Consider the following 57,671-nt stretch of genomic DNA (forward strand, 5'->3'; position numbering starts at 1 on the left):
TGAGAATCAACAATATGTGTAATCGTTGCTCCTTCTTTTTTCGCAGCATCAATATATACATCGGTAAAGCGACTTGGGTCTACAATTAATGCTTGATCATCGGATGTAACCATATAGGATAGACAACCTTTTCCAATACGGATAAATTGGTCGACTTTGATTTTTTCGTCTTCATAAATACGAACTTGGTGTAAATGCTCACTCCACGCTTTCATTCCATCAATTAACGAATAAACTCCGTTAAACCCAGCTTCAACGATCATCTCTCCTACAAATGCAGATGAGCCACCCTTAGCACATACAACAACAATATCTTGATCCTTTGGTAATCGTTCTATAATCGAGTCAACACCTTCAATTAGTTCAAAATATGGCATATTTAGATAAGAAAATGACTTACCTTCTATTTTCCAATCTTGAAAGTCTGATTCATTACGGACATCAAGGATAAAAAGTTCTTTATTATTAACGATACGTTCCATAATATCTTTTGCTGTCATATCTTTTACATTACTCATAACATCATCTCCTTTATTTACATTATACCCAGCAAGGTATCTTGTCGATGTCTTAATAATATACCAATAGGGGTATATGTGTCAACACGTAATTCCAATTTTTTTGATTAGCTATTTTGTTGTTACTGTCCCATTTTTCTTCATTATATGGATACTCTTTAAAAAAAAAGAGAAACTTAATCATTATTACATTTAAAAGGAATGGGATTAGCAGATGGTTTACATATTATTACTTGTAGGGTTTGCTTTATTAATAAAAGGTGCAGATTATTTTGTAGATGGTTCAGCTGCAATTGCTAGTTTATTACGGGTGTCTCCCCTATTAGTTGGACTTACAATTGTTGCATTTGGTACAGGTGCTCCAGAAGCAACCGTGAGTATAATCGCGGCGTTAGAAGGAAATACAGATGTTACGGTTGGGAACGTCGTTGGGAGTAATATTATCAATACCGCTCTCGTCGTTGGGGTAACCGCGTTCATATACCCTCTTAAAGTTGAAAGGGCAACGATAAAAAAAGAAATTCCGTTAGCGTTTTTGGCTAGTATTGCATTACTTATTTTAATGAGTGATCAACTTTTACAGGGGGCTCCAGCCAATGTCCTCTCGCGGAGTGACGGTATTGTTTTTCTATTGTTCTTTTGTATTTTTTTATACTATGTTATTGAGATGGCAAGAAATAGTCGTGAAACATTTGTTGAAGAAAATGATGCTACTAACACCCAGCATACGTGGGGTAAAAATATACTACTATCTCTAGGTGGTTTAGCGGCGATCATATTTGGTGGTTACTTAGTTGTAGAAAATAGTACAGTGATTGCCTATACCTTTGGAATGAGTGAAACATTAGTAGGTTTAACAATTGTAGCAATTGGGTCGTCACTGCCTGAACTTGTCATTTCTGTTACAGCTGCATTAAAAAAGCAAAGTGAAATTGCTTTAGGTAATATTGTGGGAAGCTCCATATTCAATATATTATTTGTATTAGGGGTTTCATCTATTATTACTCCGCTATCTGTAGACCCGAAAATCTTTTTTGATGTCATCGTTATGATAGTGTTAACGGTTGAATTGTTTATTTTTTCTAGAACGGAATATCGGGTTGGAAAAACAGAAGGTGTAATGATGTCGGTCGCTTATATTCTATATCTTGTAATCATTATTATTAGGAATTAAAAATTTAGTTTTGTCTTAGATGAAGCTTGTATTTAATAAATTAAAATTTTTGATAAGACAAAAAGGTGTGAACTTTTTAGTAAAGTCACACCTTGGTCTACTGTAAACTATTTATGTCATCCATGTCGTATAATCCTTATAACTCGTTTTTTTTACTTTAGGCACGTTCATATCGGGAAACCCGAGATAGATAAATCCTAAAATTTCTCCACGATCAGACATTCCAAAAAAATCACTTACTTTTTTATGGTAACATATCGCTCCCGTTCGCCAAATTGCTCCTAAACCAAGCGCGTGACCAGCTAATAACATATTTTGGATCGCGGCACTAACCGCAGCATATTCCTCTTGGATCACTACATTCTTTTTTGTACTAGGTTCCACACCTACCGTTATAATAACTGGAGCTCTGAGTGGGTTTTTTTTGACCCGTTCTATTTTTTTAATTAATTCTGGATTTGTTCGATTATCAGCATCAGATTTTGAAATTTCTTCAAATACCTCACCTAACTTTTCTCGGCTAACACCCGTTAGAACAAAAAAGCGCCAAGGTTCTGTTTTGAAGTGGTTGGGTGCAAAAGTACCTGCTTCGAGAATTTGTTGAATATATTCGATTGGGATAGGATCAGATTTAACGACACCAATACTTCGCCTTGTTTTGATCGCATCAAATAATTCCATTCACTAACACTCCCTCAGTTAATTTGTGAGCCCAGGAATACTTTTCATTTATATGATGATAACAATAAATATGTTAATAGTAGCCTGTCCATAGAGATACCCTATGCTGGAAAGTTAAAAGATCTTTTTTAAATACATTCTCTTAATACTACGGGATGAGATAAGGGAAATGTAAACAAATCCTCTAACAACTATTTATGTCGAAAATTCAGCATTAGAGCTATTTATAACTGTTCTTCCTTTTCTTTATTTTTACGATCACTGTATCGGTTATAAAATTCTTCAACCTTTATAAAAAGCCACTGTAAAGCAATACCATGAAGCAATACTCCTAAAATGGTGATAATGACTAAAAGTATAATGGACCCAAATTGTGTGACTTCGACACTGCGATGACCAAAGAACATTAAGTGCTTTATAACATAAACAAATGATTCTATTAGTGAGGTAACTTTAACTTCAATTTTCCATAATAATATCGATTTTATGGTTAATAAAAGAAGAAGAATTCCTAATACAGCGACTTTTGATTGATAAGACGTTTTATCAATGATTGGTTGTATATAAAATTTCGTAACGGTCTTGATTCTAAATAAGTAAACAACTCGAACAATACGAGCAATTTGAAAAAACTGGTCAAGTGGTATTACCGCTATTAAAAGGAATGGATTTTGTTTAATAAAAACCCATTTTTCATTGGCCCTTATCAAACGAAATAAAAAGTCAATGACAAATATAACCCATACACCCCAATTTACTACCTGGTTATAAGGATTGTCTGCCCATATCGTCATGATAGTTAGAACAACTAAAAGGATCATCGTGCCTTCGTAAATCCGTTGAAAAAATTTCATTTGATGATGTCTCCATCCTGTAGTAATAATATGGAGGTCTTTTTATGCAACTTATTTTACTATAGCATTTTTCTACTAAACTTGCATTTACAGATAAGATGAAACTCCTATCAGTGAGGGGTTTTCTTCTTCCCCCACTTATCCTTCTTTGATTCCTCGAAGTCTTGAAGTAGGGGTAATACTGCCAGTTGTTGCGGGATAAAAATTGATATGAGACACTCAGGCTCCCTTTTTCTTTTGAAATTACTAATAAATAAAAACTTCAATATTTGACTGTTTTTTTATATTAAGTTAATAGTTTGAATGTATCAAAGAGCAAAGAGAAGTCAGCTTAACAAATTGTGTATAGTCCTTGTCTTTTCTTTTAGTATTAGACAGCAGATTTTGACAATTTGGTTAAAATACTTGCAAAATTATTAGAAAATTCGTAAAATTATAATTAGTAATTGAATCTATTATCAAGTTCGATATCAATCTTACAAAGGAGGTACAGCAATGGCCGTAATGAATACTGGAAAAGTGGCTCACGATCATGCCCTACAAGTTTTGAAGTTATTGACTCATGAATATTGGAATAGTGAGTTAATGGAAAAAATTAAAAATGAGTTAAAATCGTCTTATAGTAATCTTAATGAACACCTTTGCGGCGGAAAATGTCATTGTGGCGATAAACAGTCAGATATAGACTTTTATCAAACGATGTATGAAGATATGCGAGAAGCGGTGTCTTCACAATCTATGTCGGTTGTTCCTGTACTTCAAGAGCAATTATGGGAATTCTTTCAAGACAAGGAGAAGTCACATCGTTGTATTCAATCACTAATGAATACTAAACATAAATGGGTTCAGGAAATGGATTGAAACTAGAAAACCAGCAATAGGTAAGACTATTGCTGGTTTTCTTCATTGTTAGAGCTTAACATTTAACGCTTTTCCGAAAGAAGCTCCCACTTCAAGCAATCGGTAATGGTGGTAAGTAGGGGTAGTTCACTAGAGAAATAACCATTTGTATATCTAGATCGATTTCGTTAAAATCTAACACGAGGTGAGAATTTGGATATATTTCTTTGGATCATCATTATAGCATGTTTCGTCTTGAGTTTTGTAGGATTGATATACCCGATCATTCCATCGGTTGTGTTAATTTGGTTGGGTGTTGTTTTATACTATTTTTTCATTTCTGCGACAGTTTCGTGGTGGAGTTGGGGAACGTTTATCCTATTAACGATTGTTTTATTTTTAACGGATTATTTGGCAAATCTGTATTTTGTCGAGCGATCTGGAGGTACTAAATGGGGCATTCGAGCGGCTACAGTCGGTGTCATTGTCGGTTGTTTTGTGTTCCCACCGTTTGGGATATTGGTCGTTCCATTTTTACTCGTTCTTGTTACGGAGCTTGTTCAACGAAAAACGTTAAAGGACGCTTTGAAAGTCGCTTTAGGAACATTCATCGCCTTTTTAAGTGGGACGTTTGCGAAAGCCGTTTTTCAGCTCGTGATGATTATTGTATTTTTGGTAGATGTTTTTCTTAATTAAGAGCTTATATCGACCTGAATTAATGTAAAATTTTATATGATGGGGTTAGAATTTTATGCAGTTAGATTAGGACCATAAACGATTAGAATTGACTTATACATTTTCCAACCAGGTCGATTAACAGTTGAAACCAGAGAAAGAAGCAGAAACTGGTAGTTCATATCAACTTCTGCTTCTATAAGAGAAATCTATTAATTTATAAAAATTTCTGCCAAAATCGTAGTTTTTTCGCAAAAATTACTTCCGCCAGTTCTCTTGCAATCCAGGTTGCGCCTAACTCTTTCATCGATAATCTAGAATGTTTGACCATATTGTTGCTTAGAACAATAATCGTAACATCCTCATCAATATATCTTTCGAAATGACTGATGTACCCTCCAGGGTGTGTTCCACCGTGACAAATGCTTCGTCCTTGAAATTGATTTTTTATGAGCCATGGATAACCGACAGTAATCCATTTCCCAATATAACTAGGCTCTTCCATCATTTTACCGTTTTCTCACGAAGTAGTCGATGTTCTTTTAACGCACGATCTAATTTATATAAATCACCCACAGTTGAATGAATTTCACCGCATGCAAACATGAGCGAAGGGTTAAAGAAAATACCTGGTCTCCCCTTAATATAATTTTTTGCTGTATATTCAAAGTCATCTCTTTCAAAACCTGTGTCATTCATTTCTATCGTTTCAAGTATATTCTCTTTTACATATTGCTCATAAGTTTTTCCCGTAACTTGTTCAATGATCGATCCAAGCATGAGAAAGCCTGTATTGTTATAGGAAAACTTCCTGCCTGGTGAAAAACTCAAGCCTTTAGCATGAACAATGTTGATGATTTCTTCAGGTTTATACTCTTTTTGCATATCAATTGCTTTACTAAGCATTAAATAATTGGGTATGCCTGATGTATGATTCAAGAGATGATGGATCGTAATTAAATTAGTTTTGTATTGCGGAAAGAATGTTCCTATTTTTTGATTTAACGATAGAACCCCATGTTCAATCAGCTGTAACGTAGCAATCGCTGTGATCGGTTTACTAATGGCCGAAGCTGTTGAAAAACGTGTATCTACTGTGTTGTTGATATTTTTTTCCATATCTGCAAATCCAAACGCTTTATGAAACTGGATTTCTCCTTTGCGTGCAATTAGCACACTTCCAGAAAAATTAGACTTCTTCGACAAATACTCGTCAATTTGATTAATCATAGGGCACCCCGTAATTGATTATTCGAATTACAATTAAGAGTAATTCGACAATTAAGAGAAATTATCCTTTACTTAATGAGCGATTGGATGAATTTATAGGTGCACATTCGGATTCATTAAATACAAAACTAACGAGACTTCTCTTTTTAGTATTAGTTCATTCCCTGTTACCTTTTCTTAATTTTCTTTGGACAATCATTTCAAAAAATGTTGAAGGTAGTAAATTTTTTAAAAACATAGTTAGTCGAATTCCCTTTCCAACAGGATAGCGAAACTTTGGATTTTGCGAGTCGCAGATGTCTACGATGACCTGAATGACTTCATTCGGGTCAGCAGCCTGTTCGCCCGAACGTTTCGCTTCCTTGTAGATCTTTTTCATGTATTCGTCATACTCGCTTTGTGTAGTGGGATTTATTTTCCCTAATGCTTTCCCCCAAATTGCAGTTTTATAAGATCCAGCTTCTACTAAACTAACATGAATTTGAAAGGGAAGTAATTCGAGACGGAGTGACTCACTAAATCCAGCGAGTGCAAATTTAGAAGACACATATGGACCTAATCCAGGAAAGCCAACACGGCCGCTAATGCTTCCAATATTTATGATCTTTCCACTACGGTTTTCTCGCATCCATGGTAGGAAGGCTTTCGTTAGCGCGATCACTCCAAAAAGGTTTGTATCGAATTGCGCTTTCCAATCACTTAATTCAAGTAACTCAGTCATTCCGCCAATACTATATCCTGCATTGTTTATAAGAATGTCGACTTTCTCATATTTCGCTTTAACATGCTGTTTCACGTTTTCTATTTGTTGTTCATTGGTCACGTCTAATGCAAATACTTCAATATAATCTAATATGTTTTGTTGCTCTGCCTCCTTTAATAAAGCTTGTTTTTTTGATAGATCACGCATTGTGGCAATGACGAAAAAACCTTTCGAAGCAAGTTCTATTGTCGCTAAGTAACCAAAGCCACTATTTGTTCCTGTAATTAAGACTACTTTTTTATTCATCTGTCTTCTCCTTATGTATATTGCTCTTTTATATTCATTTGTATCATATCACTTTATACGATTTTATCCTTACATAGCTTCTTCCTCTATTTTTAGGAAATCATTTTTAGAGTAAATCGTAATAAATACTATTTACAAACATAATATATTCAGTTAGACTTTAAATCGTAATGGTTACTTTTAATGAGGGCGTGTAGTATTTTGAAAGTATATTAGGAGGTTTACAATAAATGAGAGTACCTGTAACAGTATTAAGTGGTTATTTAGGCGCGGGAAAGACAACTTTATTAAATCATATCCTTTCCAATCGTGAAGGTTTGAAAGTCGCTGTAATCGTGAATGACATGAGTGAAGTGAATATTGATGCTAAACTGGTTAAAGACGGTGGCTTTATAAGAACCGAAGAAAAGTTAGTGGAAATGCAAAATGGCTGTATTTGCTGTACGTTACGGGAGGATTTAATGAAAGAAGTTGAACAATTAGTAGATGCAGGTGGTATTGATTACATAGTCATCGAATCTTCAGGCATTAGTGAACCGATCCCTGTCGCACAAACGTTCACCTATTTGGACGAGGAAATGGATATTGATTTAACTTCAAAATGTCGATTGGATACGATGGTTACGGTTGTTGATGCGAACCGTTTTTGGGAAGATTACGCATCGGGTGAATCGTTATTAGATCGTAAACAAGGAACAGATGATACAGACACACGTGATATCGCTGATTTATTGATTGACCAAATGGAATTTGCGAATGTGATTATTTTAAATAAAACCGATCTATTAGAAGATAGTGATACGCAAGAATTAATAGCTTTCTTACGAAAAATGAATGCAGATGCGAAGATCATCCCTACTTCACAATCTAACGTCGTTCTTTCAGAAATTTTAAATACAAAACTGTTTGATTTTGAAAAATCGAGTCAATCTCCTGGTTGGATCAAAGAATTGAACGAGGAACATATTCCAGAAACCGAAGAATACGGAGTAAGTTCATTCGTTTACCGTAGACGAAAACCTTTCCATCCTCAGCGATTAATGGACTGGCTTGAAAATTGGCCTATAGATGTCGTAAGAGCAAAAGGATTTTTCTGGTTGGCCTCAAGAAATGACATGGCGGGTCTTCTCTCTCAAGCAGGATCGGCAGTAACAATTCAAGGTGCTGGTGAATGGGTGGCTGCTTACTCAGAGACTGAGAAACAGAAAACACTCCAAGAAGAACCAGAATTATTGGAGAAATGGGATCCTGTCTTCGGAGATCGTATGACAGAACTAGTCTTAATCGGAATTGACATGAAGCATGCTGAGGTCGAAGCATCGCTCGATCGATGTCTACTAACCGATGAAGAAATGAATTTGGAATGGACAGCGTTTCACGATCCGATTCCTCGTTTTGTTGAAGCGTAAAACTGCAATAAGTAACGCGTACGTAAGGCATTGATAAAAAAAGCTGGGATCATGATGGTAGACAGTCTTACTCATGACCCAGCTTCTTTTTACACACTTAATAACTATCTGTATTACTTTTCCCTTAATTATTTAAGAGTTTGCTAATTCTTTACTGAGTCTGAAGAGATACTTGCGTTACATTACCTTAAATAATCCACCTCGAGTGAATTTATTTATGACAGTTTGTTGAAGCAACGTTATACTTTTCCGTATAATATGAGGTAAATGAAAGTAAATGTGGTGAAGATCATGTTTTTTCTTGCGACAATCACTTGTCTTTTTTGGTTATCTGTTTTAGTGGATGCGACCATTGGGATGAGAAAACTTGTAAAATTAGAAGATGTAAAAGTAAATAAGCTCGATCAAAATGAACAACCACTCGTTTCAATAATCGTTGCTGGCCGTAACGAAGAAAAAGATATTGAAAGTAGCCTTCGAACCCAACTCCAACAATCGTATAAAAACATAGAATGGATTGTCGTGAATGATCGTTCTACAGACCGAACAGGTGAAATTATAAATACAATAAGCCTCGGTGATAACCGAGTAAGAGTCATTCATATCGAGGAATTAGCTGAAGGATGGCTCGGAAAAAACCATGCATTGTATAAAGGGTATTTAGCTTCAAAAGGAGACTTTATCATCTTTACCGATGCCGATGTATACTATAAAAAAGACACGGTAGAAAAGGCAATTTCGTACATGGTAATAAATGATGTAGATCATTTGACTTTAGCTCCAAATATGAATGTTAAGCGGTTTTGGGCAAAAGCATTTGTTACATTTTTTCTTTTTGGTTTTTCCTATTTTAAACGACCTTGGAAAGCAAATGATGATCAAAGTAAAGTTGCCATTGGGATCGGTGCTTTTAATCTTTTAAAGCGAGAAGCTTATGAAGACATTGGCACCCATCGTTCGATCCGTGAACGTCCCGACGATGACTTAATGCTTGGGATTCAGATAAAAAAACTAGGAAAGAAACAACGGTTTGTTTCTGCATTGGAGCATCTCGATGTTGAATGGTATCGGACGTTAAAAGAAGCAATCCTTGGTCTTGAAAAAAATGCATTTGCTGGTCTTTATTATCGTTACAGTATGGTTTTGTTTGCCATTTCAGGTTTATTTATTTCACAATTATTCCCTTTTATAGCACTATTTCTTACGGAAGGACCGACTCGAATCGTGTATTTGATCTCAATAGTTCTTCTGTTTCTTGTCTACAAACAAACATCGAATGTTATGGCTAAAGATGCACTTCGGTATTTTTGGGTATTTCCAATTTCTACGGTTCTGTTTATGTACTGTATTACACGGGCAACAATTCTTACGACAATCCGTGGCGGTATCGTTTGGCGTGGGACATTTTATCCGTTAAAAACGCTCCGAAAGAAAAAATAATCACAAGCGAGAGGGACTATTCTTGAAAGAGTCCCTCTCGCTTGTTGTCGTGTCAATTGTTTTGTTACTCACTTTCGTGGTACAAATAAGTATTTTCATAAATGTGTTCAATGTCTTGATCCGTCATATGTGAGAACTTATGATTTTCCATACCTCTTACCATTTCAATATAGCGAATCATATTTTCACGTTCTTTTCTACTCATTGTTTATTCCCCTCCCTTAACTGTAATATAACAACTTTTTATTTAATTATTATTATATAACAGATGAACCGGATGTCAACACTATATTTTGTTTTTTTAAAATTTTTAAAACAAAGAAAAGAGGTTAACTTTAAGTATTGTGTTTTACCTACTTAAAGCTAGCCTCTTTATATCTATTCTATAACAATTCCCCTTAATTATTTAACTGTTGTGGTGTTTCTAATGTTAATACAACGGGGCAATGGTCACTTCCTAAAATGTGACTATGAATCTGTGCATCTTTTATTTTTGTTTGTAGACGCTCTGAGATGATAAAATAATCAATTCTCCACCCGATATTGCGTTCACGGACTTTATTCATGTAAGACCACCATGTATATACATCTGTTTCATCTGGATAAAGATATCTAAACGTATCAATAAATCCATTTGATAGCAATTTTGTCATTTTGCCACGTTCTTCCTCAGTAAATCCAGAATTCCCAACGTTTGGTTTTGGATTTTTTAAGTCGATTTCTTGATGAGCTACATTTAAATCTCCACAATAAACCACAGGTTTTTTTGTATCGAGCTCAGTTAAGTAACCCTTAAGTTCATCTTCCCAATCAAGACGTTCTGAGAGTCTTGATAAGTCTCTTTTCGAATTGGGTGTATATACATTCACTAGAAAAAACGTTTCGAATTCTAGTGTAATAATTCTCCCTTCTCGCTCATCATCATTGTTACCTACACCATAGGATACCGTTAGGGGTTTTTTCTTTGTGAAAACAGCTGTCCCTGAGTACCCTTTTTTTTCTGCGTAATTCCAGTATTGTTCGTACCCGTCTAATTCTAACTCGATTTGCCCCTCTTGACACTTTGTTTCTTGTAGACAAAAAATATCGGCATTCATTTCTTTAAAATAATCTAAGAATCCTTTCGTCACACATGCTCTTATTCCGTTTACGTTCCAAGATATAAGTTTCATTGTTTTATAGTCCCTCATCTTCAAACCGTTTTAAATCATTTTTATGACCAATGACGATCAGGATATCATTTAAATGGATAAGGTCATCTGGTAACGGTGATATGATTACTTGCTCTTTTCGTTTAAATGCTAAAATTGTACAACCAAATTTTGCACGAATATCCAATTGAATCAAAGAACGGTTTGCTACTTTTTCTGTCGCTAACAATTCGACAATACTGTATTCATCAGACAACTCAATATAGTCGATAATTTTTTCTGAAACGAGATGTTGGGCAATTCTAATTCCCATATCTTTTTCTGGGTGTACAATTCGGTCGGCCCCGATTTTCTCTAATACTTTGTGATGATAATCGTTTTGGGCTTTAACCCAAACATTTTTAACGCCCAACTCTTTTAATAAAAGAGTACATAGAATACTAGATTGAATGTTTTCACCAATGGCAACAATGACAAAGTCAAAGTTACGGATCCCTAAACTTTGTAGCATGCTTTCTTCTGTCCCGTTAGCGATTACCGTATGAGTAGAATAATTCATAAATTCATTCACTTTTTCCTCACTCGAATCAATCGCTAGCACATCGTGGCCCATTTGATATAGTTCTTTACAAACAGATCCACCAAAACGACCTAAACCAATTACTGCAAATTGTTTCTTCATTCGTCTCTCCCCTAAAACACACCAAAAAAGGCCATTACAAAGAATGGCCTTATATTTTGACCTTTCTCTCGTTTTTTACTTTAACGCTTACGAGGTTAGCTGACGGGTTAGGGATTGAGAGTTATCCCTTCTATACTTCGATTCACCCCAAGACCAATAGGTCCAATTTGGTTCCCCCGCTCAAAAGATTCAGCGATTAAAAAGGTGTATTTCTATATTATAGTTTATTAATGTTAATTTACTCCTCGATGTTTACTTTGTCAATCTTTAAAAGAGGAATATAATGATTGAATGACTATTCCTCTTTTACTTAGTGACCAGCGTGATGATCTCCATGCGCTGAAATGATTTCAAGTTTTTCATCGAGAATTCCTTGGGTTTGATAGGAAACTAAGTTAGTTGTACCAAGTAAATAGGCATGGTTATATGGGCCTTCTGTTGGTTCTAAATCAAACATTGGTTTAATTTTCGTTAAAAACGGATACCATTCTTCGGTTACTTCCCCTTCTTCTAACCAAATCATTGGTGCGTGCTTCCCTAAGTGCGAAAATGGAGCTGCAGTAATGGCAAGGTCAGGAGAAGCTGTTGAGGCAATCATTAAGCCATGTCCAGGATCACTTATACCCCATCCAAAGACAGTTGTTCGATCTTTAAATTGCGCGAATTCAATCGACAAGTCAACAGCGTTGTCACCTGAAATTCGAGTCACATTCCCATATTCTTGTAATTGGTTGAAAACATTTTCTGAAATGATTTCTTCTGACCCAAGTACGTAAATGTTAGCTTTGCCATTACGACGTTCTAAAGCTGCACTCGTTTCTTCAGGTAGATCGGTTTTCGTGACATAAAGTAATGGTTCTGACATATGAGAAATCCAACTTCCAGCAGGTATTGAATATGTTTTGGCATCTTCGTCCATCGAACCTACAATCACGCCATTTGGAGTCCCGTTTGTCAGCGCTGCGTATATTTTATCAATTTCATTTGCAAATGCAGCAGGTTCGGTCATTGGTGTTTGTTCGATGTCAAAATCTGTTAACTTGTCCAATTCGTTTTCATTGATTGCCCCCATAACCATAACTTGAATTCCAGCTACATTGCCTTTTGGTTGTAAGCGATTAATTTCGGTCATAACTTGTTCAGGAATTTCACCGTTTTCTGTAAAAAATAACGGACCATCATTAGGGTGATGAACGAGATTTAGACTAGCAAGAGATAACTGCCAGTTTTCTAAAGGTGCTAAAATGACAGTTCCTGGTTGATTTGCCTCATGGGTTGCTGGCCAAATGGTTTGGGATGTTAAGATAGATAACTCTATTGGATCATCAGATGATAACCGAGTAATGTTTTTTGTATTGAAATGAAGAAGATTTTCCCCTGCTTTTTCATTAAATTGCTCAGGCGCAGTAAGGTTTTCAGTATCATGACGATCATTTTGTTGATCATGCTGGTGTTCATGATCTTCTGCTTCTTCCTGAGCAGAATTTTCAGAACTTGTTTGGTCATGTTCATCATGATTGGCGCATGCGCCTAAAACAGTAATGATTACTGTTAGAGTTAATACAGATAAGGTTTTCTTGATTTTTTTCATTGAGTGTCCCCCTATGCTTATTAATTCGGTTTGTTTTAAAATTACCAAAAAAATTTGAAGAAAGTATGCAGGAAAGAAATTTAATTAGCTATCCTAATTAAAATTTTGAATTTGTTTCACTTATAATTGATCTAATGGTAATTGCGCTAAAAATTGTTCTGATAATGCTTTTGAATCAAGTCTTACTGAAACATGTGGAGGCTGAATTCGTTTCATCGCCTCAAGGGGGAGTCCTACCCAAAGATAGCGACGATCAATGAGTACAAATGAAAATGAGATTTCAGCTTTTATAAATTGTATGTTTCGTACATGTTGTTGTTCATTTACTGATATAACCGTTAATTTGACGTTCGATGCTTTCTTTTGTAATTGTTCTTCCCATTCAATCGGGATGGTTGATCGATTAGGTAATGATATAATGATTGACTGTTTTGCGGATTGAATGTCATGAAACACTCGTTCTAATTTCAACGCATGTATCCATTGTAGACGTGGGTTTTGATGTTTTATCCACGTACCGATTTCTCTCGGTGTTATTACTTCATTATGTTCGATTTGATGGTCGACTAAATTTCTGAGCGTTTTTCCACGATATACTTTTTGTTTAATAAAAGCAGTGTTACTTACGTGAAGAAATTTACCTCTTGTTCTCGTAATTGCTACATTTATAAGTCGTTCACTATCTTTGCCGATTAATAGCATCCCTACACGTTCTTCTGGATAGCTATCTACAGAATCAAAAATCATAACATCTCGTTCACTTCCTTGAAAACGGTGTACCGTTGCGGAGATAATATCCGCGACACGTTTTTCTTGTTCATAGAGATCGTCGAGTAATATATCCATCATTTGTGCTTGAGCTCGGTAAGGCGTTACGTAGCCAATTGATTTTGCTCCATCAATGAAAGCTTCATGAATAAGTTGAAACGACAATAGTAACTGCCACAGGTTATAACGTGATTTTGAACTTTTTTCTTGAATCCCGTATTCCCCCGAGAAACTAGTGTCCACTAACACGGAGGCACGATGTGGAAATGGCTGTTGACTCACAATCTTTTTACGTTTATTTTGAACACTCGGATGATCACCTACGAGTCCTTGATAAATATACTGGTTCGTAAAGGCAGAAATTTGTGGGTGCATTCGTCTTTGTTCCTTTAATAGAAACAAATGCGGATGAAGGATTCCTTGGTTGACGACTTCAACTATTCCCGCACGATGAAAAATATCTTCTTTTAACCATCGGTCAACTAACTCATGTCTAGCTGCTGCAATTGGTGGCAATTGCTTAAAATCACCGCATATAACGACTCGCTTCCCTAGAGAAGCAGCAAAAGCAGCTTGTGGTACATAAGCCATGCTCGCTTCATCGACAATGACAACGTCGTATTCTTTATCATAAATCGTCGAGTCTGTTGCCGCTTTTGCTAATGTTGTACAGACAATAAAAGCATGTTTTACGTATCCAATTTCTTTTTGGCGAATTTTTTCGAGGACCTTTGCAATTTTCGTCTCGATTTCGAGTAGATGATCAGTATCTCTTTTACTAAAAGACCTTGCTAAATCTTGCTTTAATCCACGTCTTTCAGTGAGTAGCGATTCACGTTCTGCTGCTATATCAGGTTCACGCTTTTCTAAAAGTTGGCTTGTCGTTAATGCGTTGTGTATTTGTAGTAATTCTCCAACTTGTGTACCGTATCGAAGGATGTCCCCTTCCTCAAACCTATTTTTCTTCTCAATAAACGTAGCGATTTCACTCGCTAATACATCGACAGCCTGGTTACTGTGTGATAGGATGAGAACTTTTCTTTTGTTAAAATACATATTGGCTGCAACTCGTGCAAGTGTATATGTTTTTCCCGTGCCAGGTGGTCCCCAGACAAAAGTGACGGGATTCGCTTTGGTTCGTAAATATAATTCGTGAGCTGTGCTATGTGCATTTTCTGTTAAGTGTTTAGCTTCCATCGAAGGGTCCATTAGTTTTTGTACACGAGCACGCCTTTTTTTACTTTTTTTCAATTCTTCTAATCGCTCAATCAATTCTTCTAGCAATTCCCACGGGTCATGAAAAATCGTCGCTTCAAAAATAAGGTCACCGATCGATTGCTCAACCGATAAGAGGATGCTTTTCCCTTCTGATGAGAGGATTTTTCCGTCTTGTTTTACATTTCCCCATTCTAAACGTACGTTCGAACCAACGGGGATCCGCAAAGATGAAGTCGTTTCAAAATAATACGTGAAGGTTTTATCACTTGAAAGTAAATGTCCTTTTGTCACTCGATACTTATTACTTCCAAATTTTTTTAAATGTTGAATTTCTATTTGTAGGACTTTTTGCCACTCTTTTATTAAACTTAATGTACTAGTCATTGATCTCTTCCTTTAGTATTAGGTGTACCTAGTGTACCGCATTATAAAAATTCTATCGCTCACTGTCATTCGGTAAAAAAACGTCTTCAATATTTAGAAATATAATAGTAACATAATAGAACACGAGAATGGAGGAAATGAATGAGCAATACGCAAAAGGGACATTTTTTTAATATCCTGTCAGTTGTGACTGTTGCGATCGGCCCGTTATTGGCAAAGTTTGGGTTATTGGAAATTTCACCAGCGAAAGCAGCATTAATAAACGCGGCCACGATCATTCTTGCTAGTTATTTATTTGGAGTTATTACAAAAAAAAAGGTGCAGTTTTACTTTGAAAAAAATATAATTTTATTGGGTATTTTTAATACATTAGGTGTCGTTTTTTTATTTATTAGTATGGACCTACTTTCACCTGTTCAAATTGGTTTTATCGGAAGGTTTTATACTGTTTTTGCAGTATTACTTTCAGTCATCGTATTAAAGGAAAGACTTTCGAGAATAGAAGTCGTTTTTATAGTATCGGCCATTGCGGGTGTGTTTTTGTTTGTAGAGACAGGCAGTGGATATCAAGCTCATTTAACAGGTAGTTTATTCGCCCTTTTATATACTTTCTTTTTTGCATTATCCAATGTTTTTATAAAAAAGACCGTGTCTAAAGAAAAAAGTTCCAACTCTATCTTATTTACGAATAGTTGTATAACGTTATTTTTCGTTATATTGTACGCATTACTTGTTGGCGAATTATTCGATGGGAACTATTCATTTCAAGGGATTGGTTATATTGCAACCTCTTCTCTTATTGCTGGGTTTATTGGCACGATTCTTTTATATGAAGCGCTTAAATACTTACGGTTTTCGATTGCCAATGTTTCAAGGGCATTCAGTCCCGTATTATTAGCAATCATTTCGTTTCCTTTTTTTCCAATTGTGTTAACGGTGCAAAATACGATCGGCGCTATTGTTTTAGTCGTATCGATCTTATTACTTTCATGGGGCGATAAAAAAAAGAATACAAAAATGAACAAAAAAACGCGTTCAATGTAATGAATTAGAACGCGTTTTAAAGATGTGATCTTAGGTCAAAATATTTAATTTCCATAATTTTTTTAAGCTATTATTGGACTTCGTTGTTGTTCATTTGAATACGTAGAATAAAAGAAAGTTACTAACATACATCTAAGGAAACTATGTATTCTAGCTCTTCAATGGTTATGAGGAAGGAACTGGCTCTATTCTTTTTTGTACTATTGGCTTATAATTACAAGTTGGGAGGAGGTAATATTACGATGGCAGATGTACAACAATATATATTTTTTGATTTTGAAATGCTATGTTCAAATCGTGGAATGCCTTATGAAGATATGGAAGCAATTCGGCTAGGCGCTGTTAAATACGATATAAAAACTGAAGAAATCACATATTTTGATCGCTATATCCGTCCTACGAACCTTCAACCCCTTTCTTCTTTTTGTAAAAAGTTAACGGGGATTTATGATCAGGATCTAGTTGGTGCAGATGGTTTTAAAACAGTGTTTGAAGACTTTTTAACTTGGATTGGTGGAATTAAGCGCTCACGCTTTTTCTCATGGTCTCCGAGTGATATTTCTCGTTTAAAGTTGGATGCTGAAAGACATGGGCTATCAGCAAGAACAGTTAAAAAAATTGATCAACGCTATGTAGATTTTCAAGCGATTTTTACTAAACGTGTTACTAAAGAAAATGTTTCTGTTGAACGTGGACTTGACTTTTATGGTTTACAATTTCAAGGTCAGCAGCATAATCCTATGCACGATGCTTATAATACATTGCGGATTTATTTAAGTTTTGAAAATGAACCTATAATAAGTGACTATATAATGCTAAAGCAGTTTATTTTTAATGAGGATGATTATCTTTCGACAAACATTGAAACTTTAAATAACGAGCTTCGCAAAAAGTTAAATGAAGATATTTTCTCGTTTATGGTCGAGCTAAGAGAAATCTATAAAATGAAAGATGCAACAACAATAACCAGAAAAGCAAGACGGCTTGTTGCAAAATACGAAAACATCTTGATCAACCGTTCAGGAATGTTTGCACAAGACTTGATTGACGATATAAGAATGTTAATGGAGTTTTACCACGAGTTGTGTTTATCTTACAAAGAACACGTGACTTATGCTTCCAAAATAATGATTTTACCAGAAAGCATCGTACAACCCATTAATGTGCTTTCCTTGAAGAGAGGGTGCTAAAGGCATCTCCTTCATACATAGCAAAATGAAGATTCCCCAATGACTAACAACACCGAAATCTTTCTTACTTAGGAACTCTTCTTTTCGTTTCTAAATCCAGAACTCTTTATCCATAGGATCTCCAAAAAGCTTTAGCAATATAAATCCAAATGTTACAAACTCATGGAAACGTTATCCTCGCATAGATACTGCCCAAATTACTGATTATAACTAATGTTTGGGACAAGTTTCAAACACTATTTATGAGGGGGAATAAAATCATGAACATGTTCGGAAAAAGACGAAATAACAATCGCAATGGCTTGATGTTGTCTTTAGTGGGCTTAGGTGTAGGTGCGGCAGCTTACGGAATGATGCGAGGCAGAAACAATAATAACAATATGAATATGAACAACATGATGGATTCTGTCGGTAAAGCACTTAGACAAGTTCGTGATTAGTATGGCCAAAGAACAGCCTAATGAATAATAGGCTGTTCTTTTTAACAATGTCATAACAAACCCAATGACAATGAATGATAAATTAACTTTATTAAATAAAATATGTAAAATTCATTACTCAACCCCTTGATCAAATTCCATTAAAAGAATTATGATAATATCAAATACATAAACTATACTTGGTAATTTCTGTCCGAGTATTACTATTTGTAAGATATGGAGGAATTAACATGGACATACCTAAATACCCAGAAAATTTTGATGAATGTGGTAGAAGTAAACGGATAACAGTCGACCAATTGGATAAAAAAATTAACGATGAAATTGAAACGATGATCGACTATATGAAAAAACATAATACTGAAAACTATTCAAAAGCGTTCGAAGATGTTCTGATCATGATTGATCGAATTCATGAAGATGATCAAACTTATTATGAAATATCAGTCGCCAAACAACACAGCCGAGCCATCGTAAGGTAACAAGTAAAGCGTACATTCCTGTTTAGCCCCTACCAGCAGTCCAGGCTAGGAATTTTAACCTGACTGGATATTTGATCTCGAGGGGCTGGAGTGGGAACTCTGTTGGCATAAGAATCCCCTATTACAAGAATGGTTCTTCAAATACTGAAACTACGCGGACAATAACTCCCCTGTCCAATTTAATGGTGAAAATGACGTGCCCGTGTTTTTCAACAGTTATTTCTCATCAAAAATAAAATAAACGCAAATGATTTCCCATGCGAAAATCAATGCGTTCTGCTGTCGATGGATTCCTCACCCCACTCTATGAGGTGCACCCCAACAAAAAATTTAACAGATTTATTTTACGTCAGGTTTTACCGCACTTACTTTGAACTTTTCATTTTCCAAAACTTCAATATTATTTTCAGTTGTTAAAGCAACTGCTTTTGTATGTTCCACTAATTGAATAATAGTGCGGTGTGCTTGTTTAGCGCCCCTAATTAATAAAGGAACTCCAATAACATCAATATGAAAACGTCTTGAAAATAACCCACCAAAAGTCATTGAAATTGGGACAGTAGGTGAGCAATTCGAGAATACAACTTGATCAATCTCTTTACCGTCTTCTTGTAACAATGATAATAACGAGTGAAGAGCAGGTATAACGGCAGTAGATTTACCTCTTCCAATCGTATAGACTTTATTACCGTCTTCATCTTTTCCGTGGTAAATAAACCGCCCAAAGTCCCCTGGGGTTAATTTATTAAAAATATCTATACCTAATATTTCCTCTTTTGTTGGCTCACGATCCTTTGGTAATTTATCAAGATGATAAGCAGCAGCCAATGCGGATGAATGTGTGCCTGCAAAACAATTATAAACATAAAGCAACGCAATGGTCCTCCTTACTAATTAAAAGATCGGATGCTGATTTCATAGAGATCGTTATATACCTTGTAAATTGCCTAATTTCCTTACTATTTATACTTGGGATATAAAATAAAAAAAATTTGAATGCAGTCATTTAAAGAAGCAACGATGTACCTTATTGCTTAGACAGTGTTGTCAAAATTAGCTACTCCTTAACTTGTATAACGCAAAAATGAATTGGCAAACTATTATTGAAAGTATCGACAAACAAGAAACACATATCCACTATAAAAAGTACATTCATTTCGTAGGATATTCCTTTTATAGTGTGAATTACGTTTATTAAAAATACTAAAGGTGGGAATTCAAATGTCACAATCAAAAAGTCAAGAAGACCGTCAATTTAGAAAACGTAAAGAAGCGCAAAATCCTCATGGTAAAATTAAATCATTGAAACAATTAGCTGCAGAAACACCACCTAAGGAATAGTGAAACTTCCATCAGTAAGGGTTTTTCTCTTCCCCCAATGATAGTTAGTTTAGGCCCACACGATGTGGATCACACAGACGTTGCCACAGGACACGGCAACGTCTATGGCCATTTAGTGGAGTCTTGCTGAGTCTTGCTGAGTCTTGCTGAGTCTTGCTCCAGTTAAACGGGATAAACTCATTAGCTTATATTGCTCTCTTACATTCATAAATGAAAAAAAAGCTGACTCATGTAAAGGTGTCCTTCTGAGGCTTGATTAAATATTCATCCTCAGAGATGGTTGGACTTACGAGTCAGCTTTTCCTTGTTGGAATTTCTTTACCATTATTCTTAAATTGTGACTAGCAAAAAGATCAGCTGCTTTCTCATGCGGAATATTTCGATACTTTTTCTTTTCTTCGTACGTATGACCATGTTTCATTTCGGCAATAAACCGATCATAATAATACTCTCCCCGACTAAAATAATCAAACAAACGGTCCCTTTTATCACTACCTCTTCCTCCAATTAATCCATGAAAAAGATGCCCAACCTCATGTAAACAAATAAAAGCAGCATATTCATAACAACACACTTGTGTTTTTTTCATGTCGAGAATATACTCTTTATTTTTAAAGTCTTCTGCGATTGCCATGATATTCAGATAGATAACTGGCTTAAAATCGCCTTCATCGTCTATTTCTAACTGTCCTGGATAATTAATAGGTACATCCGATATAAAAAATGTAACATCTTCAATGATAGGTTTGTAAATGGAAGTTTCTAACCATTCAATTGTAGCTCGAATTCCTGATAGAGCCTCTAGAATATGTTGTTTAGAAACTTTATATTGCTTTTTGATTACCTCTTCAGGTTCGTATATAAAGTCTAATGCTTCTATTGTTTTAAACTCTAAACACCCCCCAATAATGAATGTGCAGAAGTCCAATTAGAAGATTTTATTCTTAAAATGATCAAGTTATGTTTCAGTCAGACGAGTTTATTTACTTGATGATTTTATTGAGCGAATAGAATTTAAAAGTTTACAAAAAATAGGAGGAAAATGAAGAAGCAGAGAACTTATTGTCCTCTGCTTCTTCACTGCGTCTTCATTCATTATGCAGTTTGAACTTCAGAATGAATCTCCACGGTTGCTTTTTGAATTCTACGATTACGCACTTCCTCAATATAAATTCGGATGTTCTCGTATACCATCGTCTCCCCTTTTTTCGGGAGATAGCCGAGTGTATCAGAGATCCAGCCGCCGAGTGTATTTGAGCTTGTTTCAGGAAGTGTTACGTTAATGGACTCGCAAAATTCCTCGACAGAAATTCGTCCATCTAATCGAAGCTTCCCGTCTTCGAGTCTTTCAATTAACTGTTCATTTTCATCATGTTCATCCCAAATTTCACCGACAATTTCTTCGAGTATATCTTCAATCGAAATAATTCCAGCGGTTCCTCCATATTCGTCAAGGACAACAGCTAAATGGACTTTGTTTTTTTGTAAATCCTTAAGTAGGTGCGAGATTTTTACCGAGCCAATTACAAAATGTGGTTTTCGTAAGATTTCTTCTATCGTAAATGGATCTTCTTGGACATATTTTGTAAAAAAGTCACGATGAGAAATAATTCCAACAATATTATCAATCGAGCCATTATATACTGGAACTCGTGAATATTTTTCCTTTATGAACACATCTTTAATTTCATCAATTGGTGTATCAATAGATACGGCTACGACATCAGGTCGTGGCGTTAGAATGTCTTTAACAACAATGTCATCAAATTCAATTGCGTTATGAAGAAGTTCCCGTTCTTGAGTGTGAAATGTCCCTTCCTCTTCTCCAATTTCCACTAAGGCTTTAACATCCTCATCTGTCACACTTGGCTCTTCCGCTGTGTCTCCCATTAGTTTATTGACTCCTAATTTGAGTTGAACAAAAAGCCACGTAATTGGAAAGAAGATTTTCATGACTGCCCTCAAAGTTGCAGAGATTGCAAGTAAATACTTTTCTGCATATTGCTTCGCTAAAGATTTCGGTAAAATTTCACCAAATACTAAAACTAATATGGTAATAGCAACAGTTGTAAGTAATAAGGTGCTCCCATTACTTCCAAACATATCAGTTGCAACTTTAGTTGCAATGGTAGCCATCGCAATATTTACAATATTATTACCAATTAAAATAGTTGATAAGCTTTGGTCGAAATTTTCTGCCATCTCTAATGAACGTTTTGCTTTTTCGTTATTATTTTCGGCTTGATTACGAAGCCTAATTTTATTAACACTCGTAATTGCAGTTTCCGAAGCAGAAAAATATCCTGATAACAATAACAATGCCCCTAATAAGATAATCGAGTCATAGGGTATACTGTCCAAAATTCCATCACTCTCCCGAAATGTATTACTTCTAATATATCTTATAAACTGAAAAAATAGCAATCATTTTTACAAAATATTAAGAGATCTTCATACATTGGACCTTTATTAATGACTGTTTAGCTACATATTTTCTTTATTGGAATAGCACCCTATCTTCTAAGGAGGTGTGGAGTATGGAAAAAGAAAAGCAAGGAAATAAAAACATGCCTGATTTTAATAAGTTATCTGATCGAGTAATTGCAGAACCGACAAACAGCCCTACTTTTGTGATGAAAACAAATTTAGATCCAGAAAACGTGACCGAAGAAAATCCTTATTTTGATGAAAAAGCTCAGCAAAATTCTAAAGAGTTTCGCCAATACTTTGAAGAAGAATAAATAAATCACATATGTGAAGCCAGGAAAAAGTCCCTGGCTTTTTACGTATATCTTTTGTGAGTCATCTATAACCTCGAAAAATAAGTTTGTTCCTTTTTGTAATTCAAAATATACTCAAGTAAGAGATATAGAACTTCAATAAAGAGGAGAGCATTTGATGAAGGTTAATGGAACACAAATGATTGTCACTTATTTTCCTGCCATCATTATATTCTTAATATCGTTAGTATCGTTTACAACTACACACCCCAACTTAAAAGGTCTGTTTATCATATCGCTACTTGTGATTTTCCCATTATTGTATTTTATACAAAGAATCGTTTGTTCCGTCTTTAAAGTAAATTTCTTGTATTCATTATTCATTTCTACGATGGCTTTTTTAATAGTCCTTCTTGTTTTCTTAAATTCATCGGCGATCATATATATTTTTATGTACATTGTTACTGGAATTTTAGGATATGGCCTTGTGAAACTCGCTCAAGAATTAAGGAATGAGTAACATAACGGATTAAGTTCTGTCTTTTAATAAGTAACTAATAGCAATTAATCACTTGTTATTTACCTTAATAAAAACAGTGCGAAATCTGTGTTAAAAACTGTAAGACTGATATGACAACAACTATTTTCAAAATCACATGCGATTTTGAAAATAGTCGTGTTATTTACTGTTTTCTCTCACTGAACTTAACCCGTTAATGGTAACATACATTCCTATTTTTCTATCTCACTCATGATAATTGAAAAATGAAAAAAGCCAACATATTAGACTGACCTAGTCATATGAGACAGTAATAAAACACCTTCCTAGGCTGCCATATCACCAAACTCTATTGGTGGTGGTAGCCTAGTTTTTCTTGGATACGCTCATCGTTATAATACCTCATAAATTGATCTACACGTGCCTTTACTTCTTCTAAAGACAAAGAATTGAATTTAACATACTGAAATTCTTCTGATTTCAGGTTCGAATGGAAAGACTCAATGACTGCGTTGTCCCAACAGTTTCCCCGGCGTGACCTACTACTGACTAAATTCTTTACTTTAATCCGATTTTGATAAGCATAAGAAGAATAGACACTTCCTTGATCTGAATGGATGATGACTCCTTTAGGGTTTCCTCGCTTTTCTAGTGCTTCATCTAAGGTATCAATCACCAAAGGGATTTGTTGATGAGTATAAAGCTTATAAGCAACGATTTGATTATTAAACAAGTCCATGATCGTTGATAAATATAAAGTGTCTGGACCATATTGAATGTAGGTAATATCCGTTACCCACTTTTGGTTAGGTTTGCTTGCGTGAAACTCTCGCTGTAATAAGTTTGGCGCGACAACGACAGATTCCCCTTGAGATTTCCACCTTCTTTTTTGCTTTACTCTACATTGAAGGTGGTATTTCTGCATGATCCGTTGAACAGTATTACGGTTTAATTTGATGGGATAGTCACGTTTTAATAGCTCCTTGATTTTACGATGGCCATATCGGTACTTTGTTTTTTCGCAAAGGTAAATAATCGCTTCCTCTTCCTTAGACAACTCGACTAGTTGCGCAGATGCCCAGCGATAATAGGTGGATCTGGGAACATTTAAAGCTGATAAAATAGCTGATACTGTATATTTTTTTCGTGAAGTCTGGACTAGTTGGAGGACGATTTCTTTTTCAACTCCTTTTTGATCTCCAAATCTTTTTTAAGATTTCATTTTCCTGTTTTAAGTGATTCATTTGACGTTCTTTTTTCTCTTCATCACTTGAACTGTCAGGTCCATGACCATATGAATATTGTTTCCCTATTGGTTGATCGAATCGATGAACCTGATTTTCACGATACCATTTCATCCACGTTTTGATTTGAGACACATTTTTAATCCCATACTTCTTCATGATCTCATGGTTCGTAAACTGACCACTCATCTTATCTTTCACAACTGCCCACTTAACCTCATTTGAATAAACGTTTTTGCCCATGCAAAAACACCTCCGAATTAGTACTTTGTTTAAGTGTACCATTTCGAAGGTGTTTTATAGTGTCTCATTAATTTAGGTTAGTCTATATAATGTTGACCTTTCTACCGTTTTTTAACTTTATAAAAGGTACCTGATGTTGTACTTACAAGTTCATCTTTTTCATTAAAGATGTCACATTCCGTAAATACAACATTGTATCCATCCTTTGAATATCTTGCTTTAGCGATTAGTTTCCCGCTTGTCATTGCTTTCATATGTGTCGTTTTTAATTCTAATGAAACATAATTATCATCTTTAAAACGGAAATTCAAATGACCTATTGCTGTATCAGCAAGATATGTATAAATCCCTCCATGAACGGTACCGAATGGATTAAACATCGTTTCACTTACAGGACATTCAATCGTGCATTCTCTTTTTTCATCATCATAAAAAAATTCAAAATCAAAAAAATTGAATAAAAATGCTTTTTGTGGAGCTAGTTCAGTGTTTTCTGCTGCTCTTTGTGCTTGTTTTACTACGTATTCTTTATCCAATTGACATCCCCCAATTTCCTTCATGTTACAAAAAATTACTATCTTTGTTAAAATTCGATTTTTGATGCAAAAAACCTTCTTATTTTATTAAAAATATAAATTAAAAACTAAAAGAGACTGCTACCACTAGTCAAGACTAAAACCGACAACTATGATATTCATAGTCAGTGATAATCTAGATATGGCTAGAGAAATTCAGTCTCTTTGTTATTTATGGTTTTAATACAACTTTGATACATTCATCTTCGTGATCATTAAAAATTTTATAAGCTTGGCCTGCGTCATCAAGGGAAACTTTATGAGTAATGATTTCTTTAGGGTCATAATCTCCATTAACAATTTGTTCATATAGTTTTGGCATAATAGGAATAACGGGTGCTTGACCCATTTTCAATGTAATATTTCTAGCAAAAAATGCCCCTAAAGGGAAGGCGTTATAATTTGATCCGTAAACACCTGTAAGTTGAACAATTCCATTTTTTCGAACAGCTTTAGTCGCGATTTGTATAGGGCCTAATGTTCCCCCTTGTAACTTTAATTTTTGTTCAATAAATTCTAGCGGTGATTTTTTACCGTCCATTCCGACGCAATCAATGACTACATCTGCACCCCCTTGAGTAATCTCTTTCAAGTGTTCCCCCATATCAGGGTATTTTGTGAAGTCAAAGACTTCGACGTTGTTCATCTTTTTTGCGTGGTTTAACCGATAATCTAAATAATCGACAGCAATAACTCGTTTTGCACCCTTCATCCATGCATACTTTTGTGTCATTAAGCCAACAGGCCCACAGCCTAGGACGATAACGGTATCTCCTTTTTTTACACCGCTATAATCGACACTCCAAAAGGCAGTAGGTAAAACATCTGATAAAAATAATAGTGACTCATCTTCTAATTCACACGACTCTGGAATAACAAAGGGAGTAAAGTTTCCAAAAGGAACTTTTAAATACTCGGCTTGTCCTCCTGGATGGTTCCCAAATTTCTCACTATATCCAAAGTAGCCGCCTGAATCGTAATGTGGATTTGAATTGTCACATTGACTTGTTAAATCGTGCTCACAATATACGCAATGCCCACATGAAACATTAAAAGGAATGACGACACGGTCGCCTTTTTTTACTTTTGTTACGTCAGGTCCAACTTCTTCGACGATTCCCATCGGTTCGTGCCCAATAATGTAACCATCAGGTAACGGAAAGTTACCCTGGTATAAATGTAGATCGGATCCGCAAATAGCGGTTGATGTAATTTTTACAATAATATCATCTTTTTTTTCAATTTTTGCATCATCGACATTTTTCACGATAACTTTATTGGGTCCTTGATAGGTTACTGCTTTCATTATTTCACTCCATCCATGTAAGTTCTAATTATTAGGATTCATTTAATCAAACACCTTTTTTACATAGTTAGAGTATTTCCATTTAGTAGCTTTTCAATTGGTTTTCATGTTTAGTAAGATTTACATATATCAAAGAAAGTGAAATTTCCTTCAGTGGAATATTACTGCCAGTTGTAGCGGGATAAAATTATGGAGATTTGAAGGGGTGGCAAGAGAAATGGGAAGGAAAAAGGAGTACAAATTTATAAGCATTTGTACTCCAGAATATCCTGTTTATTTTGGTAAGAAATTTGCTTCGCGCTTTTCAAGAAATGCAGAAATTCCTTCTTTTCCTTCCTGACTGATTGATCGCTCAGTAATGACATTTGATTCAATTGCCATTTGTGATTCAAGCGTCTCTTGTAAGGAATGGGAGAATAATTTTTTGGTTGCACCAAAGGCATTCACTGGGCCTTTTGCAAGGTTTTCAGCGAGTTCGATAACAACGTTCATTAACTGTTCTTCTGAAACGACATCATTAACTATGCCCCACTCACTTGCTTCTTGACCACTTAAGACGCGGTTAGTATACATTAACTCTAACGCACGCTTCATACCGACGATACGTGGTAAGAAGTAACTACCAGACCCATCTGGTGTTAAACCGACTTTGTTATACGCCATTACAAACTTTGAGTTGTCTGAAGCATAAGCGAGATCGCATGCACAAGCAAGGCTCATTCCAGCCCCTGCAGCAATACCATTAATAGCACCAATTAACGGTTTGTTCATTCGCGCAAAATATGAAATCGCTTGGTGCAAGTAAGCGGTAACAATTTTCAAGTGAGAACCAATCTCTTCCCCTTCACTAGCAAAGCTTTTTAAATCTCCACCAACTGAAAACTTATTACCAGCACCAGTTATGACAACTGCTCGTATTTCTTGATTTTCAGAACAAGCTATAGCCACGTCTAATAATTCTTTTGCCATTTGAAAATCTAACGCATTTCCTACTTCGGGACGATTTAATGTTACAATCCCTACATTGTTTTCAATTGATAACACGACACTTTGATTATCCATATGTATCCCCCTGTACAATTTATTTACTTCTTAAGTGTATCAAACTTTCTATATAAAAATAAGAATTTTGTAAATTTATTTTTCGACAAAAGACTACTTTTTTTTTAGAAAACAAAAAGTATACCCTATTATATGTCTGTGTTCATAATATACAAAATATAAACGATTGATGAGGTGTTGAAATGGCAGCTATTCAATCAAATGCAAATGATTGATATGAAAAATTATATGATACCTATGTAAAAAGATGTAAAAATTCATTTGTTATAATCTTCCTATGGTGAAAACTTGATTTTAACTATTGCAAACTGCTATTATAAGTACAATTATTTTTGCTCCGATAACAAAATGAGAAAAAAACTTACATAATAAGTTATTTCCGTATTAAAAAGTGTTAATTGGACAAAAATAGTAATACTACAGTGGAATAACCACTTTGGAGGCATTTACATGGCACAAGGAAAAGTAAAATGGTTTAATTCAGAAAAAGGTTTTGGCTTTATCGAAGTTGAAGGTGGCGAAGATGTATTCGTTCACTTTTCAGCCATTCAAGGTGATGGTTTCAAATCACTAGAAGAAGGACAAAGTGTTACGTTTGATATTGAACAAGGCGCACGAGGACCACAAGCTGCTAACGTTCAAAAATAAGTTTAACCAGGACTCCTTTTGGGGTCCTTTTTTCTATGTACTAAGTTCGAAGTTAAATGGTTGAAAAAAAGAGACTAACTCCTTAGTGGTGAAATTGAAATTCTCACTAAGGAAGATAATCTCTAATCATTTCCTCTTTTATTAACGGGTGCTCTTGCTCTGTATTAGAAAAGTATATGAGCCATTGCTACGATAACAGGAAGTGTAATTAAAGTCCGCTCAATGAAAATTATGGCTAAATCACTAAACTTAACAGGTAATTTCGAAGCAAGTAATAGCCCACCAACTTCGGACATGTAGATAAGCTGAGTTACGGAAACACACGCTATAACAAAACGTGTGAATTCACTCTCAATACCACTTCCGATTACTGCTGGTAAGAACATATCAGCAAACCCAATCACCATCGTTTGAGCAGCTTGAGATGCTTCTGGCACTTGCATCAAGTTTAGTAGCGGTACAAATGGAGCTCCAAGTATAGCAAAAAACGCTGTATGCTCCGCAATAATTAATGCTAGTGTTCCGAATGCCATTACAACAGGGATAACACCAAACCACATATCAAAGACGTTTTTAATACCACCCTTTGCAATCACCGCAAAATGATTGTTACTTGATGTTGCACGCTCAACTGCTTTTTCCATTCCGAGTGCAAAGAGATTTCTCCCCTTTAACTCTCCTTCTGCAAACCGTTGTTTATTTTCAACATAGTACGTATCAGCTTTCCGAGATAGCGGCGGGATACGTGGCATAATAACAGCAGCTACAAAACCAGCAAGAACGATCGTTAAATAATACGGGATAAACAAATGCTCTAAACCCATATACGCTAAAATGACGATACTAAACGTTATCGAGACCACTGAAAATGTAGTTCCGATAACGGCAGCCTCTCTTTTAGTATAAAATCCTTCCTCGTACTGTTTATTCGTTAATAATACACCAATGGCCCCATCTCCCATCCATGACGCAATACAATCAATCGAAGAACGTCCAGGAAGTGTGAATACTGGTCGCATAATTTTATTCAATAATACGCCACAAAACTCTAATAAGCCAAAATTTAATAAAAGTGGTAAAAATAGGCCAGCAAATAAAAAGATCGTAAATAACAGCGGTATTAAATCGTATAATAGCAGTCCGCCAGTATATTCAGACCAAATCCATTCTGGACCTAATTGAAATAACGTAATGACAGCAAATATAAAGCCGAACACCCGGATCACAAACCATGTAGGGTGTACTAAAAACAATGCTTTCATTAGATCGCTCTTTAACGGTTTTTCTGGCTTAAGTAACGTTATCCACCCTGTGAAAATAGACACCAAAAACAGTATGGCAGTCACTAACCAAGGTAACACTTCAATCGTTAGTGCCTCAAGTTGCTTTGCTAAAAACGCAACAGGAATAGTAATACCATCTTCAAATTGTAATGGAGTCATAAACAGGAAAATACCAAGTAATGAAGGTATTATAAAAAGCAAATAACGGTTCATAGATGAATTTTTATTATTTTGTTTTTGCTTTTCCACATCATTGGATGCCAATAATAGACCCTCCTTCATGCATAAAAATTATTTCAAACTAATATATCATTATAATAGCCTTTTGCCGAGAAGGGAAGTAATTAATGCTACAGCAACATCACCAGTTTTATTTTTAATATCTAAAATAGGGTTCACCTCGACAAATTCTGCGGAAGTAATGAGGTCTGATTCCGCTAACATTTCTAAAGCAAGATGGCTTTCACGATAAGAAATACCTCCGATAACGGGTGTTCCAACACCAGGAGCATCTGTTGGATCAATTCCATCAAGGTCAAGGCTTAAGTGAACTCCGTCTGTTCTTTCAGCTAAATAGGCAATCGTTTCTTCAATAACTTTTGTCATCCCAAGACGGTCAATTTCATGCATTGTATATACTTTAATTCCGTTTTTCTTGATTAACTCCCTTTCTCCTTCATCAATTGATCTTGCACCAATAACAACGATATTTTCGGGTTTAATTTTCGGATGATCCCCACCAATTTTCGTAAGTGATGAATGTCCCATTCCTAAATTGACAGCTAGTGGCATACCATGGATATTTCCAGATGGTGATGTATCAGCTGTATTTAAGTCCACATGAGCATCGTACCATATTACACCAAGGTTTTGAAAGCGCTTACTTAATCCGGCAATCGAACCAATACTCATACTGTGATCGCCCCCTAATAGAAGTGGAAAGCTTCCTTCTTCTTGTATTTTTTCAACTTCATTTTGAAGCTCTTCACTTACTCGAATAACTTCATGTAAATTCGTTAAATTTTCAGGTACCGTTTCTTTTACACGTGATCGATCAATTTGTAAATCACCGTAATCTCTTACTTCGTAACCAATTGCTTCAATTTCTTCAATTAATCCAGCATATCTTAGGGCACTCGGTCCCATATCAACACCACGACGTTTTTGACCTAAATCCATTGGCACACCGATAATAGAAACTTTTTTAAAATTTCTCATTTTCAACGTCCACCTCTCCATTTTTGTAATAGCACAATCATTTATTCGAAAAATTGCGACTATACTTTTTCTCTCAAGTTTTAATATACACAAAAGTATGAATATATAATAAACTTTTATATAAACATAATATACACCAATGTATAAATTTTCGCATTAAAAAAATAAATGGGAAAAGGCTGAAACATGAGATACATGTCAGCCTACTTTTTTATTCCCATTTTAAGTCAATCGGTAATACTTTTATGATTTCATTGAGATGTGTTGCTTTTTGAGTTTGGGTCATCCAGATATGAACCGTTCCATGATCTTCACGACTTCTAATTAATCGTCCAAGACCTTGTCGCAAACGAAGTAACATATAAGGTGTATCAATATCCTTAATAGGATCTTTTACATGTTTTCGTTTCGCTTGAAAAACAGGGTCATGAGGAGGAAACGGTAACGATGAAATAATAACTTGGGTTAGTGCTTCACCAGGAACGTCTAAACCTTCCCATAAATGATAAGCACAAAGTACTGTTGAAGGATTTTGTTGGAAATACTGAACAGAAACGCTAATTTCTTGATCACCTTCATAGACGATATCAAAGCTCCATGTTTGTTGATCGGCCCATTTACGGAAACGACTCATTTCTTCAACAGATGTGAATAGCACAAGTGAATGACCAGCATTATTTCCTAATGCAGCTCCAATATTCTCCCATTTTATGTGTTCATCTACTTCAATATGTGCGATAAGTTTCATTTGCTCTTCATAATCAAATGGTGATGCAACAGTGAATGAAGAATAGTTTGAAATACCAAGACTATTGGCGATATATGAAAAGTCACCATCTTTTGATAATGTAGCTGATGAAAAGATAAAAGGAATACCTTGTGAAAACACTTCTTTTTTCAAAATTTCTTCGACGAGACGAGGCATAATAACAAACGATGTTTCGAGCTCACTTTCCTCAAGCCAAAATATACCTTCTCCCTCTTTTAATAACTTGGTTAAGCCATAGGAGAAAAATTCTAAATACTCTTCAATAATTTTAACGTGATAATCCTCGAGTGTGAATAATTCTGAGTCAAAAACAAGTTGTTCTAACAGTTCTTGTACATAATGGTCCATTTTTTGAGCTACATCAAGCATTTCTTTAGAACGAGGGACATCGAGTCGATCCGAACCTTCTACGAGAACAGCTGTTTCTCTTAAAATATCAAACCATTCGTCATGTAAAAGTAAAATTTCTTCGATTAATACGAGTGATTCTTCTCGGACATTTTGGTTCATATATGCTGTTAATACAGTATTTAATGTTTCAGAATGAAAGCGATACGTTAATGCTTTTTGTGCAGCGAACTCAAGTAAATGGCCTTCGTCAAAAACGACACAGCTTGCTTCAGGTAATAATGGAAGCTGCCCTTCTCGCTTTCGTGATTCCTTCGTCCATACATGTTCCATATAAAAGTCGTGTGAACAAATAATTAAATCGGTGGACTCTCTGTAATAATTACGATGAAGTGTTTGGCCGCAACGATGACGCCATTCACAAGTTGAACATTGTTGCAAAGGGTCCCAGGCCACTTGTTCCCATTTATGATTCGGTACCCACGGGAAGTCTTTGCGATCGCCGTACCGTTCAAACAAAGGCATAGAGAAATTCGTATCGTATACAAAGCTAGGTATTTCCTCATGCACACGTAATAGGTCATCATCTTCAGTTCGATTTGCAAGTGGGTCTAATTTTTTCATACAGACATATTGCTCACGAGCTTTGGCTAGTCGAACATCGACCTTAAGGCCTAGTGCCTTTTCAAGCTTTTCAATATCCCCACCTTTTTTGACTAGCTGTTCAATAAGCGTTTCATCAGCACAGGAAATGATCGCAGGTTTTCTCATATAACGCGCATAGCAAATCGCATATAATAAATAGACGAATGTTTTCCCCGTACCTACTCCAGCTTCAGCAAAACTAATACTCTTATTTTTAAAAGCTTGTTCAATTTGAAAAGCCATGTAAATTTGTTCATCTCGTAATTCATAACCATGTTCAGGTAAAATATCATAAAAAACGTCACCAACATAGTCCCCGAGGCGATCAAAGAAACGATCGTTTTTTGAAACAGTAAATGGAAGCGATTGTGTCATTCTAAATCTCCGTTCTACTCTAAATTAATAAAGTTATGTATTTCCTTTTACTAAAGTAAGCCACCCTTTATCATACGAAATAATCGTGCGAATGTAAATGAAAAATTTCTTGACCAACATTACAATGTGGTGGAATTTAGGATTATATTATTGTACAATTTGGAACTTGGTTCACTTTTCATCCATCCATGTGGTAGAGCAATTTTTGTAATAGAATGTAACGAGATATCCGTAAGTTAAAAGATCCTTGGTGTTCAAAAAAACGCATGTGTTTCCAGTGTGGAAATACATACGTCCTAAACTTGATATTACTAGATTTAAAAATTTTCAATCACTTAAAGAAAAAACATCGATAGTTGTGGAATAAACACAATTAATAACAACGTAAATACCATGACTAAGAAAAAAGGTACAATCGCACGTGAGATTTCTTCAATTGACAATCCCGAAATACCAGATCCAACAAAGAGGTTGACCCCGAGTGGCGGTGTAATAAAACCAATCGCGAGGTTAACTACCATGATAATTCCAAAATGAATAGGGTCGTAACCTAAATTTACTGCGATCGGTAATAAGATTGGCGTTAAGATAATAATAGCCGCTAATGTATCCATAAAACAACCAACAATAAGTAATAAGATCGTTATTAATAATATTAGGATAATTGGACTTTCTGAAATCGAAAGCATCGCCTGTGCCACTTGATTAGGGATTTGTTCGATCGTCAACAAGCGACCAAATGCTGTTGCTGTTCCAACTATGATTAAAATTGTAGCAGTTGTTAAGGCAGCATCAATGAAGACTTTAGGTAAATCTTTAATTTTCAGCTCACGATATAATAGAAGGCCAGCAATCAAACCGTAGACGACCGCAATTACAGCGGCTTCTGTTGGGGTAAAAATTCCTCCGTAAATTCCACCTAGAATGATAATAGGAATTAATAAAGCCCATTTTGCATCCCATGTAGCTACTAAAAACTTTTTAAATGACGTTTTTTCGCCATTTCCTCTATAGCCCATTTTCCTTGAATAGAAATAAGAATACATAATTAGCCCTAAGCCAACTATAACTCCAGGAATAATACCTGCAATAAATAAATTCCCTATGGAAGTACCACCGACGACCCCGTAAATAACCATCGGGATACTTGGTGGAATGATGACTCCAAGTGAACCAGCTGCAGCAACAACAGCGGTTGCAAACTTTTTATCATAGCCTTGTCTAACCATTGCTGGTATCATAATCCCACCAATTGCAGCAACAGTTGCAGGGCCTGACCCTGAAATAGCTGCAAAAAACATACATGTAATGATGGTCGCAATTGCAAATCCACCTGTTTTATTGCCAACGACGGTATTTGCTACTCGGAATAAACGATCTGAAATACCACCTTTTCCCATGATTTCACCAGCTAAAATAAAGAAAGGTACGGCCATTAATGGAAATGAGTCAACTGAAGTAACTAACCCTTGCGCTAGAAATTCAAGAGGGATAGAACCTGAGAAGAGAATAGTAACTAGTGTAGCAAGCCCTAAAGCAATACCAATCGGCACACTTAATAATAGAAATAATGCGAAACTACCAAATAATACAGCTGCTGTCATTTTGTGTCCTCCTCCCTCTTACCGCTTCAGTTTGTCATTTTCAATAATTTCAGTCACATCATCATTAGAGAGAATTTTCTCTTTCTCTGTTAGTGGCTCTATTTTTTCAATACCAATTAACATTTTAACTTGTTTGATAAGTTGTTGGACAATCCGAATAGCTGTTAATCCCATTCCAATGGGTGTAGCCAGATAAACTAATCCCATTGGAATTTGTAGTGCTGGAGACTTTTGACCCCAAGTTAGTAGTTTTTGAGCGATGTCATATCCATAGAACATCACGAAAATGGCAAATCCTAAGAATAATAAATTAGCCAATATATTTAATACAATCTTTGCTCTGTCTTTCAATAGTAGTAGCATTACGTCAACTTTTATATGTCGTTGTTTTTTGACTCCATAACTGATTCCAAGATACACGAGCCAAATAAAACAATACCTTGCAAGTTCTTCTGACCAGGCTAATGACGACCCCATTATATAACGCATGAAAACTTGCATTGCGATAACAGTAACCATAATAATAGAAAAAAGAACGAGAAATACTTCTTCTAGATGTTCATCAATCCATTTTAGTGCTTTCATTAATAAAGCCCCTCTCATAAAAAATACATCCTCACTATTTTGAGAATAAAAGCATACAAAACTATCTACCTAATGCAAAGGTCAATAATGAATAGAGTTCAAAAATCTGAACAAAATAGTAAAGATAAATACTTTTGTTTACTTTTATTTTATCTATAGAAAGTTTCACTTCTCATAGATTTAAAGAGTCATACAACACACAACATTTTCTAGATTGGCGCTAGCTCCATGGTTTTATATATTGGATAAAGAGACTTGAACGACTTTGTCCAAGTCTCTTTATTTTATTATCTACTGTTTTGCAGCTTCAATTGCATCATAAACTTCTTGAACTAACTCTGCACCGATACGCTCTGCGTACTTATCAAGTACTGGCTGTATTGCTTCAACCATTTCAGCACGAGCTTCAGGTGTAATTTCAGTAAATGTCATTCCTTCTTCAATTAAGTTCTCAAGGTATTGAGCATTTGCTTCACGATTCAATTGACGTTGATATAAGCCAGCTTCATATGCAGCTTCGCTAACAATCTCTTGGTGTTCAGCAGTTAACCCGTCAAAGAATGTTTTGCTCATCAGAAATACAAATGGGCTATAGATATGATGAGTGTTAGAAACATGGCCTTGTACTTCATGAAAAGCTTGTAAATAAATCGTTGCTACAGGGTTTTCTTGTCCATCAACTGTACCTTGTTGAAGAGCAGTAAATAACTCAGTAAATGCCATGGGTGTAGGATTTGCACCTAATGCACGGAAAGCTTCAAGATGTAATTCATTTTCCATTGTACGAACAGCTAGACCTTTAAAGTCTTCCATTGACGCAACAGCACGTTTACTATTCGTTAAATCACGGAAACCATTTTCCCAGTATGCTAAACCTACTAGATTTTGGTTTTCAAGTTTACCAAGGAATTTCTGTCCAACTTCACCATCTAATACTGCATCGGCTACTTCACTACTAGGAAATAAAAATGGAAAGTCAAATACTGAAAATTCGGAAATAAAGTTTGCGATTGGAGCAGTTGATGGTACGGTAACTTCTTGCGTTCCTAATTGTAACGCTTCCATCATTGAACGGTCATCACCTAGTTGTCCACTATGATAAGCCTCAACTACAATTGCTCCTTCAGTGCGTTCTTCAACTAATTCTGCAAATTTTAATAATCCTTTAAATTGTGGATGCTCATCGTTTAACCCAATACCAGCACGGATGATTTTAACTTGTTCAGTAGCTTCAGGTTCAGATGCAGCGCTTCCACTATTACCATCTGTTGTTGTATCACTACTTCCACAAGCTGCTAAGACAAATGCCATTGATCCTAATAAAATAGTAGAGAATGTTCTTTTGAATTTTTTCATTTCTGTTCCTCCTCTTAGATGTGTACATTTCATAAAGTTATATTAGAAAATTGATAATCCGAAAAATATCTCACTATCAACTTCCTAGTTCCATTCACTACCTAATTACATTGTAAGTAATCGCTTTCAAAGATAATGCTTAAAAATGCTTTAGATCATTATTAATGCATTAAATATGCCTATCAACTATTCGATAATACGCTCTATTAGAAAGTGAATGAAATATTTTTTCTAATCCCTATTATATGACAAAAAATTTTTTTCACAATACTTTTTTTGAAAAAATATTTTTTGTAAAACGTTTTCATTTGAAATATAATGGAACTATATTTAATCTTCTATTTTAAAATAATAACTTTCGATAACAAGAAACTTCCATCAGTGTGCGTTTTCCACTTCCGGACTGATGGTTAGTTGAGGCTCACACGATGTGGTCGAAAAGACGTTGCCACAGGACGTGGCGCATAGTCTGTGTAAAATGGATATTTTGAATTATTACTAAGGAGTGAATAAAATATGTCGACGGAACGACAGCACTGGAAGGCAAAAATCAAAGCATCATATCCACTATTTAGTGATAAGGAGAGATTAATTGCAGATTATATTCTTTCAAATTCAAATAAGATTATCCATTCTACCATTAACCAAGTAGCTGAAGATCTCCAAGTTGCTGAAGCTACGATCTTTCGCTTTTGTAAAAGGATCGGATTTAAAGGGTATCAAGCTATGAAAATCGCACTTGCTTCTGAAATCGTAACTCCTATTCAAGATATTCATGAGACCATTCACGAAAATGACGATGAAAAAATCGTTGCTGAAAAAGTCTTCAAATCCAATATTCGGACATTGGAAGAAACACTTGAAGTAATTGATGGGGTAAGGTTTCAAAAAGCAGTTCATGCAATATTAAGCGCACGACGTGTGGAGTTTTATGGGAATGGAGGATCAGGAATTATCGCGATGGATGCCCATCATAAATTTATACGAACCGGCATTCCAACAACTGCATATCAAGATTCGCACTTTCAATTAATGTCGGCTTCTCAATTAACGAAAGAAGATGTCGTCGTTCTTATCTCTCACTCTGGGACAAATCGGGATATACTCCAAGCTCTAGAAGTCGCAAAGGAACAAGGTGTCACCACAATAGGAATTACTACGTTAGCAAAGTCACCGCTAAGTAATGGAGTAGATATTCCCTTATATACGGTATCACAAGAAACGATATTTCGATCTGAAGCGCTGGCTTCACGACTAGCACAACTTTCAATCATAGATGCACTATATGTTAATGTAAGTATGGCGCGAAAAGAAACGACGAAATTGACTTTAAGAAAACTTCGAGATGCTATTTCATTAAAGCGGATTTAATTGTTCCATTCTAACTTCATAAGAAAGTAAAACTTCCATCAGTGAGGGCTTTATTCTTCCCCTACTGATGGTTAGTTTAGGCCCACACGATTTGAGTCACACAAACGTTACCACAGGACGTGGCGCATTTGGTCTGTGTTCATTTGTTGTTACTGGCAGTATTACTGCCAGTTGATGCGGGATAAAAGAGACACCTCCCATCTTTCGTCGGAGTTGTCATGTCAACTTTTGTATTATAATGCATTGGTAATATTTATGAGTTTATCTGACGCAACCGCAACCTGTTCGGCTGATCCATTAACTTCCATAAATATGTTTGTAAGCTCTTTCATTTCATACGCTATTAAGACATTTTGTTCTTTCATATTTACCATTGAATTCACAATTTTATCAAAAAATTGATTTGTCATACATGACTCATTTGTTCCCTTTTTTATATGTTCATTATTTTCAGAAATGGACGTTGCCATATTTACGGTATAGCGGTTTATTTGATTCACTAGTACAGTTACTTCAGAAACTGCATTTTTCGTATCTTCTGCGAGCTTTCGTACTTCATTTGCTACAACGGCAAAACCTTTACCCTGTTCGCCTGCACGGGCTGCTTCAATAGCTGCATTTAAAGCAAGTAAATTGGTTTGATCAGCAATAGATGTAACCATCGTAGATATTTCTTCAATTTTTTTAGAAGCAGTTAACAATTCTTTCATTTCTAAAGTAATTTTTCTCATGTTTGCTTCTGTTTCGGTAATCACTTTCTCAAGATGTTCAAGGCGCAATTTCCCTTCCTTAGATTTTTCTTCTGTTAAAATGGCTATTTGAGAGCTAGTGTTTGTTAATGTCTTAATTTCATTTGTTTTATCGCTCATTTCTTGTATTGCTGCGCTCGTTTCCTCACTAATAGCTGCTAATTCTATCGCACTAGTATTAACTTGGATTTCCAAGTTTACCTTCTGTTCTTTCGCTTCGTTACGAATTCTTTCATTTTCAATCTCATAAGCTTCTAAGACAATTTGCTGTTCTAAATTTAGTATCTTCGTTAATGCCATGATAACTTGACTGGCTTCTTCTATATCATTCGTTTTAGGGATAGCGATGTATACGAGCGATTGTAATAAATCTTGAAAAGCACACATGTACCACTTCGTGTCTAAACCGATTTTGACATGCACTTGCGCAATCTTGTTTCTTTGAAGGATAAATCTATCATCAATCTGCCCGTTGAACATGTCATATATATGAGAATGTAGCGTCTTTTTTAAGCGATCAAAATGGCTATGATTGTTAATAATTTTCATTAAAGATGTTTCTTTTCCCAAGTTAGTGTAGAACTGGTCAGCTGTTAATTAGAATAATAGAAAACCCAAAATTTATCAATATTTACCAAAAAATTATAAAATTTGCAGAAAAATGAAATATTATTAAATTGAGTGAAGTCTTTTTAATAATTTAAAAGAGGCTGGGATATAACTAAAATGTCGAACTCCAAAGACGAATGATTTATGTACAGAAACACCATTAAGAGAAAAAACCCGAACTAATTCAAATTCCTAACTGTAGAATCTTGAATTATAGTTCGGATTTTTCTTTGGCTAATATACTTTTATCCCAGCCTCGAATACAAAATATCTATTTTTCAAAAAGATGCTGTTGTGAATTACATTAAATTTGTATTAACCATTGACCATTAATTTATATTTATTCCATCTTCTAGTTTTTGCTTTTCTTCATTATCCTCATTTGAAATCGGTAAAGATATACTAACTGTTGTTCCTACACCTTCTTCACTTTCTATTACAATATGGCCATTATGCTCTTCAATAATTTTAAAACAGACCATTAGTCCTAATCCAGTTCCATGATCTTTACTAGAATAAAAAGGTTCACCTAGCTTCTCAATTTTTTCCTTATCAATGCCACATCCTTGATCATGTACTTGAATGATTACGTATGGATCTTTATTTTCCATATTAATTTCAAGGTTTCCACCTTCTGGCATCGATTCTATTGCATTTTTTAATATATTGATCAACACTTGTTTAATCTTATGTTCATTACAGAAGATCGTATGTATATTGTCATCGATAGTACACTGAATCTCGATCTGATTTAATAGCGCCTCTGTATCAATGATTGCTAATGTATTTTTTAATAAAAGTGCTGGATCTTTTTCACTAAAATTATTCGCTTGTGGTTTAGCAAGAGACAAAAACTCTGTCACAATTACTTCGATTCGTTCTAATTCAGATAACATTAAATCGGTGTATTCTTTTTTGATGCGATCTCTAAAAAGCTGGATGAACCCTTTTATTGACGTTAACGGGTTTCGTATTTCATGCGCTACAGCTGCTGAAAGTTGTCCAATAACTGAGAGTTTATCAGATCGATTTAATAATTCATCTGTTCTTTTTCGGTCACTAATATCTCTTGATACCGAAGTAAAGCCAAACAACTGACCAGTTTCATCGCTAAGGGGAGAGTACGTAATACTGACATCTATGATGGTACCATCTTTTCTTTGTCTTTTAGTCTCTAAACCGATGATATCTTTGCCTTCTTTGATTTCTGAGATTACATGTTCCATTTCTTTTTGCTGATCTATAGGTAGGACAGGGAACTTCTTACCTATGATTTCTTCTAATTTCCAACCATAGATGTTTTCAATTGCTGGATTGACATGAAGTATTTCACCTTCTAATGATAATGTCCCAATACAATCAGCGCTATGATAGATTAAAGATTCCAAAAAATTTTTAGTTTGTTTAAGTTGTTCTTCTGATTTTGTTTTTTCTGTAATATCCTCAACGATCGCATAAACACCAATTACGGTCTCTTGTACTACAATGGGTACGTGTGTAAGATTTAAATAGACTTTGTTTCCATTTTTGTGACTAACTGTCATTTCAAAGTGTTGGGATTTTCCTTCTAGTGCTTTTGTAAAATGTCGCTTTACCTTTTCAGCTTCCTCTTGATTTAAATATTCACAGTATTCTTTAAGATCACTGAACTCATAGCCTAGTATTTGTTCAAGAGAACGATTACAACTTGTCATATCTCCATCTAAATTCATAATAGATATCCCGTTCGGATTATTATCAAACAATGACTGGAATTGTTGTTGCTTTCTTTCAAGCAACTGTACCGTTTTTTTCCGTTCCGTAATTTCTCGTCCGATCACTACTATTCCCTTACTTAATATATGATCATAATTTAGAGGAACTTTAATAATATCATACACTTCCTCTTCCCCGTTGGGTTGTGGAAGGATGAGCTCTCTTCGGATCGGTGTTCCTAGTTCCCATGCTAATTGATCTGTTTTTTCAACTTCTGATATAAAAGCTTCATAATCAGGGTGTAAAGTTTTTGTTCCATCTATGTCTTTTTTATGAAATAATTTTAGCTTTTCGACTGCCGTCCTATTTCCCTCTAACCAACCGCCTTGATCATCTTTAAAAACAATGAGGTCTGGTATTAAATCCATAACAAATTTAAAGCGTTTTTCCGTTTCACGAATTAACCTTTTTTCGGACTCAGCTCTTTCAATAGCGAGTCCAACTAAATTAGCACAAGTCTCTAACATTTCCAGTTCAAGACTTGTTGGTGTAGATGGGAACGGATGATAAATGGCAAAGGAACCAACGACTTCTTCATCAATAAATATAGGAATAGACCAACATGCACGAACTCCGATGGATAAGGCATGATCTTTAAAGTCATTCCATAATGGGTCGGTTGAAATATCTGGAACAATCACTCTTTCTTTGCGATACATTGCTGCACCACATGAACCTCTTTCACCTAATTTAATATTATAAAACGATTGAGTAAATTCTTTAGGTAAATTAGGGGCTACTACCTTTTTAATTTCTATATTTTGATCTACTAAAATAATAGAACAATATGATTTTCTTACAAAATATTCTTCTATTAATATCGATATCTGGCTTAACATATTATGTAAAGATTCGCGTTTTACGATCATTTTAAGTATTTCTTGATTTAATTCTAACATTAAATCACGTTGTTTTTGTTTGGTTATATCTTCAACACTTAAAAGGTTATACGTTTTATTGTTTTCTTTTATTATTCTGGAATGTAGTTTTAGCCATTTTTTATGTTTAGTTTTTACCTCGAAAGATTGAATTGGTTGAGTCGTTTTATTTAGATAAACAAATGAATTAACGATGTAATCATGATAACCTTCTTGAATAAAGTCAAAAATGGAACCGTCTACTAGATCCGTTTCGTTGTTTAATAAGCAATTAACCTGTGTGTTAGCACTAATAATCAATCCACTATTAGTAATAGCTAGCATTGGTATTGGACTTTGATTACAAAAATGATTTAGGGTGTGATACATTTCTTCTAGCTGCTTCATTAAATAATTCCTCCAATTTCCATTCCTCACTCTAAAATTTTCTGTAAGAAGACTTTTTTGATCGAATTTTATAGTATTTGATTTATAGATTACAGCATCGAATCAACTAGTACTCACCTAGAATATACAGATCATTTATACTTATTATAAATCTGTTTTTCAATAAAATCTTCAATTAATTACAAAAAACATCCAGACACTGAATTTTTGAGATGAATATTAAATATGGTTTGTATCCTATCCCCTAAAAACATACTTAGTAAACGTCACCAAAAAAGGCACCACTACCACGGCTAAGTAGTATTGGTGCCTTATTCGGTTAAATATCGGCGAGCACATTCAACTTTTTCAATTGCTTGCCGTCACTTTGAGGTACTTCTACTTCTTGAAATTTTGCATAGTTTACTTTTACGCCGTCATCTGGAGCAATCACGACTCGTTTATTTGCGATATGTGCAATGACTTGGTCGTATTGCTGAATTTCAATGAGTTGCTTTTCGATGGTTTCTTTTCGCTTTTTCGCTTCACCTTTTTCAAGAACCGTTCCATCGCCTTCAAGAATGATATATAACTGTTCAGTTTCCGCTTCATATTTTCGTTGCAACTTATGTAAATAATCGGTACGTACACGAGCAACAAGGCTTTCATCATAACGATGCATATATATAAGCGCCTTAAACCCTTGGTGTTTTCCACTATCGAATAACCAGTAAATTGGCCGTTTATTGTATGTTTTTATATGATCTTTGAAAAAATCTTTTTGAAAATAACGACGAAGTGCTTGTCTTGTTGACTCGGTTGCTTTTCTATTTATTGCACCAGTAATAAACTCAAGATTTTCTTCTAGTTTTTCTTCACCAAATGTGGCAACAAGAAATTCAACAAAACGAGTGACAATGTCGTCATCAAAATATATTTCATCAGTCAATGGAATAACGTTAGATTCGGTTGGATTAAAACGTTTATACCGTTCAGGATCGAACTCTCCACCCGCACAGACTAACCCGTTTTCATCTAGTGAATACCGACCAAACATGCACCCGACCGCATAGGAGATAAACGACTTAATATCGCGCTCATAGTTTGCTTTGGAAAGTGTAATGTCTTCATCTAGAGCATGAGGTGTTACGTCACCATTTAGTTGATAAAGATCAATAAATAATTCATTAATCTTTTGCTCGTTTTCTTTCATCTTAGTAAATTGTTGCTTGGTATAGTAGGACCAAGCATCAAATGCATCCTCTATCGTGTCACAGATACCCTTATGTTCAAGGAACGGATGTTCTTTGAATTCCCAAGTCTTCTCAAACGAATTCCAATCGTTTTTACTAATTTCGATACATTCCTGTACAAGATTAGAAATAGTAGATTCGTCAGTTGAAATAACTGGAATGGATTTAACATGGCCAACTTCATAATTAACAGTGGGGCTTAAAAAGCTTAAAACAGTTTTTGCCACATTACTATTCATTAATCCTAAAATAAATAAAGGATCTTCTTCTTGAAAAAAGATGGAACAACCTGCGACATCAAACGGTGTACCAATATCGTTATACCGCATGGAAAACCCGCCAATTGTTACTTTTGACCATGTTAAACAATCTTGAAAATAAAAACTTCTCGAAGGCAAATGGTTCCCAACTGTTGCCAATTTATCATAGTGATCGTTGTCAAATTTTATAACATTTTCGATATTTCCAAACCATTTTCTATAACTACCACCTTTATTATATGGAGCATATCTCAAACCGCTATTTAAAAAACTTTCAGTATTCTTATAGTGAAGACCAATTTCACGGAAATCCACTTCATACCAAAATCTTAAAAAGAAGTCGTTATTTCCTGTAGCTAACCCTTGTCGCGGCGAAGATACTTGTCCAAGCGGGGTTCCTTTTTCATAGGCAAAAATAAAACCGTTCGTCATATTATAAGCGATTGGACTGTTTGGAATAATAGAAAAGTTCTTTTGTTCGTTCACGTATGTTCCGACACGGTTAAGAAACTTTTCTCGTTTCACTTCTAGTGATTCAACTGAGCTTTTCTTTTCGAATAATCGTTGATAGGTTGCTTCATAACCGTCGATAATGCTTTTCTGAAGAACAAATGCTGTCGTACCAAAGTCTGACCCAAAAATGCCTCTCCCAAAATGAAGCAAGTTAACAATTGTAACTTCTTTTAGTAACATCTTTCTTAGTTCTAGATAAGAAGATAAGTACATCCAGGTTGGAATATTAATTAATGAAACAAACCCATTTTTTTTGGATAAAGTATAACAAACTTCCATGAATACTGTGCTCATATCATCTTTTGTCATTGGGTAGTTCGTTTTAATATAATTTAATAATGTTTTATTAATTCCAGACCTTCCCATATACGGCGGGTTTGTAATCGCAATATCATATTTTTGATTTAATATTTTTGCCTGTTTCAATAATACGGGTAGCTTATCCAATAAAACATCAAGGTATTGTGCTGTAAATAAATTAGAAGGATCACTTGATTGCAACTCATATAGACGTTGTTCTATGGCTTCTGTTTGAATATCATTAGCAATTAAAATTGAGCCATATTCTTTTGCGTCCTTGAAAAGAGCGAAAACATATTCGATGTCCTCTCGAAGGTGATCATTATCTTCTATCATTAGGTCAATCGCTTCAGGTGGAATATCGTTACTTTCTTGTATTGATATAAGGTTGACTCTTACAGGCTCACTGAAAAAACGGCGATGATAACTTCGTGCCTTCATCATAATCGCAAAATAAGCTAATTGCGCCGCTCGGTCGTCAATATCTATGCCGTAAAGGTTCTTTTCTATAATAAGCTTCGGAATTTCACGAGGTGAATAACCAGCTTTCGTATAAATTTGATAAAGAACATCAAAAGCGTACACTAAAATGTGACCTGAACCCATACAAGGATCAATGATTGTAATCATTTCTGGATTTAACCTTGCGTCTACCAACTGAGTAAGTTCATGTTGAACTTCAGAATTTTGTTGCGCATCTTCGATATAATAGATCCACCCCTCTTTAAGTTCGTCCCCAGGGTGAGAATTCAACCAAAATCTCCCTAAGGAATTTTCAACCATGTATTGAACAATCCATTTAGGTGTAAAGAGTTGAGTTGCAGCTGGAATATTTTCTTTCGTTATTTTTTTATTTTTCTTTAGCCCTGCGAAAACTTCATCTTTTTTTTCGGAAATATAAAATTGATATAACCAGCCAATGATCTCGACTTGTTCTTTCCAATCCTCTTCTGGAATGGATGTGACAAGAAGGTGAATAACCGAACCTTCTTGTAGCAAATTTAATGGCAATAGTAATTCTGTATAATCATTAATTCTCTCAAACATAACAGGTAAGATTGAATGTAGGGCATTACATTGCTTAATAAGTAAATACTTATATAAATCCTCGGTTTCATTTGTATCAAGAAGTTGGTATATCAATTCATGGTCTAATTCTAAATCCAGTTCTAATGCGTCTGTTAGGATATCTGGTTCTTGTTTTCCGTCATGCTCGGAAGTCAGCACCCTAACTCCTGTTGGTAAATAATCATTTACTTCCATGAAACGTAGTGCAATTAAACGGTTGAACCACGTATAAGCAACTTCCTCAATTACGTGATCGAATCCTTGATGGTTAATTTTGGTTATTAATTCTTCCCGTTGCTTCAGTTCAAACGTTTTGAAGATGCGCTGGTTCACTCGAAATCCACCTTCAAATAGTTCAGGCTCTTTTATTTCATTTTTGGCAATACCTAATTCATACGCTTTTTGTTTTATGTCTTCTATTAACTGCATTCTTGCTTGAACTGCAAATTTACGAATAGCTACTTTATTCATCGTTCCCCCTATTTCTTACGAGAAATGAGCGGGAGAACTGCGACACGGATAATACTGCCTCTTTACCCTGTTCCAATTCAAAACCACTCATTTCACAGATTTATTTAACATGTTCAGCCGTTTTTGTTTGCTCCATTCAATTAATCACTTGTCGCTAAATCAATGAGAAACGGGATTTTGTCATAAACCGTTTTCTCGTTTTCATCCTCTAAAATAAGATAATAGGTCTTGGTTTTATCATACTTTAAATTTTTTAAAACGAATTTTTCTTTATACGTACGATCTTGCGGTGTTTCTGATGTACTATCCGCAATTATCGTATTTTCATTTGAAATTCGCAAGCCTTCTTCGTCAGCGATATAAGAACTCAAACGTATAGGTAGCCGTTTTGTTTCGACTTTTTCGGATTGAAAAAACTCCAAATAAGTAATCATGCTTGTTATTTTTCTTGAGATATTCGTTAATTGTACAGTCACTTTCTTTACTGCATTTTTATCAGATGCACTTCGATCCGTTTTGTATTTAATAACAGGGATGACAATTTCTTGGAGCATTGATCCACCATGAATGAAATTCGCACCTGTTCCTTTTCGGGCAAATCTCATCGTTCCTCTAGGTACTGTAGTATAGAGTTCACTATCAGCTCCTAATAAGTAATTTAGGGAAATAGTCAATACATCTTCACGGTGCTCGGGTGAATCCGTAACGGTAAATCTCCTTTTTTCAATTTCATTGTCTGTCAAGGTAGGGCTAGTCTTATCGTAAGCTTCAATCGAACTTTGTTGATAAACAAAACCATGATCAGCAGTTACATAAATATTCGTTGCACTTACATGATTTACTAAGTCATGTATCAATTTTGAAAGTTCGTCGATGGCGTCTTTTACTGCAAAAAACACATCATGTTCGGTTGCGGCATGGTCTCCTCTAGCATCAATCGTGTTGTGATAAATATAAATGACTTTTTGACCTTTCATTAAATCGCGTAGCTTTCTTTTCATATTTTTTATATCTGAATAGTTTACTGCTATGGAATCATTTACTTTCTTTTGTAATATCGTTTGGCGGTTAATGATACCGTTTGTCGAGCTTCCATCGACTTTTACTTGATCAGCACGATATTCAATGGAATGATGCGGTAACAAACTTGCCATTCCTAATGAAGTATAGGAAGGCACGACACCTTGTATGGCGTCTATTTCAGTCGATGCTTTTTTTGTGCTATTAAGTAGTTCTACGAGTTCATGCGCAGCTTCGTACCGAAACGCATCTGAATTGATGACAAATACCTTTTCATCTCGATTAACATGGGGTTGAATGAAATCGTTATAAAAATTATGTTGTTGTTTTATACCTACAATTGGCCAATGAGAGCTTAATTCTTTTTGAACAGCATTGGACCAATAAACGGACAACTCTTCTAAGTAAGCATTTACATATGTATTTTCTATTAACTCTTTTACTTCTGACAAATCATCTTTTAATTGAGCTTGGTCAAATGCAAAATGAAATTTACGGTATGCTTGATCAATTAAATAATAGTTGCTCAAATAGTATTCAAAAAGTTGCAATGCATTATTTTCGCGCAACTTGTCTTTACATTTTTCCATATGTTCTAGAAAGGTAATTGCCCAGTTTAATGCTTCATACTCATGTTGATAATATGGAAACCAGTGTAATTTTCTTCGGGTTTTTATAATTCGTTTGTAATGATCATAATCTTGAACCATTTCATTGATATAGTTGGAAAGAGATGTAATAAAATATTTATCAAAACAAGGAAATGTGTCACTTTCTAAATACTGCTCACTCTTCCATTCTGTCATATGATGTTGCACATTTAATTGTTCTTCTATTAGTTTTGCCCATTGGTTATAAAAGTCAACATCTTTCGTATGATGCATAAATTGGTTGATGAAAATAATGCTGTTCATTTTTACACTTGTAACGTAGGGTTGCCAACTTCGTGGCAGATCCGCTTGGAAAGTTTCCTTTAAATGGGAAAGACACATGGTGATGAACAATTGTTGTAACGATTTTTGATCTCCCGTATATCCATAGTAAAATTCTACAAGAGACCAAAACGTTTCTGGATCTCCAAACTTTTCAATATCGAGCCAAGCTGCATTCGTTTCATTTAGTTCGTCGATAAATAATTTCTTTACAATGTCATCAAAGGTCAAGAAATCGGTTTTACATAGAGAAGCTAGCACACATAAATGAACGCTTTCCTCAGTCCATTCTTCGACATCATAAGAAGCAAACTTTGAATATCGTTCTTTATTATTAAAGAACTTTGAGTAATGCTTAAATACATGGGCTAAGGACTCATCTGTAATTCCTAAGTCTCTCATAATGATACTCGTTTTATTTGCGGAAAATTCAATACTGTATTTGAATATATCGATGAGCAAATTTTGTCTTGCAAGTGGCTTTGGATCATTTGAGTAAACTATAAAATGAGAATTAGGGTCTACCTTTTCAATCTCATACTTAGCAAAGAAAGAATTGTGACTCGTCAAATGTAATATCCGAACTCCTTCGATTTTTAGTTCTGGTATATGTTCTGAAAAATCATATTCAGGGTCGTACCAAAAAACAATGTGACGCTGCTTGCCATCCTTAAGTTCACTTGAGAATATATCGACTAAAGATTGTTTAATTTGTTCTAAGTTCATAGATCTTCCTCTTTTTTTGGTGTTAGTCACCTTTGATTTAGTGAAGTAAAGGTGGTCACACCATATTTGTATTGCTGTGTTATAGTTTGATATTTGCTAATATGTTCATCTTTTTTGTCAGTTGGCCTTCTCCGTGAATGACGTCAATTCCTTGGAATTTTGCATAATTTGACTTAATACCATGATCTAAGTTCAGTTGTATTCGTTTATTTGCAACGTGAGCAATGGCCTGATCATATTGCTGGCATTCTATGATCTGCTTCTGTATCGTTTCTTTTCTTTTTTTCGCTTCTGTATATTCTCGAGTGGATACATCCGATTCTATAATAGTATCCAGTCTTTCCAATTCCGTTTCGTATTTTCGTTGAATCAAATGTAAATACTCTGTTCGGACACGAGCGACAAGCCCTTCATCATATCGATGTAAATATACGAGAGCTTTAAAGCCATTTTGTTTGCCACTATCAAATAGCCAATAAATGGGCCGCTTTTTATACACTTGTACATGATCTTTAAAGAAGTCTTTTATAAAATATCTTCGGATCGCTTGTCTAGAAGATTCGGTTGATTTTTTATTTACTGCTTCCGCGATAAATTGTAAGTTTTCTTCGAGTTTGTCCCTACCGTATACGACTTTTACAAACTCTACAAATCGTGTCACGATATCATCATCAAAGTATTCCTCATCCGTAATTGGAATGACATTTTCAGCATCTGTTGCATAAGTTTGATATCGATGACTTTCGAACGCATCACCTGCAAATACAAGTCCTTTTTCATCTAAAGAATATCGACCAAACATACAACCAACTGCATACGAAATGAACGATCGCACGTCTTTTTCTACATTAGCCATGGTTAAAACAATATCTTTATCTTGTATTTCAGGGGTAACATGCTTTTCTAATCCGTAAATTTGAATAAAGATCTCATTTAACTGCTCTTCATACATTTTTAAACGAGAAAACTGATCGTTCGTGAGTGATTTCCAACGATCAAAAGTTTCTTGGAGTGTGCTGGCTTTACATTTATCATATAAAAAAGGGTGAAGAGAAAAATCCCATGATGTTTCGTGAAGATCCCAGTCTTGTTTTGAAATTTCAATACATTTTGAAGTCAACTCATTAATGATTAAATGCTCCTCTTTACTCGGCAATAAAATAGGTAATGATTTAATAGTGCCAACTTCAAAGTTAATCGTTGTACTTATGGCACTCAATAATACTTCATTCACCTTTGAGTTAAGTAAGGATAAAATATAAAATTGATAAGGGTCCAAATCAAAAATCGAACATCCAGCAACATCAAAAATAAATCCATTCCTAATATACCTGACTGAAAATTTTCCTGACGTTACTTTTGACCATGTAATGGATTCTTTAAAGAAGAAATCAATATTTTTTACAGTACGAGAGTAACTTTTATAAAGGGAGGCTGCATATTCTTTAATTTCACTTCCATTATCTTCCCAATTGACGACATACTCGGCATTTCCAAACCACTTTCTATATTTACCACCTTTATTATAAGGAAACCATTTCTTTTGCGATAATGTAGCTTCATCATTACTTTTAAGATTAAATCCAATCTTTCCTTTTCGTACTTCAAACCAATATCGTAAATATTTATCATTATCGGATGTTGCCATGCCTTGGCGCGGACTAGCTATTTCACCTAAACTTTTTCCTTCTGTAAAAATCGTTCGAATCTTATTATCGATCCAATATGTAATAGGCTGACTTGGTAATGAATGAAAGGTATCCATGGAAGCAACAAACTTTTTTTCCACATTAGGATAAATACTTGGTGCACCATTTGCATCAAGATCTGATAAGCTCACTTTACAAAAAACACCTTTGTAGTTACGAAGCTTCTTCTTTCTCCATACTGTTGCCGCCGTTCCGAACGCGATTCCCATTACCATATTTTCTAAATGATTTAAAGTTACTATATGACTCTCTCTTTGCAAGTCATTACGAAACTGTTCAAAGGACGATAAAAACATCCAAGATTGCATTGTCACCATCGCATTGTAGCCATTTTCGTTTAAAAATTTCATTCCACGTGCAATGAATATTGAAAATAAATCATATTTTGCATTAGGATACAATTTCTCTAATGTTTTTGCCATTTTGGTGTTCATATTCCGAATACCCATATATGGTGGGTTAGTCACAACGACAGAGAATGTCCGACTCAACAATTTAGCTTGGTGGATGAACGTTGGGAACAGTTGCATTATTAACTCTCGATGATTTGCGGTAAACAAGTCTGACGAATTTTCATTTCTTATTTCATTTACACGTTGTTCGAAGGCAGAAAAATCCAGTTCTTCTATTTCTAATATAGACCCAAATTCTTCGGCGTCTTCAAACGTTTTTATAAAATATTCAACATCTTCTCTTTGAAGCCGCTTAGCAAGCTGGGGGTCGTTTGTATCGATAAAATAATCAATTGCTTCTTGCGGAATTCCGTTACTTTCTTGGATCGCACAAAGATTTACGTTAATGTGACCCTGAAACAAACGACGATGATAACTTCTCGCTTTCATCATGATTGCAAAATAAGCTAATTGGGCAGCGCGATCATCAATGTCAATTCCATAGAGATTTTTTTCAAGAATGAGTTTGGGTATTTCTCTAGGAGAATACCCTGCTTTGGTATAAATGTCATAAAGAACATCAAATGCATAAACAAGTATATGGCCAGATCCCATGCAAGGATCTATTACTGTAATTTCTTCTGGGTTTAATGGTTCCTTTGTTATTGAATTAATTTGTTGTTGAATATCATCGTCTTGTTTCACGCCATCCAAATAATACGTCCAGTTCCTTTTTAGCTCTTCATTAGGGTGGGACTCAAGCCATAATCTGCCAAGGGAGTTTTCAACCATATATTGAACGATCCACTTAGGCGTAAATAGTTGTGTTGCTGCAGGTATATTTTCTTTCGTTACTTTCTCATTTTTCTTTAACCGTGCAAAAACATCATCTTTTTTCTCTGAAATATAAAATTGGTACAACCAACCGATAATTTCAACCTGTTCTTTCCAATCGCCTTCAGGAATGCTTGTAATAAGAAGGTGGATCACAGAATTTTCTTGTAACAAATTCATTGGTAATAAAATTTCCGTATAATCATTAATCTCCTCAAACATAATCGGTAAAATCGTATGTAAAGCATTGCATTGTTTAATCAACAAATACTTAAATAAACCTTCTGTATCATTAGAATCTTGAAAGCTATAAATCGTTTCTCGGTCGAGACCTAAGTCTAGATCTAGCGCTGCTGATAATATATCGGGTTCAGCTTGACCTTCATGTTCCGAGGAAAGTACTCTTACGCCTGTCGGCAAATAATCATTGACTTCCATAAAACGTAATGCGATCAGCCGATTGAACCAAGTAAAGGCAACTTCTTCAAGCACTTGTTCGAACCCTTTTTCTGCAATTTTTCCAACAAGTTCTTGACGTTGCTTCAATTCGGTAGGCTGGAAGATCCGCTGGTTAATTCGGAATCCTCCTTCAAAGACCTCTGGATCTTTGATTTCCCTATTGGTTATTCCTAATTCATACGCTTTTTGTTCAATATCACTGATTAGCTGTAACCTTGCTTTAACTGCAAACTGTCGAATTGCCGATTTATTCATTTTGCCCCCCATTAACCACCTTCAACTAAGAGGTTTCACTTTACTTCTATTAACATGATCTTTTATTTTGTCCACTCTACAACTTAATGTCAGTTAAAACGTTCATTTTCTGCGTTGCCTTGCCTGCTACTTCGGCAACATCAACATCTTGGAACTTCGAATAGTTCGCCTTAATACCTGCAGTTACATCGAGCATCAATCGTTTGTTGGCGATATGAGCAATTATTTTGTCGTAATGATAGGTTTCGATGAGTTGCTTGTGAATTGTATCTTTTTTTCGATTGGCGACAGTTTTATCTCGAGCGGAAGCATCACCTTCAACAACCGCTTCCAATCGTTCCATTTCCGCCTCATACTTCCGTTGTAAAAGGTGGAGGTAATCCGTTCGCACGCGAGCGACAAGTCCTTCGTCATACCTGTGCATATAAATGAGTGCCTTGAATCCATTCTGTTTCCCACTATCAAACAACCAATAAACAGGACGTTTTTTATAAGTTTGAACATGGTCTTTATAAAAATCTTTTAAAAAGTACCGCCTGATTGCCTCCCTTGAGGATTCTGTTGTTTTTTTATTGAGTGCTTCCGCAATAAATTCAAGGTTTTCTTCAAAGCCTGTCTCGCCAAACGTCACCTTTATAAAATCGACAAATCTAGTTACGATATCGTCATCAAAATACTCGTCATCTGTAATCGGTATAATGTTCTGTACATCCGCAGCAAACGTTTCGTAGCGACTTAAGTCAAAATCCCCCCCAGCAAAAAACACTAGGCCATCTTCATCTAAAGAATACCGACCAAACATACAACCAACAGCATAGGAAATATACGACTTTACATCACGTTCGCGATCCGCTATACGAATAGCAATTTCATCTTCAGGAACTTCTGGTTTGAACTCATCTTCTAATTGGTATAAACGTATAAATAGCTCGTTTAATTGTTCTTCATTTGCTTTCAATTGATTAAATTTTGCTTCTGTATCAATACTCCAGCTCATGAAAGATTCTTCAATGCTAGATGCTTTGTAGTTCAAGAAAGGGTGTTTTTTAAAGTCTAGGGACGTTTCAAACGAATCCCAGTCTTCTTTCGTCAAATTAATGTTTTCTTGAACGAGTGCAATGATTTGCTGTTTACTTTCTTCAAGCGGAGTGACTAACGGCACACGAACAACATCATTCAGCTTTACGTGGAGTCCTGAATTCAATAGCTTGAAAACTTCATCGGAAATAACAGAATTCAACAAACCTAAAAGAAAAAAACGATTCTCTGCGTTACTGATCAGTAATGCAGGTCCTGCCATATCAAAAAGAGTATCATTCGAAAGAATTCTTGCGTTAAATGTACGGGTTGTTAAGTCGGTATACGTTATACCCTCTTTAAACCAAAATTCTTTGTTCAATAGATTGGATGTTGAATTTTCGCGGTAAAACGTTTTTGCTTCATCCGACCAATCAATAACCGTTTCTAAATTTCCGTACCACTTTCTTAATCGCCCGCCTTTAGCATATAAAAACCAGCGGTCATTTATTTCATTTAGATTGACTTCCCAGACAAATCTTAAATATCGTTCATTGTTAGCGGTTTTATTCCCTGACCCTACATTGTCAATTATCGTTTCAATTGAAGGGTTAGATTGAAAATTAACGAGCATCTTGTCACTTGTCCAATAAGCAAAAGGGTACTTTGGAATTCCTTTAAAACTTTCAACTTTTTTAATGAACCAGTTATTAGTATTGAGCATTTGTTGTACCTTTTCTTGTGTACCGAACCCAACGAGATTGATAAAGCAACTATTAAAGTCCGGAATCGGTGAATTCCGTGTAATATAAGATGTCGTTTGAACGACTTCCCCACCAATTTCTTCAAAGGCACGAGCACCGAGATGGACCATTGAAACAATAGTTTGAGTCTCCATGATAAATTTTCGGACTTTTTCGTAACTACTTAAAAACATCCAAGAGTGTTGATTGATCGTAGCTAAATAACTAGTTGATTTCCCGAAATAATGCATTTGTTCCATAAAGACCGTAAATAAATCATTGGAAAATTCTTTATAATTCTTTCCAATATATCCTTTTAGCTTAGGATTCATATTCCCTGTACCCATATACGGTGGGTTGGTTACAACGACATCATATTTCATTGTGAGTAGCTTTACTTGGTCTACTAGTGGTGGAAGCCACTTAAGTAACTCATCACGATATTGAGTTTGAAATAAATCAATTGATTCACTCATTGTGATAGCTTCTAACCTTAAGGCAATTTCATCAATTTGAATGTCTTTTATTTTTATGATGGAACCGTAGTCTTTTCCATCTTGGAAGCTTTCAATTAGAAGATTCATACTTTTTTGAAGGGATTCATCAATGTCTTCACCGTTAGCTCGTATGAAATAATTTATAGCTTCACGTGAAATTCTGTTACTTTCTTGTATTGAGCACAAATTTACTTTTATTTGCTCTCTAAATAAGCGTCTGTTGTAGCTTCTTGCTTTCATCATTACTCCAAAATACGCTAATTGAGCAGCGCGATCATCAATGTCCATACCGTATAAATTGTTTTCTAAGATCAATTTTGGAATTTCTCTTGGTGAATATCCCTCTTTTGCATAGATGTCATATAAAACATCAAAGGCATAAACAAGAATATGGCCAGATCCCATACAAGGATCTAATACTTTAATATCTTCAGGCATTAAATTTTTATTTATGAGGTGAGTTAATTCTTGTTCAACCTCGATGTTTTGATCTACTTCTTTCACATAATAAGTCCAGTTGTTTTTTAACTCTTCGTTAGGATGAGTTTCGAGCCATAACCTGCCAACGGAATTTTCAACCATATATTGAACGATCCATTTGGGGGTGAATAGCTGTGTCGCTGCTGGAATGTTTTCTTTTGTAACTTTTTGCTTTTTCTTTAAACCAGCAAATACTTCATCTTTTTTTTCCGAGATGTAAAATTGGTACAACCACCCGATAATTTCAACTTGTTCTTTCCAATCTTCTTCTGGAATTGATGTTACAAGCAGTCGAATGATGGAGTGATCTTGCAACAAATTTTGCGGTAGTAAAACTTCTGTATAATCATCAATGGGTTCAAACATGATGGGTAGTATCGTATGTAATGCATTGCATTGTTTGATTAACAAATATTTAAATAGACCTTCTCTGTCATTTGCATCTTGTAGACGATAAATGGTATCTAGATCTACATTCATATCAACGTCTAAAGCTGCGGCTAAAATATCAGGTTCCGTTTTTTCAACTTCTTCTGATGAAAGGATACGCACCCCTGTTGGTAAATAATCATTCACTTCCATAAAACGAAGGGCAATGAATCGGTTGAACCATGTATAGGCAACTTCTTCAATAATCTGTTCAAGTCCTTTTTCTTCCACCTTATCTATTAACTTTTGACGTTGCTCTAATTCTGATATGTGAAACACTCTTTGGTTAATGCGAAATCCACCTTCAAATACTTCTGGCTCTTTATTTCCATGTTTTGTAATGCCTAGTTCATATGCTTTTTGTTCAATATCAGAAATCAGTTGTATTCTCGCTTTTACAGCAAATTTTCGGATTGTGGATTTATTCATATGACTCTCCTTCTCATATAGTGAAACTTCCATTAGTGAGGGGTTTACCTCTTCCCCCACTGATGGTTAGATGAGGCCCGCACGATGTGGCAACGTCTGTGTTCTTAGTTGTTGCGGGATAAATTCAAACTAAGATCCATGTGGGGACACGCCCACATGGAAGGTGTGAATATCTATCTAAATTAAGCGAATAATGGTATCTTCTTTTAGCTCTTTGACGAGACGCTCCCGCAGTTGATCAAGTAAATTATCGATATCTTGTTCGTCCTCTACAGTTGTTGTACCACGAAGAACATTAGACATGCTAACATTAACCGTTTTTTTCACTTTATTGACGGTTTTTGCTCCTTCAGTAGTGGCTGTTTCCCCAGACGATGGTTTTCGAGTGATTGGCTGAATTTGTGCTCGTCGTTCCTCCTCATCGAGCGCATAAATTTCATTAAATGAACGTAGTTTTATTCGGTCACTTTCCTCTTTCATGGCGATCGCTTCGTAGAAGTTATTCACTCGTTCTAAACGAAGTTTTAAATCGTCAAACCTTTGTTTAATTTGAGGTAAAAGTTTGTCCTTAAACGATTTACTCGTAAGCTCTTGTAGTACTTTTTCATAGTCAATTTTTATGACTTCACGAACAGGTTCACATTCTTTTTCTAATAGTTCAGTGAACTTCTCTACAAACCCTTTAATCAAATTTGGTAATCGGTAAATATTTCCATATGGATTTGCTTGGAAAATAATCTTCTTCATCTCGACAATGGCTTTTGTGATTTCTTCATCAATAACATATGTTTGATTTTTCTCGAAGATTTCAATCTTTTCGATTGCATCGTCAAAAATCATTTGTTGTTCTTCAAAAAAGTGTTTAATATCTTTTCGATGATCAACGTAATCTAAAACGTCTTCTTTTAGTTGAAAAGCAGTTTTATACCATGTAAGTGTGTCGTTGATCGATATTAGTTCTTTAAATGTTTCTTCAGCTTGGAGTAAATGTTCTTTTCCTGGATAAGGTTTTTTCTCGTAACGATCGAGATACCTTTTGATGACCGTATCAAGCTCTTTTTCAAGCAAAGCATTAAACTGACTACGTAAACGGTCTTCATCTGCAGGTAATGCTGTCGTTGCCGTCAATTCTTTAGAAAGGTCTTTAATATTATTCAAATATTTTACAGGGGTCTTCTCCCGTTCTTTCACTAGTGTTCGTTCTACATACTCTCGTTTCGTCAAATAATTAATAAAGTCCTTATCTTGCAATTGTATTGATTGTTGGTTGATTTGCAATTTTATATCTTGAGATTTAAATAGCTTAATGACACAAGCTACGCTATCGTATTCTAGCCAACCGTATGGAATATTTGAGAAGAATGTGATCAAAGACTTCATTGTTATTGGTATATTACGTTGACTGTTCCGTTTAATGTAAGCATGTACTTCTGTTAGTGCCAACCGATTTGGATCTTCTTCAATTAGCGATAACTGTTCGTTTGAACTACTGACGAGTTCGTGCAAATCCTTTATGGAATCGGTATGCTCGGAAACTTGCTTAAGTTTATGATAT

Annotated in this window: 44 protein-coding genes, 2 pseudogenes and 1 riboswitch (2 of these 47 cut by a window edge); of the genes and pseudogenes, 14 read left to right on the forward strand and 32 right to left on the reverse strand. The window is 35.2% G+C overall.

Annotated features, from left to right (window positions below):
• On the reverse strand, positions 1-518 hold the start of the coding sequence (locus BK574_RS05985; RefSeq protein ID WP_078427919.1) for an MBL fold metallo-hydrolase. It extends 622 nt beyond the left edge of the window; only the first 518 of its 1,140 coding nucleotides appear in the window; its start codon is at positions 516-518; the stop codon falls past the left edge of the window.
• A 214-nt stretch (positions 519-732) separates the two neighbouring features.
• Here BK574_RS05985 and BK574_RS05990 point away from each other — a divergent pair, with 214 nt between their 5' ends.
• Positions 733-1,692, forward strand: coding sequence for a calcium/sodium antiporter (locus BK574_RS05990; protein WP_078427920.1), 960 nt, complete (start codon positions 733-735; stop codon positions 1,690-1,692).
• A 111-nt stretch (positions 1,693-1,803) separates the two neighbouring features.
• Here BK574_RS05990 and BK574_RS05995 read toward each other — a convergent pair whose 3' ends face one another.
• Together BK574_RS05995 and BK574_RS06000 are read right to left on the reverse strand one after the other, a co-directional pair.
• Entirely contained in the window at positions 1,804-2,373 is a 570-nt protein-coding gene (locus BK574_RS05995) for a nitroreductase family protein (RefSeq protein WP_078427921.1), read from the reverse strand.
• A gap of 224 nt (positions 2,374-2,597) precedes the next feature.
• A complete protein-coding gene (locus BK574_RS06000) occupies positions 2,598-3,227 on the reverse strand; it encodes a transporter (RefSeq protein ID WP_078427922.1) in 630 nt (209 codons plus the stop codon).
• 495 nt (positions 3,228-3,722) lie between these two features.
• On the opposite strand from BK574_RS06000, the gene BK574_RS06005 reads away from it, so the two are divergent.
• Positions 3,723-4,088: a hypothetical protein gene (locus BK574_RS06005; protein ID WP_075389268.1), complete on the forward strand. Its 366-nt coding sequence runs from the start codon at positions 3,723-3,725 to the stop codon at positions 4,086-4,088.
• A gap of 192 nt (positions 4,089-4,280) precedes the next feature.
• The gene (locus tag BK574_RS06010; RefSeq protein ID WP_078427923.1) at positions 4,281-4,763 is read left to right on the forward strand and encodes a DUF456 domain-containing protein; all 483 of its coding nucleotides are present in this window, start codon (positions 4,281-4,283) and stop codon (positions 4,761-4,763) included.
• Between the two features lie 196 nt (positions 4,764-4,959).
• On the opposite strand, the gene BK574_RS06015 is transcribed toward BK574_RS06010, so the two are convergent.
• From BK574_RS06015 to BK574_RS06025, 3 genes are all read right to left on the reverse strand, one after another.
• Positions 4,960-5,247 carry a hypothetical protein gene (locus tag BK574_RS06015; protein WP_218970544.1) on the reverse strand — a complete coding sequence of 96 codons (288 nt, stop codon included), beginning with the start codon at positions 5,245-5,247 and terminating at the stop codon, positions 4,960-4,962.
• A complete protein-coding gene (locus tag BK574_RS06020; protein ID WP_078427925.1) occupies positions 5,247-5,972 on the reverse strand; it encodes a serine hydrolase domain-containing protein in 726 nt (241 codons plus the stop codon). The genes BK574_RS06015 and BK574_RS06020 overlap by 1 nt, the downstream gene beginning before the upstream one ends.
• Before the next feature lie 157 nt (positions 5,973-6,129).
• Positions 6,130-6,981 (reverse strand): SDR family oxidoreductase, encoded by an 852-nt coding sequence (locus tag BK574_RS06025; protein WP_078427926.1) that lies wholly within the window; start codon positions 6,979-6,981, stop codon positions 6,130-6,132.
• A 230-nt stretch (positions 6,982-7,211) separates the two neighbouring features.
• Between BK574_RS06025 and BK574_RS06030 the strand changes: the two genes are divergently transcribed.
• Positions 7,212-8,390, forward strand: coding sequence for a GTP-binding protein (locus BK574_RS06030; protein WP_078427927.1), 1,179 nt, complete (start codon positions 7,212-7,214; stop codon positions 8,388-8,390).
• 267 nt (positions 8,391-8,657) lie between these two features.
• Positions 8,658-9,830, forward strand: coding sequence for a glycosyltransferase family 2 protein (locus BK574_RS06035; protein WP_238457965.1), 1,173 nt, complete (start codon positions 8,658-8,660; stop codon positions 9,828-9,830).
• A 64-nt stretch (positions 9,831-9,894) separates the two neighbouring features.
• Here the strand turns inward: BK574_RS06035 and BK574_RS06040 are convergent, their stop codons facing one another.
• The 5 genes from BK574_RS06040 to BK574_RS06060 form a co-directional block, all read right to left on the reverse strand.
• Positions 9,895-10,035 carry a BH0509 family protein gene (locus BK574_RS06040; RefSeq protein WP_078427928.1) on the reverse strand — a complete coding sequence of 47 codons (141 nt, stop codon included), beginning with the start codon at positions 10,033-10,035 and terminating at the stop codon, positions 9,895-9,897.
• A gap of 193 nt (positions 10,036-10,228) precedes the next feature.
• Complete coding sequence (locus BK574_RS06045; protein ID WP_078427929.1) at positions 10,229-11,002, reverse strand: exodeoxyribonuclease III; 774 nt, start codon at positions 11,000-11,002, stop codon at positions 10,229-10,231.
• 4 nt (positions 11,003-11,006) lie between these two features.
• Positions 11,007-11,663, reverse strand: a complete 657-nt coding sequence (locus BK574_RS06050; protein WP_075389275.1) for a potassium channel family protein — start codon at positions 11,661-11,663, stop codon at positions 11,007-11,009.
• Positions 11,664-11,732: 69 nt separating this feature from the next.
• Positions 11,733-11,868, reverse strand: a riboswitch (cyclic di-AMP (ydaO/yuaA leader).
• 105 nt (positions 11,869-11,973) lie between these two features.
• Positions 11,974-13,254, reverse strand: a complete 1,281-nt coding sequence (locus tag BK574_RS06055; protein WP_078427930.1) for a cell wall-binding repeat-containing protein — start codon at positions 13,252-13,254, stop codon at positions 11,974-11,976.
• Positions 13,255-13,374: 120 nt separating this feature from the next.
• A complete protein-coding gene (locus BK574_RS06060; protein ID WP_078427931.1) occupies positions 13,375-15,624 on the reverse strand; it encodes an AAA domain-containing protein in 2,250 nt (749 codons plus the stop codon).
• 141 nt (positions 15,625-15,765) lie between these two features.
• On the opposite strand from BK574_RS06060, the gene BK574_RS06065 reads away from it, so the two are divergent.
• From BK574_RS06065 to BK574_RS06080, 4 genes are all read left to right on the forward strand, one after another.
• A complete protein-coding gene (locus tag BK574_RS06065) occupies positions 15,766-16,668 on the forward strand; it encodes a DMT family transporter (protein WP_078427932.1) in 903 nt (300 codons plus the stop codon).
• A 242-nt stretch (positions 16,669-16,910) separates the two neighbouring features.
• Positions 16,911-17,858: a 3'-5' exonuclease gene (locus BK574_RS06070; protein WP_078427933.1), complete on the forward strand. Its 948-nt coding sequence runs from the start codon at positions 16,911-16,913 to the stop codon at positions 17,856-17,858.
• Positions 17,859-18,118: 260 nt separating this feature from the next.
• Complete coding sequence (locus BK574_RS06075; RefSeq protein ID WP_075389279.1) at positions 18,119-18,298, forward strand: hypothetical protein; 180 nt, start codon at positions 18,119-18,121, stop codon at positions 18,296-18,298.
• Positions 18,299-18,528: 230 nt separating this feature from the next.
• Positions 18,529-18,780 carry a hypothetical protein gene (locus BK574_RS06080; RefSeq protein ID WP_075389280.1) on the forward strand — a complete coding sequence of 84 codons (252 nt, stop codon included), beginning with the start codon at positions 18,529-18,531 and terminating at the stop codon, positions 18,778-18,780.
• A gap of 339 nt (positions 18,781-19,119) precedes the next feature.
• On the opposite strand, the gene BK574_RS06085 is transcribed toward BK574_RS06080, so the two are convergent.
• Positions 19,120-19,653: a DUF3189 family protein gene (locus BK574_RS06085; RefSeq protein WP_075389281.1), complete on the reverse strand. Its 534-nt coding sequence runs from the start codon at positions 19,651-19,653 to the stop codon at positions 19,120-19,122.
• A gap of 348 nt (positions 19,654-20,001) precedes the next feature.
• On the opposite strand from BK574_RS06085, the gene BK574_RS28325 reads away from it, so the two are divergent.
• Positions 20,002-20,121: a DUF6254 family protein gene (locus tag BK574_RS28325; protein ID WP_236034932.1), complete on the forward strand. Its 120-nt coding sequence runs from the start codon at positions 20,002-20,004 to the stop codon at positions 20,119-20,121.
• 286 nt (positions 20,122-20,407) lie between these two features.
• On the opposite strand, the gene BK574_RS06090 is transcribed toward BK574_RS28325, so the two are convergent.
• Together BK574_RS06090 and BK574_RS06095 are read right to left on the reverse strand one after the other, a co-directional pair.
• A complete protein-coding gene (locus tag BK574_RS06090) occupies positions 20,408-21,049 on the reverse strand; it encodes a hypothetical protein (RefSeq protein ID WP_078427934.1) in 642 nt (213 codons plus the stop codon).
• 167 nt (positions 21,050-21,216) lie between these two features.
• Positions 21,217-22,482: a hemolysin family protein gene (locus BK574_RS06095; RefSeq protein ID WP_078427935.1), complete on the reverse strand. Its 1,266-nt coding sequence runs from the start codon at positions 22,480-22,482 to the stop codon at positions 21,217-21,219.
• A 176-nt stretch (positions 22,483-22,658) separates the two neighbouring features.
• Here BK574_RS06095 and BK574_RS06100 point away from each other — a divergent pair, with 176 nt between their 5' ends.
• A complete protein-coding gene (locus BK574_RS06100; RefSeq protein WP_078427936.1) occupies positions 22,659-22,862 on the forward strand; it encodes a hypothetical protein in 204 nt (67 codons plus the stop codon).
• Positions 22,863-23,019: 157 nt separating this feature from the next.
• Positions 23,020-23,361, forward strand: coding sequence for a hypothetical protein (locus BK574_RS06105; protein WP_078427937.1), 342 nt, complete (start codon positions 23,020-23,022; stop codon positions 23,359-23,361).
• 305 nt (positions 23,362-23,666) lie between these two features.
• Here the strand turns inward: BK574_RS06105 and BK574_RS06110 are convergent.
• The 4 genes and pseudogenes from BK574_RS06110 to BK574_RS06125 all read right to left on the reverse strand — a co-directional run bounded on the left by BK574_RS06110 (position 23,667) and on the right by BK574_RS06125 (position 27,770).
• Positions 23,667-24,827 (reverse strand): annotated as a pseudogene (locus BK574_RS06110) (IS3 family transposase).
• 101 nt (positions 24,828-24,928) lie between these two features.
• The gene (locus BK574_RS06115; protein WP_158211551.1) at positions 24,929-25,363 is read right to left on the reverse strand and encodes a PaaI family thioesterase; all 435 of its coding nucleotides are present in this window, start codon (positions 25,361-25,363) and stop codon (positions 24,929-24,931) included.
• Positions 25,364-25,574: 211 nt separating this feature from the next.
• Positions 25,575-26,708, reverse strand: a complete 1,134-nt coding sequence (locus BK574_RS06120) for a zinc-dependent alcohol dehydrogenase (protein ID WP_078427939.1) — start codon at positions 26,706-26,708, stop codon at positions 25,575-25,577.
• 273 nt (positions 26,709-26,981) lie between these two features.
• Complete coding sequence (locus BK574_RS06125; protein ID WP_078427940.1) at positions 26,982-27,770, reverse strand: enoyl-CoA hydratase/isomerase family protein; 789 nt, start codon at positions 27,768-27,770, stop codon at positions 26,982-26,984.
• 450 nt (positions 27,771-28,220) lie between these two features.
• Between BK574_RS06125 and BK574_RS06130 the strand changes: the two genes are divergently transcribed.
• On the forward strand, positions 28,221-28,418 hold the full coding sequence (locus BK574_RS06130; RefSeq protein ID WP_075389036.1) for a cold-shock protein: 198 nt from the start codon (positions 28,221-28,223) through the stop codon (positions 28,416-28,418).
• A gap of 164 nt (positions 28,419-28,582) precedes the next feature.
• Here the strand turns inward: BK574_RS06130 and BK574_RS06135 are convergent, their stop codons facing one another.
• The 6 genes from BK574_RS06135 to BK574_RS06160 form a co-directional block, all read right to left on the reverse strand.
• Positions 28,583-29,965 (reverse strand): YjiH family protein, encoded by a 1,383-nt coding sequence (locus BK574_RS06135; RefSeq protein ID WP_420796928.1) that lies wholly within the window; start codon positions 29,963-29,965, stop codon positions 28,583-28,585.
• A 48-nt stretch (positions 29,966-30,013) separates the two neighbouring features.
• Complete coding sequence (gene rocF, locus BK574_RS06140) at positions 30,014-30,919, reverse strand: arginase (protein WP_078427942.1); 906 nt, start codon at positions 30,917-30,919, stop codon at positions 30,014-30,016.
• A gap of 211 nt (positions 30,920-31,130) precedes the next feature.
• Positions 31,131-33,056, reverse strand: a complete 1,926-nt coding sequence (locus tag BK574_RS06145; RefSeq protein WP_078427943.1) for an ATP-dependent DNA helicase — start codon at positions 33,054-33,056, stop codon at positions 31,131-31,133.
• 335 nt (positions 33,057-33,391) lie between these two features.
• The gene (locus tag BK574_RS06150; RefSeq protein WP_078427944.1) at positions 33,392-34,660 is read right to left on the reverse strand and encodes a TRAP transporter large permease; all 1,269 of its coding nucleotides are present in this window, start codon (positions 34,658-34,660) and stop codon (positions 33,392-33,394) included.
• A gap of 18 nt (positions 34,661-34,678) precedes the next feature.
• Positions 34,679-35,245: a TRAP transporter small permease gene (locus tag BK574_RS06155; protein WP_078430788.1), complete on the reverse strand. Its 567-nt coding sequence runs from the start codon at positions 35,243-35,245 to the stop codon at positions 34,679-34,681.
• Positions 35,246-35,536: 291 nt separating this feature from the next.
• Positions 35,537-36,601 (reverse strand): TRAP transporter substrate-binding protein, encoded by a 1,065-nt coding sequence (locus BK574_RS06160; RefSeq protein WP_078427945.1) that lies wholly within the window; start codon positions 36,599-36,601, stop codon positions 35,537-35,539.
• A gap of 516 nt (positions 36,602-37,117) precedes the next feature.
• Here BK574_RS06160 and BK574_RS06165 point away from each other — a divergent pair.
• The gene (locus BK574_RS06165; RefSeq protein ID WP_075389030.1) at positions 37,118-37,972 is read left to right on the forward strand and encodes a MurR/RpiR family transcriptional regulator; all 855 of its coding nucleotides are present in this window, start codon (positions 37,118-37,120) and stop codon (positions 37,970-37,972) included.
• A 233-nt stretch (positions 37,973-38,205) separates the two neighbouring features.
• On the opposite strand, the gene BK574_RS28755 is transcribed toward BK574_RS06165, so the two are convergent.
• The 8 genes and pseudogenes from BK574_RS28755 to brxC all read right to left on the reverse strand — a co-directional run.
• Positions 38,206-38,841 (reverse strand): methyl-accepting chemotaxis protein, encoded by a 636-nt coding sequence (locus tag BK574_RS28755; RefSeq protein ID WP_274379457.1) that lies wholly within the window; start codon positions 38,839-38,841, stop codon positions 38,206-38,208.
• 123 nt (positions 38,842-38,964) lie between these two features.
• Positions 38,965-39,300: pseudogene (locus tag BK574_RS28760) on the reverse strand (protoglobin domain-containing protein); the annotation flags it as partial.
• A 359-nt stretch (positions 39,301-39,659) separates the two neighbouring features.
• On the reverse strand, positions 39,660-42,350 hold the full coding sequence (locus BK574_RS06175; RefSeq protein WP_078427947.1) for a PAS domain S-box protein: 2,691 nt from the start codon (positions 42,348-42,350) through the stop codon (positions 39,660-39,662).
• 319 nt (positions 42,351-42,669) lie between these two features.
• A complete protein-coding gene (gene pglX / locus BK574_RS06180; protein WP_078427948.1) occupies positions 42,670-46,194 on the reverse strand; it encodes a BREX-1 system adenine-specific DNA-methyltransferase PglX in 3,525 nt (1,174 codons plus the stop codon).
• Positions 46,195-46,334: 140 nt separating this feature from the next.
• Positions 46,335-48,872, reverse strand: coding sequence for a BREX-1 system phosphatase PglZ type A (gene pglZ, locus BK574_RS06185; RefSeq protein WP_078427949.1), 2,538 nt, complete (start codon positions 48,870-48,872; stop codon positions 46,335-46,337).
• 79 nt (positions 48,873-48,951) lie between these two features.
• A complete protein-coding gene (gene pglX / locus BK574_RS06190) occupies positions 48,952-52,521 on the reverse strand; it encodes a BREX-1 system adenine-specific DNA-methyltransferase PglX (protein WP_078427950.1) in 3,570 nt (1,189 codons plus the stop codon).
• Between the two features lie 76 nt (positions 52,522-52,597).
• On the reverse strand, positions 52,598-56,116 hold the full coding sequence (gene pglX, locus BK574_RS06195) for a BREX-1 system adenine-specific DNA-methyltransferase PglX (RefSeq protein ID WP_078427951.1): 3,519 nt from the start codon (positions 56,114-56,116) through the stop codon (positions 52,598-52,600).
• A 177-nt stretch (positions 56,117-56,293) separates the two neighbouring features.
• Positions 56,294-57,671: the 3' end of a BREX system P-loop protein BrxC gene (brxC, locus tag BK574_RS06200; RefSeq protein WP_078427952.1), read on the reverse strand. Its footprint extends 2,192 nt past the window's final position; only the last 1,378 of its 3,570 coding nucleotides appear in the window; its start codon lies off the right edge, out of view; the stop codon is at positions 56,294-56,296.

Origin of the sequence: Alkalihalobacterium alkalinitrilicum, from assembly GCF_002019605.1 — a bacterium.
Lineage (GTDB): Bacteria > Bacillota > Bacilli > Bacillales > Bacillaceae_F > Alkalihalobacterium > Alkalihalobacterium alkalinitrilicum.

What these genes read in the sequence shown, in the direction of transcription:
- BK574_RS06075 (WP_075389279.1), top strand. Translation starts at nt 18,119, where the DNA reads ATGAACATGTTCGGAAAAAGACGAAATAACAATCGCAATGGCTTGATG.
- BK574_RS06155 (WP_078430788.1), bottom strand. Translation starts at nt 35,245, where the DNA reads ATGAAAGCACTAAAATGGATTGATGAACATCTAGAAGAAGTATTTCTC.
- BK574_RS06120 (WP_078427939.1), bottom strand. Translation starts at nt 26,708, where the DNA reads ATGAAAGCAGTAACCTATCAAGGACCCAATAAAGTTATCGTGAAAAAT.
- BK574_RS06035 (WP_238457965.1), top strand. Translation starts at nt 8,658, where the DNA reads ATGAAAGTAAATGTGGTGAAGATCATGTTTTTTCTTGCGACAATCACT.
- BK574_RS05990 (WP_078427920.1), top strand. Translation starts at nt 733, where the DNA reads ATGGTTTACATATTATTACTTGTAGGGTTTGCTTTATTAATAAAAGGT.
- BK574_RS06160 (WP_078427945.1), bottom strand. Translation starts at nt 36,601, where the DNA reads ATGAAAAAATTCAAAAGAACATTCTCTACTATTTTATTAGGATCAATG.
- pglX (WP_078427951.1), bottom strand. Translation starts at nt 56,116, where the DNA reads ATGAATAAATCCACAATCCGAAAATTTGCTGTAAAAGCGAGAATACAA.
- pglZ (WP_078427949.1), bottom strand. Translation starts at nt 48,872, where the DNA reads ATGAACTTAGAACAAATTAAACAATCTTTAGTCGATATATTCTCAAGT.
- BK574_RS28325 (WP_236034932.1), top strand. Translation starts at nt 20,002, where the DNA reads ATGTCACAATCAAAAAGTCAAGAAGACCGTCAATTTAGAAAACGTAAA.
- BK574_RS06130 (WP_075389036.1), top strand. Translation starts at nt 28,221, where the DNA reads ATGGCACAAGGAAAAGTAAAATGGTTTAATTCAGAAAAAGGTTTTGGC.
- BK574_RS06165 (WP_075389030.1), top strand. Translation starts at nt 37,118, where the DNA reads ATGTCGACGGAACGACAGCACTGGAAGGCAAAAATCAAAGCATCATAT.
- BK574_RS06005 (WP_075389268.1), top strand. Translation starts at nt 3,723, where the DNA reads ATGGCCGTAATGAATACTGGAAAAGTGGCTCACGATCATGCCCTACAA.
- BK574_RS06080 (WP_075389280.1), top strand. Translation starts at nt 18,529, where the DNA reads ATGGACATACCTAAATACCCAGAAAATTTTGATGAATGTGGTAGAAGT.
- BK574_RS06065 (WP_078427932.1), top strand. Translation starts at nt 15,766, where the DNA reads ATGAGCAATACGCAAAAGGGACATTTTTTTAATATCCTGTCAGTTGTG.
- BK574_RS06015 (WP_218970544.1), bottom strand. Translation starts at nt 5,247, where the DNA reads ATGGAAGAGCCTAGTTATATTGGGAAATGGATTACTGTCGGTTATCCA.
- BK574_RS06030 (WP_078427927.1), top strand. Translation starts at nt 7,212, where the DNA reads ATGAGAGTACCTGTAACAGTATTAAGTGGTTATTTAGGCGCGGGAAAG.
- BK574_RS06100 (WP_078427936.1), top strand. Translation starts at nt 22,659, where the DNA reads ATGGAAAAAGAAAAGCAAGGAAATAAAAACATGCCTGATTTTAATAAG.
- BK574_RS06145 (WP_078427943.1), bottom strand. Translation starts at nt 33,056, where the DNA reads ATGACACAATCGCTTCCATTTACTGTTTCAAAAAACGATCGTTTCTTT.
- BK574_RS06060 (WP_078427931.1), bottom strand. Translation starts at nt 15,624, where the DNA reads ATGACTAGTACATTAAGTTTAATAAAAGAGTGGCAAAAAGTCCTACAA.
- BK574_RS06025 (WP_078427926.1), bottom strand. Translation starts at nt 6,981, where the DNA reads ATGAATAAAAAAGTAGTCTTAATTACAGGAACAAATAGTGGCTTTGGT.
- BK574_RS06150 (WP_078427944.1), bottom strand. Translation starts at nt 34,660, where the DNA reads ATGACAGCAGCTGTATTATTTGGTAGTTTCGCATTATTTCTATTATTA.
- BK574_RS06020 (WP_078427925.1), bottom strand. Translation starts at nt 5,972, where the DNA reads ATGATTAATCAAATTGACGAGTATTTGTCGAAGAAGTCTAATTTTTCT.
- pglX (WP_078427948.1), bottom strand. Translation starts at nt 46,194, where the DNA reads ATGAATAAAGTAGCTATTCGTAAATTTGCAGTTCAAGCAAGAATGCAG.
- BK574_RS06055 (WP_078427930.1), bottom strand. Translation starts at nt 13,254, where the DNA reads ATGAAAAAAATCAAGAAAACCTTATCTGTATTAACTCTAACAGTAATC.
- BK574_RS06000 (WP_078427922.1), bottom strand. Translation starts at nt 3,227, where the DNA reads ATGAAATTTTTTCAACGGATTTACGAAGGCACGATGATCCTTTTAGTT.
- BK574_RS06050 (WP_075389275.1), bottom strand. Translation starts at nt 11,663, where the DNA reads ATGAAGAAACAATTTGCAGTAATTGGTTTAGGTCGTTTTGGTGGATCT.
- BK574_RS06045 (WP_078427929.1), bottom strand. Translation starts at nt 11,002, where the DNA reads ATGAAACTTATATCTTGGAACGTAAACGGAATAAGAGCATGTGTGACG.
- BK574_RS05995 (WP_078427921.1), bottom strand. Translation starts at nt 2,373, where the DNA reads ATGGAATTATTTGATGCGATCAAAACAAGGCGAAGTATTGGTGTCGTT.
- BK574_RS06125 (WP_078427940.1), bottom strand. Translation starts at nt 27,770, where the DNA reads ATGGATAATCAAAGTGTCGTGTTATCAATTGAAAACAATGTAGGGATT.
- BK574_RS28755 (WP_274379457.1), bottom strand. Translation starts at nt 38,841, where the DNA reads ATGAGCGATAAAACAAATGAAATTAAGACATTAACAAACACTAGCTCT.
- BK574_RS06175 (WP_078427947.1), bottom strand. Translation starts at nt 42,350, where the DNA reads ATGAAGCAGCTAGAAGAAATGTATCACACCCTAAATCATTTTTGTAAT.
- BK574_RS06040 (WP_078427928.1), bottom strand. Translation starts at nt 10,035, where the DNA reads ATGAGTAGAAAAGAACGTGAAAATATGATTCGCTATATTGAAATGGTA.
- BK574_RS06105 (WP_078427937.1), top strand. Translation starts at nt 23,020, where the DNA reads ATGAAGGTTAATGGAACACAAATGATTGTCACTTATTTTCCTGCCATC.
- pglX (WP_078427950.1), bottom strand. Translation starts at nt 52,521, where the DNA reads ATGAATAAATCGGCAATTCGACAGTTTGCAGTTAAAGCAAGGTTACAG.
- BK574_RS06070 (WP_078427933.1), top strand. Translation starts at nt 16,911, where the DNA reads ATGGCAGATGTACAACAATATATATTTTTTGATTTTGAAATGCTATGT.
- rocF (WP_078427942.1), bottom strand. Translation starts at nt 30,919, where the DNA reads ATGAGAAATTTTAAAAAAGTTTCTATTATCGGTGTGCCAATGGATTTA.